The sequence below is a fragment of the Roseibium sp. SCP15 genome (assembly GCF_040329435.1).
GTDB lineage: Bacteria > Pseudomonadota > Alphaproteobacteria > Rhizobiales > Stappiaceae > Roseibium.
In genome coordinates, this window is sequence record NZ_JBDZYI010000003.1 from 907,348 (window position 1) to 964,253 (window position 56,906).

The following is a 56,906-nucleotide window of genomic DNA, read 5'->3' on the forward strand; positions in this document are numbered from 1 at the left end:
ATGTCTCATGTGCCGATCCTGGCTCATGGCGCTGCCAGGAACGTGTTGATCGTTGGCGGCGGCGACTGCGGACTTGCCGAAGAAGTGTTGAAACACGCTTCAGTCGAAAAGCTGGTTCAGGTGGAAATCGACGCTTCGGTCGTCGAGTTTTCAAAGGAACACTTCGGTGACTTCAACCAGGGTGTCCTGGAAGATGCACGCTTTGAACTGGTAATTGCCGACGGTATGAAATTCGCAGCCGAAACCGAGCGCCGTTTCGATGTGGTCATCGTCGACAGTACCGATCCGCATGGTCCCGGTGCAGTGCTCTTTTCAGAAGAGTTCTACCGCAATGTCCACCGCATGCTGACACCAGGCGGTGTCCTGGTGACGCAGAACGGTGTTCCGTTCCTGCAGAAGGACGAGCTGGTCACCAGCGTCGAACGCTTCTCGCGCATCTTCAAGGATGCCGCGGCTTACATCGCGGCGATCCCGACCTATTTCGGCGGTCACATGACGCTTGGCTGGGCGACGGACAATCCGGAGCTTCGCCGGCAGGCCGTGCAGGTTCTGGAACAGCGCTTCGAGGATGCAGGGTTTGGGACCCGCTACTACACACCCGACGTCCATGCAGCTGCATTCGCACTGCCGAAGTTTATTCTGGATGCGGTGGAAGAAGGCCGCGCCAAGGCGTAAAAGCGTCAGTCAAACCAAGATCAGATGCAGCCCGCGCACAATAGTGCGGGCTACACATTTACGTTAACTCCCAATTTTCCCTCTACATTTCCTTCCAGATTGCTAGAGTGCAGCGAACGCCTGAAGTCTGAATTGAGGTTCGCGTGCCTGGCACCACCGATAAAGATACCGGAGCATTTGCGATCTCTTCCCCCGCTCCGGAGCGCACACCGGATGTGATTGCGGCGCTGGATGTCCTGATCAATGAACAGGCCTTCAGAAGCGGTGTCGGTCGTTGGGATTTCCTGCGTTCATTGAATGAAATTGACGCAAGCCATTGGGCGAAAATCCTGAAGGGCAATGCGCGCCTGACGCCTGGCAAATTCCGGCTGCTAAACAAGGCACTGAGCGACAACAAGGCCCAGGCAGACCATCTCAACGAGCTCTACAACAGCTACTACTCCAGTTTTAAGCGCTCGTCGGGTGGGCGTGTTCCAAGGGAAAAACCGGATGACCTGACTGGAGGACTGGAGAAGCTGCTCGAGAAGCTTTCGGTTCGCTGCGAAGATTTGCGGGAAAGCCAGGTTTTTCAGGGCACAATCCGGCAAGCTATCCGCCTTCCGAGATCATCCGGGAATTTTTCAGAGGCCAAGCGGAATGGCCGCATCCTGGTGCATGGCCTGCACAACAACCTGTTCCTTCTGAATTCCGACAAGGTCGAAGAAGAGGTCATCGATCTCATGACCGCGCTTTGCTACGCGGCCTATCAGACTGCGGATGCCGATCTTTTCAGCTATGTGGTGAAGAACTGCCACCTGCCGGGTCAGCCTGAAAAAACGACTTGTTTTATCAAGGCCGCCCAACTGCACCTGCAGCGCCGGTTCAACGAGGTTTTCCTTGGAGCACCCATCGAGCAGCTTCTTGACCTGCAGTCCGAAGCCAGCTCACTGGCGGAAGACTTTCAGGAAAGCTGCGAAGAGCGACTGCCGATGGCTGTCATGATCAAGCAGAATTTCAGCCGCCTGTTTCTGCAGACCGGTGAAGCTCTTCAGCGCGACCGCATCGCTCTTCAGCAAGCTGTTGAATCCAGCGACCGGGACGGCGACAGATTTACGGAATTCCAGGCTCTCTGCCGCGCTTACTTGGCCAAATGGTATCTCGTCAGCGGAGACCTCGACACCGCTCAGACCATTTTGGCAGACGCGATCTCAAGGCTGGACAGAAAGCTCGGGAAGTTTCACTGGGCAAGAGCATGCGTTCGCGAATATCAGGCGGAGTGCATCATGCAGGAGATCAAGATCTCCTCGCCTTCCGAAAACCTCGCGGAATCCTGCCTTGGCTATCTCAATGATGCCCTGACCAACATTCGGGTTTGCGAAAACGTCGTCCAGACGAAACAACTGGAAAGCAAGGCTGCGCGGGTTCAGAACCTGTTGATCTGAAACGGCTTTGCCACATATCTGCCATCTCAAATGCAAATTGCGCCGGAATTTTGCCAGAATTTTGCCATAGCGGCGCAGCCCTCATTGACTATTCTGACAGGGTACTTGCTGCCTCGGTGTATTTGAGGCCCTTTTTGTAGCAAAGCATTTTCCCACCAAAAGTCTTTTTATTAATCCTTTTCAGGCAGCGCCCAGCGGCTCGCCGCTGGGCGTTTTTTTGCGTGAGAACGTGGCAATCAGTCTCTTGCTTCCAGCCAGGTCTGTGCGCGTGTCATCTCTTTCGAAACAATTCCCTCTGCCAGTTTCTGACCAACAACAGCACCGAACTTGTAGCCGTGTCCCGAACAGGCGGAGACCACCGTCGCTTTTCCGTCGGTTGTCGCAAAGAAGTGCTCGTCGGCGGTGAAGGTGTAGGCACAGGTCACAACGTCATCGACGCGATATTCACCAATCCTGGCAATCGGTGGTGAGAAGTAGTCACGCAACTGCTCACCCTCGCCTTCCCTTGCCGTTCTGTCCTGATCCGGCTCGGCGCGGTATCTGTGAACCCCGGCACCGAATTTCAGGCCGGTGCCCGCAACAGGTGGCAGGACGTATCCGTCATTAGAGCCACCCGGATCCAGAATGGCCGGAGCATTCTCCCAAGGCTCACGCAAGTCCGCCGGCGGTGTAAGATAAACGACCGCAGTCCGATAGGTTTTCAGGCTGATCTCAAGCTTGGGGAAGAGACCAAGGGTCCAGGCGCCAGCGGTTACGATCACGTGATCAGCGACGAGCACCCTGCCATCCGCCAATGCAACCGAGCCAGCAGAACCGTCGACGGACATGACCTTGGTTTTTTCCTGGACTTGAGCACCGTTGGCGATGAGCCAGTTTTTCAGATCAGCGGCAATCCTCTGGCAAAGGAGCACACCTCCTTCGCTGCTGACAGCGCCGTAGCGAATGGTTGACGGATCAATGAAAGGGAACCGCTCTGCAGTTTCCTCCGGCGACAGATTTTCAAACGGATAACCGCCTTCAATCAGGCCATTCCGATAGACTTCTCCGCCGTCACCCGGCACCTGCGACAACAGCATGAACCCTGTATCCGCAAGATGCTTGCTGCCAAGATCGTCCCACATTTCATCCCAGGCAGCATAGGCAGCTCCGATACGGCGCTGATAGCCACCCTGGCTGCCATAGGCCCGCCGGATGATCCGGTGCTGATCGCCGGACGCGGACAAGGGATTGGGAATAGGGCCCTGTTCGACAAGCGTAACCGGCACGCCCCGTTTCGTCAGCGCCCAGGCGGTGGAAAGGCCGGAAATTCCGGCTCCGACAACAAGTATGCTCATGAGAAAATTCCTGCGGTATGTCCCCGCAGATTAGCGACCGATCAGCCCAGCACAAGGGGTGATCGGCCGCCAAACGGGCATACCCGTCATACGTTTGTGCCAGCGGAGGAAATCGCTCAGGCCGCGACGGCATTTCCTGCGAACTGACGCCGGATCGAGATATCCGCTTTTTCCAATTCGCCATCGTTCGAAATCCAGGCCGGTTCGGCGATCAGCTTTTCGCATTCAATTCCAACCTGCGGAAAATACAGCCCCATGGAATGGGCGACCGCGACCCTGTCTCCCGGCTTGGGATTGAGCCCGCAACAAATCTCACGCGTGCCCATCTTCAGATGATGGGCGATGTCCCACTCCAGCACCACACCATTGTGTCGCGTCACGACCCAGCAATGCATGTCGTCGCAGCAACCGTTCTTTTCCTCAGGGAAAAAGTATCCGGTTATATAACCGGCCTCAAAGCCTGCTGCCCTCAAGGAGGCGATCAGGTACGTATTGATGTCCACACATGATCCCTCTGTCAGTCCGCATGAGAGATAAGGCACCTCATCGCAGCCGTCATTGAAACGCTTATCCGGGTGGGCATATCTGAACTTTTCGGCAGCCGCATTGACCAGCGCCTGAATGGCGGCGTGACCATCCCGCTCCGTCTCGGCAATTCTGATGGCCCCTTCCACCAGGTCATTGGCAGCCCTGGTGTATCGATTGACACCCGGCTTGAAGACCGCGTCCGGATACCCTGCGCCGCCTTCGCGGTATGTGTAGTCAATTTCGATCTGCTGACCGGATACCGGCCTCACGACAGCTGCCATCTGGCCGGTGGTGCTTTCTCCAGCCAGTGAATAGAGACCGCCTGAAACTTCGAAATGGACCGGCATCTGATGCGGCGTCGGCAATCCGACCGGAACGATCAGTCTTCGAGAGGTATCGGAGTTCGGTTGAACAGTAACTGTGACACGCGTGTGCATGGTTCCACTCTTAGATCACGAGTTGAAAGACAAGACCGGAGAGTACTGCGCCGACAAAACCAAGTCCGAGATACATGGCAAACACTTGCGGCTTCACCAGGGACCAGACCGCCGCCATTGCCGGGATGGAACTGACCGCACCTGCGATCATGAAGGCCATTGCAGCACCGGCGCTCATGCCCTGATCCATAAGGCCTGCAAGCAATGGCGGTGCGACGTAGCTGTTAAGATAGGCCGGCATCCCGACGAGAGCCGAGATGACAATCGACCCAAGGCCGTCTCCTCCGACGACACCTGCGATCAGATCTGCCGGTACATAGGTGACCAGCGCCGCTTCCAGCACATAGGCAAGTGCCAGCCACTTCACCAGAAAAAGAGCATTTGACTTCAACTCGCTGGAGAACCTGTCCTTGCGCTCTTCTTCCTGCCAGAATTTCCAGACAGGCCGCCCCGTCAGCGGGGAAGCACTGCAGCCGCAGCCTCCTGCGGATGAACCGACCTTGACCGGATTGGCAAAAGCGCCGGTGCGCAAAAGCATCGAAATCAGAAAACCGCCAAAAAGCCCGAGCGCAACCGCAAACACGGCCTTGCCGATGGCAAACGGCCAGCCCAGAGCACCGGCCGTGATCAGCAGCGTCGGCGGATCGATCAACGGTGATGACAACCAGAAGGCCATGATCGCGGACAATGGCGCCCCGACAGCAAGAAGACCTGCGATAAAGGGAATAACTTCACAGGAACAGAAGGGCGCCAGTCCGCCGAACAGCGCGGCCAGGAAGATCGCCTGTGTTTCCCGTCCTTCAAATGCCTTGCCGACGTAAGCCTCCGCACCGGCTGCCTTGAGCCAGGCAATCAGTGCGACAGCAAATGCGATATAGGGAAGCGTTCCGGCAAAGGCCGAGATTGCGAAGGAAACAAACCCTGTAAACTGCGTCTGATCGAACAGAAGAACCAGAAGCGGCCCGCCGATGACGATCGTCCATGTCGATAGGAGATAGTCCCTGCCCGGGAAATTCTTCCAGGACAATTTGGGTTTGGTCGGTGCGCAACTGGTTGATTTCACCGAAGAACAGCAAGTCTCCCCTGCACTTTCCGCCACTGCAATGTTCTCAAGAGTGTCCGCCATCTGAGATCTCCTTTGGCGCCTACGGACGAATGCCGTCTTCGTCTGCGCAACATTCCTTGAGAATGTAGCCAGCCAGGTTCTCCAGGTGATCGAACGCCGCCCGGTTGATCACCGACCGCCCGTCCTTCTCCTGTTGGACCAGCCCTGCGGAGGATAGAAACTTCAGATGGTGTGCCAACGTGGACGCAGCCATTCCCGTGCGGGACTGGATATCACCAACGGTCAATCCTTTGTGCCCTGCCTTCACCAGTGTCAGCACCACCTGCAACCGGGCTTCGGAGCCCAGCGCAGCAAATCCTTGAGCCGCTTCTTCCAGAACCATTCTCGCCTCATTCAATATAACTATAATTCTAGTTATATAGTTATTTTTGATTTGTCAACGAGAACGGCTCTTTTCATCAAACACGAACCACGGAAGTGGCAGTTCAGGCGGCAGAAAATTCAGAGACAGCCTAAGCGTTGTCAGTCAGAATTTCTTCAACGACCTGAATGAGTTCAGCTGTTTTTTCATCATCCAACCCTGCCGGATGCGGGTTTGAGAGCCGGCCACTGTCATTGTCGAAATACTGGCCGTTTGCGTTTGAGAACTCTTCTGAAAATGCGGCCCGCACCAGAACGTCTGCGCCGATGCGCAGATCGTTTCCGGCGACCCCGAACCCCTCTTTCACCATCTTGCTGGCCAGCAACGAGCCGGGATTAACCGCAATGACGGAAGGTCCTTTTCCCGCAAGCTCTTTTGCCAGGGATCGGGTCCACATAGTCAAAGCCAGCTTGCTTTGTGCATAGGCGTCCATGGCGGACAGTCTTGTTCGCCCGGCGAGCGCATCCAGGCTTACCGGAGCTTGCGCAGCCGAAGACAGATTGATCACACGTCCATCTGAATTCATCAAAGGCAACAAGCGACTAGTGAGCAGGTAAGGCGCCAGGAGATTGACGACAAACCGAACATCCAGACCCGCTTCCGTCCTCTCATGCGGCGTGTGAAAGATACCGGCATTGTTGATCAGGACATCGATTCTTTCGTGTTTCCCTGCAATGTCTTCTGCAAGTTTCCGCACATCCGACAACCGGGAAAAGTCCGCGAGATACCCATCGACATCGCCTTCCCCTGGCAGTTCAATCAACCTGGATCTTGCAGCGTCCAGTTTTGAAGGATTTCGACCGTGCAGAAGCAGCGAGTGTCCCAGTGAGCGAAGCTGCTTTGCGGTCTCAAAGCCGATACCGTCGGTTGCTCCGGTCAACAGAATGATTTTTTTCATTTTACCTCTCCTCAAACCCGGAAGTCCGGCAGCAGATCCTCTGCAAGCAGTTTCAATGTGCGGTCTATGCCCGCCTGATTGAAGCGTAGGTTCAAGGCAACATGGTTGACACCAATCGCCTCCAACGACTTCAGATAGGTTCGCAAATGATTGACCCCCAACCGGAACCCGAGGTGGATTGGTCGAGGCGGTGCATCTCGCTCTTCTGCAAGATCAACATAGAGCGGCTGCATAACCGGTTTGTCGTATGCGTCAGCTGACAGAACCCGCTGCCGCCACTCAGCTATCACTTGCTCCTGGCTATCCAGGCCGCGCGGATATGTCATCCAGCCATCACCGTTTCCGGCAATCCATTCCGGATCTTGCTGACTGCCTCCGGTCACCAGCATCGGCAATTTGCCCGCGACGGGTTTCGGAAGCATATCCATGCTACCGCTCAGCTGCCCGAATGCGTTTGCAAATGCAGGTTCCTTTGCTGCCATTTTTCGAATGTATGCAAAGCTTTCCCGAAACCGCTCTCCCCGATTGTCGAAAGGAAGATCGAGTGCGGGATACTCTTCGGGCCGATCTCCCGATGCAACACCGAGGATCAATCGTCCGCCTGAGAGCTCATCCACGCTGCTGGCCGCCTTGGCAACATGCGCCGGATGGCGCAAGGGAAGGACAATGCTGGCAACACCAAGAGCGATCCTCTCGGTCGATGCCGCCAGAAAGCCAAGATATACGAACGGATCAAATATCTGACCCGCATCCCCGAATGACGGAACGTTGAAAAGCACATCTCGCAGCCAGACGGCCGCAAACCCCAACTGTTCCGCCAGCTTCACCCGCTCCAGATGCTCCGACATTTTCGGAACCGGATGAACGCCATGGTTTTCAAGCGGCAACACAAGACCAACGCTCAACCTGTTGTGCCTGAACACGGAATTGAAGCCGCGGTTGATCGTTTCGAAACCGGTGTTTTCCAGACGTTTGAGCATGACCTACTCCTTTCACGCGGCCTTGGTATCCGCAGTAAAGATCAATCCCGGAATGGCGCGCGGCTCAAGGCACTCGCATTTGGCCTTGGAACTCGCCTGCGTCGCGACACTGGGGTGCTGTTCATTCCCCACGTATCCCGGCATCGCGCAGCAGAAAGGGCCTCGACCGACAAAGCTCGCGGCCGCAAATCAGCCTTCAACCATCAGGCGAGGTCGTCCTTGCCCTCGATCAGGAAATGGAAACTGTTCGACCCAGCGGTTCGCGCTTTCAGGTGCGGCGCATATTCCAGGTCATTCATGAAGTTTACAGCAGCTTCCTTTGACGGCCACTCGATCACGATCCGCAATGCCGCGTCCTGAGCGTCACCTTCCAGCTGCTCGTGACTTGAGGTTCGCGCCAGATATTTGCCGCCATACTGGGCAACCAGCTTGTTGGCCGGACCGATGTAGTCCGGGATCCAGTCTTCAGAGGTTGGAGTAACAGCAAGAACAGAGAAATAAGCCATTCTGGTAGCCTTCCTTTTATATAACCAGTTGGTTCAGGTAATTGGATTAACGGGAAAAACCGTTGAAAGGTTTGAGGAGCTTCGGCGCCAAGGCGGCGTGCCTCTCGCGCAAGTCCTCAGGCAAGTCACCCAGATGCACCATGCGGGTCGCCGGGGCAGCGGCCGTCCAGCGCTCTGCAAAATTGTCCCAGTTGGTGACATGGATATGCGCAGATTCAACGTTTGCGAAACGCTCGTAAACCAGCACGTCTCCGTCATCGGATACGTAGTATTGGTAATTCAGCGTGCCGCCTTCCCTGCGCGTCTGCGCTACGATTTCCTCGACCACGGCTTCAAATTCGGCACGCTTGCCATCCTTGATCTTCGCTTCGACAATCCAGCCGATATTTTCAAACATTGGTTTCACCTTTTTCCGGCATTCGGCGCTGCGATGCTCAGTCATCATCAGTGCGGTAATGGGAAAATAGGCATCTTGAAAAAGTATATAAATGCTGGGAAAATGAGTTCATAATTCGCATTTTGGATATAATAAATGGACACTGACAGCCTGCGACTATTCGTTCTGGCAGCAGAAAAGCTGAACATCAGCGCTGCCGGACGTGAACTCGGCATGCCACCGGCAGTCGCAAGCAGCCGGCTTGCCAAACTGGAACGGACCCTCGGAGCCGATCTGCTGCATCGCTCAACACGCAAGGTGGCACTGTCTCTGGAGGGGTCCGAATTTCTACCCTTCGCCAGGGAAATGCTCGCTCAGGAAGAAGCTGCCAAAGCGGCTCTCGGGTTGGGCAGCAAACTTGCAACAGGAACATTGAAGTTTGCCGCCTCCAGCACGTTCTCGCAACTCTACATCGTCCCGCTGCTGCCGGAGTTTCTTGACCTTCATCCCGGCATCGATCTCGACTTAAGATTGTCAGACACACCGTTTGATCTGATCGAGGGAAGCTTCGATCTGGCGTTGCGCAACACTGCTCTTGAAGACACAAGTCTGAAAGGACGAAAACTTGCAGACGACAAACGCATCTTATGCGCATCACCGGACTATCTGGAGCGACACGGCATTCCTCATGAACCTGACGACTTGAGAACCCATCATCTTCTGGCGTTCAGAAATCAGGCTGAAAGACAGCTCGTCGCGCCGGACGGAAAGACCGGTAGCTACGACCCGCGCGCTTCCAAATGCCGGCTGGTGATGGATGACGGCCTTAGTCAAAAACTGGCAACAGTTGCAGGTGCCGGCATCTCGATGAATTCACTCTGGAGCGTCCACGAGGAAATCAATCGCGGTTCTCTGGTGCAGGTTCTGCCCGACTATCAGGTCAACGATCAATCGGTTCTCTGGCTTGTCTATCCGAAATCCAACGTCCTGACGGCCAAGGTGCGCGTGTTCATTGATTTCCTTCTGGAAAAGATCGGTCGGAAACCGGTTTGGGAGAAGGCATTGAAGAGCTGACAACGTCTACCGACCCCTGTCATCGTCAGGCTTCAGTGAAGAATCTGTGACGCTGCACAATAAGCTCGTCCGTCTCTCCTTTGCCGGGAAATCGGATGGTGCGTTGTGCGCTGGCGTAAACCAACCAGATCTTCACCCGCATGCTCAGCTCCGGTTCCTTGAAACCCATCTCTTTGAACAAGGTTGTGATGAAGCGATGGCGGGCGACATCGACCTTTTGAACAACCTCGGCAACTTTCGGGTCCTGTGCAGCCCAGGATCTGAAGGCAATATCGTAACGGTCTAGCCCCTCTCGCTCGACAAGCCGCATGAGCTCCAGCAACTTGTCACTTGCCGAGGCCTCAAGATTGCCAATCGTCTGAATGACATACTCGGTGAAGCTGTCAGCCCAAAAATCCAGAATGCTTTCAACAAAGTCTTCTCGGTTTTTGAAGTGATGATAAAAACTGCCCTTGGTGACGCCGAGATTTTTGGCGATCTCGTCCACCTTCAACCTGGCCTGCCCCTCTTTCGCCAAGGCTTCCATTGCTGCGCGCAACCAGCTGTCTTTGCTGAATCTCGGGGTCGCCGCTTCCGTATTTGTTTTGGTTGTCACCAAGACGTTCAGACCGCTTTTGTTCCTCGTAAGAAATCACAACATACCAAAAGGTATGTAGCACACCAAAAAGTATGCTACAGTATTTCGCACGAAAGTCACATCAAGAGAGAGTGAAGCTACCGGGTCATGCCCTGAGTTTCTTTGGGCTTTGCAGAATTCGACTTCAGGTCGAACACGAAGCGATGTGTGAAGTCGGGAATAATCAGATCAATAGAATTGCGGCGCAGCGGATCGCGCGGACGCACGTTTGCTGGAAGCAGGAGTTTTTCAGTCCAGGGAGAGTGGCAAATGAGAAACGGAAGAAAACCGCTTGCAACCATTGCTATCCTCATGGGAGCAACCTTTCTGATACCGTCGGTGAGCAATCTGGTTGAAGCAGCCGGCGGCAAGGTCACCGATCCGAATGGCACTGCCCCTGACCGCTATGTCTACTACCCTGGCACAGAAGAGCTTGGTCAGGATGAAATCAGAATGACTGCTTGCGGCACCGGCATGCCCTCGGCTCGGCACAAGCAAGCTGCGACCTGCTTTCTGGTCGAACTCGGCAATGGAGAGAAGTTCCTCTTCGACATCGGAACAGGTTCCATGGCCAATGTGGCGACCTACATGATTCCCTACGACATGCTCGACAAGGTGTTCCTGACCCATTTGCATACCGATCATTGGGGTGACCTGACCTCCCTTTGGGCGGGTGGATGGACGGCCGGTCGGACAGGTCCGCTGCGGCTGTGGGGACCAAGCGGTGCCACAGAAGAAATGGGCACGAAATACGCAGTCGACCATTTCCTGAAAGCCTTTAACTGGGACCTGCAGACACGCAACTTCGCCCTCAGTCAGGAACCGGGCAAGATCGAGGTGACCGAGTTCGACTACACCGGAGAAAACAAGGCCATCTACGATGAAAACGGCGTAACAATCCGATCCTGGCCGGCCATTCATGCTGGTGATGGGCCGGTGAGCTATGCTCTGGAATGGAACGGATACAAGATCGTCATCGGCGGCGACACGTTACCGAACAAATGGTACATCGGCTACGCCAAGGACGCCGACATAGCGATCCATGAAACCTTCATGACACCCGACCAGTTGGTGAAGTGGTACGGCCAATCACCGGAGCAGGCACTGGGAGTCGGCACACAAGTCCATACCGCACCCGCCGCCTTCGGCAAGGTCATGGCTGAAATAAAGCCACGTCAGGCCGTCGCCTACCACTTCTTCAATGAAGAAGGCGTGCGATACGACATCTACGATCAGGTTCGCACCGTCTATGACGGACCGCTTTCCATGGCGCAGGACAACATGGTCTGGAACATCACCAAAGACGGCATTACCGAACGCATGGCGGTCATCACTGAAGAAGCCTGGTCAGTTCCCGGCGCCAAGGCACCGCCAAAGCCGGATGCCACAGGGATGACAGACCCGCTCAGCGATGAAATGAAGGCCGGAACATGGGATATCTCGGACGTTCTCAAACCGATGGTCGACAGCTTCAAGAAAGAGCACAACATGCAGTGAGCGGGCAAATGCCGACGCTATTTGCAATTCAAAAAGTGAGTGTTAGGTTTTGTAAGAGGGGATACGGTCGGCTGACAACAGTCAGGCCCTGCACCCCGGCTACGGAGGGTGATGTGACGGTGCGGACACTCAAAAACTCTGTTTCCTTGCTGATATCGGCAACGTTCCTGGCTGCATCTTCGGCCATGGCAGCCGATCTCGCAGATACGCCTCCGCCTGCCCCGGACGTCCCATTTGAAGCGCCCTCCCCCTGGACATTCTAATTGGGAGCCTATGCCTTCATACCTATCTCGGTACAGGGATCATCGACGGTCGACGGTGGAACAGTTGATCTGGATCTCGGGCCGGACGAGATATTCGACCTGTTTCAGTTCGCCATTTCAGGTCGCTTCGAGGGTTGGCGTGATCTTGGACGTGGAGACGGCAGCGCCGCCGGTTTTGTCCTGGACGGTCAATACGTAAACCTTGGTGCCAGCCCGAACAATGTTGGCCCGCGCGGCAACGGCAAGGTTGACGTTGACATTCAGCAAGGCATTGTCGACATGCTGGCAGGATACCGGTTCCCGACGCTGGGCGCCGGCACGGCATCCGGCGGTTCGCTCGACATAGATGTCACCGCGGGAGCCCGTTTTAACTACTTGCGTCAGAAGATCGACGTAACCCCCGGCATACCTGCGCCTTTCAACGCAAACCTCGGCGATGACAAGTACTGGCTGGAGCCGGTAATAGGCGCGCGCGGGACTTATCACGTAAGCCCGAAATGGGATCTGATTGTCAGAGGCGATCTGGCTGGTTTCGGTGTTGCTGGTGATGATCTGACCTGGTCTCTCACCGGCATTGCAGCCTGGGAAGCGTGGGATAAAACCACCGTCCGGTTTGGCTACCGGGTGTACGACATTGATTACTCGACCGGCAGCGGTGCCAACGAGTTTGCCTACGATGTTACGGAACACGGCCCTTTCCTCGGAATAAGCCGACGATTCTGACGCGGCTGACCGCAGAGAGATGTTTCCTCCGAAGCCCAACAAGTCGCTTCAGAAACGCCATCGGTCAAAAGCCGTGAGAGCACTGACGTGCAGCTTTGTGGCAGTCTTCATTCTTTTCATCAGCACATCCCATTCGAATGCTGACTGGATCAACCTCTCCGGGGCCGAAACGTCACCTAACATCGCCGAGATTACGGTGCTGGACGACCGCGTCCGCCTCGTTCTGGAAATTTTCGTTGATGACATTTCCGAACTACCGGAATTGCTTCCCGACGAATGGCTAAGGAACAACAGCGACGCAGCCGCACCACTTGAGGAGAGAATGATCAGTTTCTCCCGCAAGAAGTTTCAAGTCATTGCCGATGACGAGGAAATTCTGACCGCACGCTTGCGTCTGTCTGAGCCAAGACTACGCAAGGATCGGGCGTCGCCATTTGCGGGCATGGTCAATCCGATCACGCGACAGAAGACACCCGAGCCACCAGCCGACAAGCGTGTTCTTTACGTGGAGCTCGAGTACCCGTTCGACGGAAAACCGGAAACGTTGACTTTTGTACCGCCTCCAGGCCCCGACGGTCGCAGTTTGCTTCCGATTGGCTTTATCGCATACCACAAGAGCGTCCCGGTGATTGATTTCCGATACCTCACCGGAGCAGTCACACTGAAACTCGACTGGCAGGACCCCTGGTACTCAAAATTCCAAGGCCCAAACCTCAAACGTCATCATCGCTGGCCGATGATGTCTTTTCTGTATCTTGAACCTCGTGAAGTCAGACACGAAGTGATTGTCAGGCTTCGGGACCTGGATGATTGGATCAGCCTTCAGCTGAAATCGGACACCGCGATCGCGAGCAACAGGCAGAAAGAAATTCGAGAAGCGGCTAGCCGTTTCTTCCTGCACAGGAATCCCGTCGAGATTGATGGAGTATCAGTCAAGCCAGCGTCGGTCAGCACCGAGTTTCTGAAGCTCTCACTCACCGGGGTGCAGGTGATTGAGGAAGAACAGGATCTTGATCCGACAACCGCCGTCCTGGGCGTCATCCTGTCTTACCCGGTTGAACACCTGCCGAAATCCGCTTCTGTGCAATGGGATCTTTTTAATGAACGCATAACCCGTGTGCCCGCCATGTCTGTAGACCCGGCCGGCCCCTTTCCCTCGGAAGTCGCTCCAACCGACACCGTCCACACATGGACAAATCATCTTCTGAAATATCAGAAGCCTCGCGTTTCGAAAGTTCGGATCGGAGACGACCGAACCTTTCAACTGCCGATCCTCTCAATCACCGTCGCGCTGATCGCCTTGGTGGCTTTGGCCTTCGCCATCTCCTCCGGAGAGCGTTCCAGGAAGTTTGGCCTGTTCTGCGCACTTTTGTTTGGTCTTGGCACAGCGGCGACATGGGGCCAACTCGCGATAGCCGTACAAAACCCGTTTGCCGGCCCTCCTGAGGAAGCGGAATCAAAAAGGGCAATCGAAGCCATATTAAACAACGCTAACGCGGCCTTCCAGGAAGTCGACAAAACCAGATTGCAGTCCCAGCTTGAGCTTTTCCTCGACAGCTCCTCCATTGCCGCTGTCACGGCAGAACTTGACCGGGCCATCAACATCAAGGTCGCAGGCGGAACAACGGCTCGTGTAGGAGCCGTTGACAATGTGTCGGTTACTGAAATTCTGCCTCTTGAAGATGGCAATGGTTTTTCAGCCCTGACGGAATGGACTGCAGAAGCCAAAGGTCAGCACTGGGGGCATACGCATCTGCGCTCGATCAGGTACCGGGCGCAAATGGATCTTGTTGAACACAAGGACGAATGGCGGCTCGCCGGGTTGACGGTCTTGAATGCGGATCTCCTGCCATGATCAGATCGAGGCTTTCCAGATGGACCAGCCACGGCGTCGGAAGAAGGGCGATCTCATTTCATCTTCTTGGTTTCATCCCATAGGTACTGCTCTGGAGCGTACTTCCGTCATCCGCACACTTCCTGCTCAACCTGAATGTCCGCATCTACCATGTCGAGCGATTGCAGGATGGACTTGAACTCTATGTGCGCATGTCGATGCCCTACGTTGTCGCCGGGCTCGTTGGCCCTGTTCAACCTGATGGCCTCCCCGCTCCGGCTCCCTACACGATCAATCGTATGGAAGACGGCAAGCTGGTGCACATACTCGACCGGCCCGCGTTTCAGCAGTCCCCCAACGGGCTTGGCGAAATTGCTGCCAAGGGGCTGCATCTGAAGACTTTGGATACAAACCTGCCGTTGGAGGTTCTCGACACACGACTTCACCGGATCGGTTCTCAGCCGGATTTTGCCACCCTCGAAGAGGCCAGAAACGCGTTTGACGGAAACCCGGTGCAAGTTTCCCCCGAAGAGAAGCTCTATGTCGGTGATGCCGTGATCGACATCAGATTGCGCGGATACTCTGGTTCACCGATATATTCCTATCAGCTTTCCAGCGGTCTCGATCCTGGATTACCGGACCAGGAACGAACTGCCAATCTCCTTCTCGACTACGGTCCCGGCGGCACGAAGATCTTCCGTTCACAAGGTCTCATGGAAACTCCCATCACAGTCACCAGGTCCTCATTTGCAGCGGTTCTGACATTTCTGAAAGAAGGCATCCGCCACATTCTCGAAGGCCTGGATCACGTATTGTTCGTCTTGTGTCTGGTGATTGGCGCCAGAACGCTTTCTTCTCTCGCCTGGCGCGTCACGGGCTTCACGATCGGCCATAGCATCACGTTGACCGCCGGTTTTTTCGGTTTCGTGCCGCGTGGATCGTGGTTCATTCCGGCGGTTGAAAGTGCGATAGCCCTGTCGATCATCTATGCCGCATTCATCGCCATCTGGCCACGTCAGGCAGACCGAGGCGGTGAATGGTCGATGGTGTTGATCACAGGTGCGATTGGTCTGTTACACGGGCTTGGGTTTTCCTTTGTGCTCAAGAACATTCTGCAAGTGACGTCGCCGGACATCTGGCAGAGCCTTCTGGCGTTTAATGTCGGGGTTGAAGTCGGTCAGCTGGCAATTGTTCTGTGCGTCTGGCCGCTTCTCTGGCTGATTGCCAGAACGAGTAACGGATCCGCGGTCCTGATCCGGTCGGTCATCGCTATTGCCTGCGCAGGTCTGGCCACCTACTGGACGGTGGAACGGCTTTACGGGTTGGCGCTTTCCATCTGACCGGATCTTTTTGGCGTGGAGCTGTTCACGGCTCGCTCAACCAGCGCCCGCGCTGCCTCGCCCGCAGTTTCCGCATAATCTGGATCCCGATGAACAAGGATGGTCGAAAACGCACCATCCAGCAGTAGGACCACCTGCCGCGACAGAGCCGCACTGCCATCCAGTCCCAGGTTTTCAAACTCTTGCTCCAGCCAGAGTTCAAACTTCTTCTTGTGTGCCGCCCCGACTTTCATCGCCGGATGACCGGGCATATTGGCAAGCTCTGCAGCCGTGCGCAGGAAGCCACAGCCTTTCCATTTTGGATGACGTGCCGAGGTCGCGATCTGATAGAAGATCGCGGCAACCTTGTCTGGAAGACCACCGTCAGCTTCCTCAAACCATTTCCGGTAAAGCGCCAGATTGGGCTGATCGCGCGACGCCAGATAGGCCTCGACAAGATCATCCTTGCTTTTGAAATGGTAATAGACAGTCTTCTTGGTGACACCCGCTTTTTCCGCAATGTTGTCGAGGCTGACCGCTCGAATTCCTTCAGCGTAAAACAGCTTGTTTGCGGCTGTCAGGATCCCGTCCCGGGCATTGGAATTAGGTCTGTTCATGATCGAAGTATACTCACCAGTGAATATACATCAATGATTGCCATCGCTAGCCTCCCTTCACCGACACACATTGAGGGAGAAACTGAAATGACGGAGACAATCCTTCTTGATCGACATGGCGCGATAGCGCTTATGACGATCAACCGGCCTGAAAAACTCAACGCGCTGAACTATGAGACGAACGATCTGATCCTGAAGCATCTGGACGAGATCGAAAGCGATGATCGTCTCCGCGCAGTTGTGATCACCGGGGCCGGTCACAGGGCATTTTCCGCCGGTGGCGACATTCACGAGTTTAGCGAGAGCATCAAGGCCGGTCCGGATATCGCCGTTCGCGACTTCTGTCAGCGGGGTCAACGAATGACCGGACGGCTGGAAGCCTTTTCCAAACCGATCATTGCCGCGGTCAACGGCCTGGCTTATGGCGGAGGCTGCGAAATCACCGAGGCAGTTCACCTGGCAATCGCCAGCGAAACGGCACTCTTTGCAAAGCCTGAGATCAACATCGGCATCCCGCCAACGTTCGGCGGTACACAACGCCTTCCACGCCTTGCAGGGCGGAAGCGCGCGTTGGAACTTCTCCTGACAGGGGACAGTTTCACTGCTGCACGTGCCTATGAACTGGGGCTGGTCAATGCCGTTGTTTCACCTGACAAGGTGCTTGAAACTGCCTTTGAGATGGCAGAGCGAATATTGCGGCATTCCCCCCACGCCGCAGCCCGCATCATATCAGCCGTGACCAGGGGGTTGAACACCAGCATTGCGGAAGGTCTGTCGATCGAATGCGAACAGTTTGCCCGCATGGCGTCAACTCCAGACGTTTACGAGGGACTGAACGCCTGGATCGAGCGAAGGTCGCCAAATTACGGTCAGGCACAGGGAAAGTAGGTGACCAATCTGCCCTGCGGCAGAGAGCTCAAGCTTCCACTGATGTTTCGTCCAAATTTCCTTCACCGGGTTCCCGGTTCACCTGATCAATCCAGTTCTGCAGATTGTAGTAGGTGGTTATCCGGGCAATCTGGCCATCGCGGATCTCAAAGAAGCTTCCCGCCGGCAAATCGTAGGTCTGTCCGTCTGCAGCTGGCAGACCTTCATCTGTATTGATGTAGGTACCGTGAACAATGAACTCTGCCGCCGCGCGGGTACCTTCCTCGTTGACGAACAGAACAATGTCTGAGAGCCGCTCTTTGTAGCAGCGGGTCATGTGGACGTTGAAAGACCAGAACTTGTCCTTGCCAACACGCCGTTCACCCTGATTGACGTCGTGGATAAGGTCTTCAGTGACAAGGCTTTCCATCTTCTTGGTGTCGCCTGCATTGAACGCGGCGAAATACGTATCGATCAGAAACCGGGACTGCTTGTTGGGCATGACATCTCACAGAAGCAATTTTGCAATTCGGCGGGAGTGTGCCTGCGCCGTGAACAACGCGCAAGAGGGACTGAAAACTCTGGTTTACGCATCTTCACAAATTCAACTCCAAAGCCATCGTCTCCCTTGTTCGGCAACCTCTACATGAGATGTCAATGTTGCAAATTAGTGACACATTGTTGTATTTTAGCATCAACGCCCCTTGAGTTAATTTTTTCTTCTTGCACTTGCGTACCATTTCAACTTAAGACTTCGTCATCGGTCTCAAGACTTATTCAGATATCATAGGTTTAGGTAGTATTTTTACCACCCGCATGGTTCGACATTGTCATTTCCATGTACGGATACTGTATCGGCAGATCGAGCGCCATCGCATGAAGTTCAATGGTTGAACGCCAGGCATGTTGCCCGGAGGAAACAGGTTCGATTCCTGTCTTGCACGCAACGGATAGCTCAGCTGGTAGAGCATCGGACGAATAATCCGACGGTCGCGGGTTCGACTCCCGCTCCAATTGGCAAACCTCATGGTTTCGGGTTCGACTCCCGTCCCGCCATTTTTTGGCAACAGCTTCAGGTGCTGTCTAAAAAACTGGGACTTGAAGAGGGCTTGTGACGGTCCGGCTCTGCCTTTGCGCAACACGCACGAAGACAGACCAGCCCTTCACCAGGAGCTCTTGTCCGGTCTTTGGTCAAGACCACGCCGCAATTTTGCCGGAACCGCCCGTTTTCGAACGAGCGCAACCTGCCTTGATTCCGCTAGGCCCGCTGGTCAAAGACCCGCCGAGTGCCCTGCGCGCTCTTCAAGTCTCCATATTCACTCGGTCCGTTCCACCACAGGAACGGCCGGCCCACTCCCACCTCCAACCCCTGTTTCAACGACGAAAGGACAAGCCACGTGCCTTAGCGCAATGGAAGGATTATCGAAATGAGGACTTTTCTTGACAAAATTCGCGGCCGCAGCCGCGTCGTGATCTACGAAAACGAACGAGCAGTTCATTTGGTAAAGGGTGAACTTCAAGGCATTCTCGGGCCCGGTGAGCACTACCTTAAAAATGGTAGGGGCACTCTGATGGTCGAGCGTCAGGACCTTGCGACACCACTGTTTCGATCCGAATATGAGAAAGCGCTTTTCGACAAACTCCCTGAAGTTGCAGATGAGCACCTGACTGTCGTCCGAACGAAACCGGGCGAAATCGCCATTGTGGAACGGGATCATCGCGTCTACAGGGTGCTCGGCCCAGATCAGCAGCTTGTGCTGTGGACCGATGCCGGCCCTTGGGCCTGGACTGTCATAGACACCGCGACTGAACCGGAGCTTCCTCGAAAGCTTTTGCTCCGTCTCGGCGAAGCGAAACTGACGCATCATTTCGAGATCATCCAGGTTACTGAAGGCAGCGTAGCGCTGTTATTCGTCGATGGCGTCATGACCCGGACCCTGGCCGCCGGACTTTACGCTTTCTGGAAAGCCGGAGGATCGATGACGAAAAAGCTCGTCGATCTGAAGCGACAGAGCCTTGACGTCACCGGTCAGGAAGTCCTGACCCTTGACCGTGTCACCGTTCGGATCAACCTGTCGGCGGAATACCGTGTGGTGGACGCCGTAAAAGCAGCTCAGGAGGTGAAGGACTTCTCCGACACGCTGTACCGGGCCCTGCAAATGGTATTCCGCAAGCAGCTTGGCGCGCTGAAGCTTGACCAGATACTCGAACGCAAGGGCGATGTGAACGCGGAAGCGGAAGCCAGCATCAAGGCCGATATGGCCAGGATCGGTATTGAGGTCTTCGACATCTCGCTGAAGGATGTAATTCTTCCAGGTGAAATGCGCGAGATCCTCAACAAAGTGGTGACTGCGGAAAAGGAAGCTGAAGCCAACGTGATCCGGCGCCGGGAAGAAACGAACGCAACCCGTTCGCTTTTGAACACCGCAAAGGTCATGGCTGAAAACCCTGTGATGCTGCGCCTGAAGGAGCTTGAAGCTCTTGAGTCCATTGCCTCCAAAGTGGATCGCCTGACGGTTCACAACGGCACCGGCGGCCTGATGAACGATCTCGTCAGGCTGCGAGACGATGGCACAGCGGAAGCCTGACAATCAGCGGCGCGGACTAGTCTGCGCCGCTTTACTATCCAACCGAATTTTTTTGAGTCATGAAAAATCACACGAAAATTTCCAAACAAATCTCATTCTGGCTGCGACACAAGCCGGAAGACGCAGGTCTACAGTTGACCAGCGACGGCTGGGTGCAGGTTAGCGAACTGCTTGCTGCATTTGACCGAAAACAGATGCCCTGCAGTCTCCAGCAGCTGACGCAAATTGTCGAAACCAACGACAAGAAACGGTTCGAGTTTTCCGCGGACGGCGCTCTGATCCGCGCAAGGCAAGGGCATTCAATCACCATAGATTTGAATCTGACCCCAACCGAACCGCCGGATCTCCTTTACCACGGCACAGCAACCCGGTTTCTATCCCTCATCCTGAAGGAAGGTTTGAAACCGATGAACCGTCACCATGTGCATTTGTCTGCTGATGCCGATACGGCTCAAACCGTCGGAACAAGGCACGGCAAACCCGTGGTTCTGGTGGTGACATCCAAAATCATGCATGCGGCAGGCTTCAATTTCTTCAAGACGGAAAACGGTGTCTGGCTGGTGGATCATGTGCCACCGGAACACCTGTCCTTTTCTGACGGAGATTGAGCTCGCACTCAATTTAAAAAGAAAAAACTTTCTTTATTTTCCATCAATGATATAAAGAAAGAAATTTCTTTCTTTATTGAGGGTGTCATGTCCGTCAGCTCGCCAGCTCAGGTTTCAGCCAGCATATCGTCCCATTCAAGCCTTTTCGCGCCCGCCCGGCTGGCTGGAACACTCGCACTGATCCTGGGTGTCGGCTCCCATGCCATCAACGGCTTCGTGACCACGGCTGTCTTGCCGGACATCATTCGCGACCTGGGCGGTCAGGACCGAGCTTTCTGGGTGTTCAGCACATTCGAGATGATGGCCATACTGGCCGGGTGTCTGACCGGAGCCACCAAACAGCGTTTCGGAGCCCGGTTTCCTTTTCTGGTCGCAACTCTGTTGCTAGCAGCAGGTTCAGTCCTGGCCGGGCTGAGCACTTCCCTGACAGGTTTGATCGCCGGCCGCGCTCTGCAAGGCTTTGGCGAAGGCATGATCATTGCGCTTTGCTATTCTCTGATCCCCGATCTTTATCCGAGCAACATCGCCCCGCGCATCTTCGCGCTGCTTGCCGGTGTCTGGGCACTTGCAGCTGGTATCGGTCCCGTATCGGCGGGATTGTTGACGGAACTTTGGTCCTGGCGCGCAGCCTTTCTCGTCAACATACCTTTGACCTTGATGCTGTTCGGATTGATGAATTCGGCCCTGCCCGCCCGCTCAACGTCTGGAACGGCGTCTCGTCAGCTTCGGCAGACAGGTGGGGCAGGTCGGTTGGCGTTGCGCTTTGTGTTGCTTGCCGTCAGCATATTTCTGCTCACCTTGATCGGCGAGATCCATCAACCATTGCCACTGGCCGCCACCATCATGACCGGTCTCATTGCTGCCGGCTTGTTGTTGAAGCTCGATAGAGCCAGCGCGCAACACCTCTTTCCAAAACAAGCCTTTCGGGCAACTACAGTGGTCGGGCTGGGTACATGGATCGTCTTCCTGATTTCCGTGGTGACGGCAATTCGGGCGGTGTTCATCACCACAATGGGTCAGGTCCACTGGGGCCTCAGCGTCACCCAGGCAAGTTATGTCGCTGCCGGGCTGGCCTTTTCCTGGTCGTTCTTTGCCTGGATATCATCGCGCGCGCCATCCCGGCAAAGAGAATTGACCTATCTGGCGATCGGCCCATTTCTGATTGCCGCCGGCATGTTGCTGACTGCTGTCGGGATAGCGACCGCATCGCTTGTCACGTTTTCGCTTGCCGCCATTGTTGCCGGAGCAGGTCACGGCTTGAGCAATCAGATCCTCATGCGGTCCCTGATGTATTCCGCCAAGGATGGAGAGCAGGATCTCGTCTCCAGCATATTGCCAACACTCTCTTCTGCCGGGATCGCCATCGGCGGCGGATTGACAGGTCTCATCGCTGTATTGACCGGCCTTGTATCACCGGGTGACACCAGCCTGATCACGGGCGAGGCGATTGCCCGCTCGGGTGCCGCTGTCTTCTACATCAACGCAGCACTGATGATCATTCCTGCTGCCGCCATGCTGGTCCTTCGGCACCGTCTTGTGCGCTCCGAAGAGATTGGTCAAACCGACCAGGAGTTCTGAGTTCCGGCTCCCGGCTCAGGCCACACGCTCCGTCCAGGTTCGCTTTCCGAACAGAACCCTGTCGAGGCTGACCGGTCCTCCGCCCGCAGCAGCAAGAAAAAGAAAGACAAAGCAGAAAAGAATGGCGCTATCTCCACCATTCAGCATCGGAAAGAAATTTTTGGGCGCCAGAATCAGAAAGTACCCGACAGCCATGGTTCCGGAGGCCAGAAAAGCTGCAGGTCTCGTCAGAAGGCCGATGGCAACCAACGTGCCACAGATGAGCTCGATCAGGCCGGCAATTCCGTCCAGGCTCATCACCGGTACACCTGAATACTGACTATGCGGGAAATCGAAGAACTTGCTGGTCCCGGTCTGCAGAAACAAAAGCCCTGTCATGCAGCGCAACAAGCTGAGCAGATAAGGCGTCACCTTATTGTAGAAATCCATAGCCCCCTCACGGCAAATTTACAGCCCACAACGTATACACTACTTAGAATTGAACGAGATTGCACGCAATAAGTTAATTCCACATATGGTTGCAATTTAAGAAACACGAACGGCCAGGATCACCCGGGATGAAAAGCCGAGGTTTTTAGACAAACATTCAAAGTGTGACGCCACGGCATTGACCGGAACGGCGTGTCACGGGAGTATTTTCGCGTCTATCGAGGAACCCGGGATTAATCATGCGATTTCCAGCAGCCCGTCTGACAGATATGCATACCTGCCCGATGTGTATGGGTGTTCCCGCGCCGATTGCGTGGAAGTGTGCCTGGACGGTCTGGACAGGAAAAATGCCTCAGGCCCGCGTAACCGATCTGTGTGTCTGTGTCGGCCCGCCTCCTCCCATAGGCGGTGATCCCATCGTCACCGGCGCCTGGACCGTGCTGGTGGAAGGTTTGCCCGCCGCGCGAATGACGGATTTGACGCTGAAGGCCGGGGCGATTGTCAGCGGATATCCAACCGTCCTGATCGGCACAATGGGTGCAGGCGGCGGAGGTGGCGCCGGCGGTGGGGCTGGTGCCGGAGCAGGTGCTGGCGCTGGGGCCGGAGCCGGAGCGGTCGGCAAAACGAAGGTAGGCCCGGCCATCGTTGTTGAAGGAACAGAAGAATTCAGGGAAAAAACCGTCGCTGCCCTGGCGAAGATCGGTCAAACACCGTCCGGAGCCAAACTGCTTAACGACCTGCACAAATCCGGCAAGACGATCACAATCAAGGAAACCTCGGGCGGCAACAAGGTGAACGGCTTCACCTCTGACGGCAAGGTGGATGCCAGCGGAAATCCAGGTTCGGGATCAGACTCCACGGTGCATTACAATCCGAACAGAACCACGCTCGGTCCGGACGAACCCTGGAAAACGCGGCCACCGGAAATTGGCCTCGCACATGAGCTGATTCATGCAAAACACGCCGCGAACGGCGAGATTGACCTCTCAAAGGTTGAAAATGACCACAAACCTGATCCATCCGATCCGACCAAGAATGCCAAAGTCATCAAAGAAGAAGCCAAGACGGTCGGCTTTCCACCACATGACAGCGAGCCCTACAGCGAAAACAAAATTCGGGACGAATGGGATCCAAAACAGCCACAACGGCCTTATTATTGACCGACGCAAAGTTCTGCTTGGCCTGATGGTTGTCGGCCTTACCAGCAATTTCCAGAAGAAGGCGGCAGCAATGTCATCGTTCACCAATCAAAACAATGACATCACTTTGACAGCCCAGCTCCGCCAGGATGGACGGTTTATCCTTCTGGCATATCAGGTGACCAACAAGACGGACAGGCTCGTCTATCTGTTTGACGTTCTTCATGACGAGTTCAACGGGTCGGTCTATCCACTGGTCGATGCCTGCTATGCCACTGTCGAACAGGGCCAACTTGTTCTGAGCCGGCAGATCATGGAAGTTCCGGAAGATACGCTCACCGAAACCTTCAACATACCCTTCGTCACGGCAGTCAAGCCGGGTCAGACCATCGACAAGGCTGTCAGGCAGGTCCAGCCCGTCTATCCCTGGACACCTTATTCGGATCGGGATGACATTCCGCCCGCAAGCGGTGTTCTGAACATGAATGCCTATTTCAGGATCGGATATTTTCTCGAGGCCGTCGGCACAAGCAATCTTGCAAAGGCAGTCCCTACCGACAAGGGGTCTTATCCCGCGTTCGACCCATTCCCGGTCGAATCGCAAAGAACGCTCATGGTGGGACCGCTGGGGACCGTTCCGGTTTATGATCTTTCTTGAACCAAGCAGGCTCGCTTCGGCACCTGTGGCTGTTCGATCCCGGCTCTCAACAATTTCACCGGCACGTTTATCCGGCTGCCTTCAATAGCGTTGCGTGAAAACCTTGAAGCAAAGAGGGCATTACCTATCGCGTTGAAATCTTTGACTTCAGGCAGCGAAAGGTGATCCTGTCTTTTCACCTCTTGCCCCTAAAATCCTGTCAGCCCTCGTTCCAGCCACTCAGACTGTGGGACCGGGGCGCCGATTTTGAAGGCGAACTTTTCAACACGTGTCACGCCGCTGTCCACTTCACAGCGGAAAGCGACATTAAACCACCGCCCGAGACTGCGAAAAGCTGCCCGGCGCGGCTCCAGCACCCTGCCGGGTTGCGGCCTGAAGGAAGGCAGAAGCTCCGGAGGAGCAGGACTTGCAACGGTCAGCTGAGCCCGCAGTTCCGTCATGCACAGCAGGTTCAACCGTTCACCTGGTGACATACCTCGCATCGCGGTCTGTGCTCGAGAGTCATCCAGGATATCGCGTGAATAAAACTCTCTTGCAGGCAAGAGGTCCCGTCTCTGTGGCGTGGACCGCTGGGTTGCCTGATTTGAAACTGCTGCCACGCGGCGCTCCGGCTTTCTTGACGGTGTCTCTGTCGTGACGATTTGCCCGACCGTTCCGAAGTCTTCTTCCGGTTCAGTGTTTTCTGCAGGAGTTTCTTCCGAATCCACTTCTTCTGGTTGGTCCGCGGAAATCGCGTCTTCGCCAGCTTCGGCAACCAGTATCTCCGGTTTCGGACTTGGGACCGGATCACCACTCGGCCCAGGTTCCAGCCCCGGGTCATCCGCCAACTGGTCCACCTCTTCGGCCTCGGCCTCTGCTTCCTGTACTGGCTCTGGCTCTGGCTCTGGCTCTGGCTCTGGCTCTGGCTCTGGCTCTGGCTCTGGCTCTGGAACAGAATTCTCGGCAACCTCGGTCTCTTCAACAGACTCCGTCGTGTTTTCACCTTCTTGCAGGTCTTCCGCAGGCTCGTCTTCAGAGGCCGGCTCGGTTTCCTGTGGGTCTTCGGTTGCACCTGGGGCTTCGGCCTGAAGATCTTCTTCCGGCTCCGGCTCCTCTCCGTTCCGGCCTTCCTGGTCTTCTTCTCCGAATTGCTCCACCGGCTGCAGTACGGTCACTTCGCGGGCTTGCTCTTCTGCCTGGGGCAACTCCTGCGCTTCGGGTTCAGGTTCGGGCGCAGGCGGCTCTTCAGCTTGCTCGGGCTCTTCCTGATCCGGTTCTTCGAGCTCTTCTGGCTCTGGGAGTTCAGCCAGTTCGGTCTCTTCTTCCAGCTGTTCAGCTTCCGGCTCAGGCACTGGCAATGGCACGAGCTCCACCTCAATAGGTGTTTGCTGCGGCGACGGCTCATAGCCGGAAATACCGTCCATCAAAACCAGTCCGGCAAGCGCGTGCAGCACCAGTGAGGCCGCCAGACCCCAGGCAAAAAACCGCCGATCCTCCGGTTGCGCCTCTTCCATCGGCCTTTCCATGTCAGCGATTATGGCCAAAAGAATGTCCCTGGAACGAAAAAGACGATCAAAACATTTCAATAAAAAACCCGGCAACACCGCCGGGTTTTTCGTTCACTAACCTGAAGCCAGACAGCAAATCAGCTGTCCAGGAAGGACCGCAACTTGCGTGAGCGGCTCGGGTGCTTCAACTTTCTGAGCGCCTTTGCCTCGATCTGACGGATACGCTCGCGGGTCACCGAGAACTGCTGACCGACCTCTTCCAGCGTGTGGTCGGTGTTCATGCCGATGCCGAAACGCATTCTGAGGACACGCTCTTCACGCGGCGTAAGCGACGCCAGAACGCGCGTGGTAGTTTCACGCAGGTTCGACTGAATGGCCGCATCGATCGGCAGAACGGCATTCTTGTCTTCGATGAAGTCGCCCAGATGTGAATCTTCCTCATCGCCGATCGGCGTTTCAAGGGAGATCGGCTCCTTGGCGATCTTGAGAACCTTGCGGACTTTCTCAAGCGGCATCTGCAGCTTTTCGGCCAGTTCTTCCGGCGTCGGCTCGCGGCCGATTTCATGCAGCATCTGCCGCGATGTGCGAACGATCTTGTTGATCGTCTCGATCATGTGCACCGGAATACGGATCGTGCGTGCCTGGTCGGCAATCGACCGTGTGATCGCCTGCCGGATCCACCATGTCGCGTAGGTGGAGAACTTGTAGCCACGCCGGTATTCGAATTTGTCCACCGCCTTCATCAGGCCGATATTGCCCTCCTGGATGAGATCGAGGAACTGCAGACCGCGGTTGGTGTACTTCTTGGCAATGGAGATCACGAGGCGGAGGTTTGCCTCGACCATTTCCTTCTTGGCGATGCGCGCTTCGCGCTCACCTTTTTGAACCATTGCCACGATGCGGCGGAATTCGGTGATTTCGAGTCCGGTCTCGGTTGCCAGCGTCTGGATTTCCTGACGCAGCTCACGAACGGTTTCTTTTTCCTTGGCGATGAAGTTTTTCCAACCGCGGGTGGAAAGGTTCGCTACCTTGCGCAGCCAGTTCGGGTCGAGTTCAGCGCCCTGGTACTGCTTCAGGAAGTCGGAACGGTCGACATTGTAGCTGTCGGCAAGACGCAGAAGGCGGCCTTCATAGCCCATCAGACGCTTGTTGATGTCATAGAGCTGAGCAACCAGGGCGTCGATACGGTTCTGGTTGAGCGACAGGCTCTTCACGTCAACGACAATGTCTTCCTTCAGCTTCTTGTAGCGGCGCTCCTGGCTCGGAGACAGGGTCTTGTTGGCCAGCTTGTTTTCCACCAGCTGGTCTTGCAGACGGCGCAGCTTCTTGTAGTTGTCGGCAATGTTGTCGAAAGTTTCCAGAACGCCCGGCTTCAGCTCTGCTTCCATGGCAGAAAGCGAGACGTTTGCTTCGAACTCGTCATCATCGTCGCTGTCGCCGTTCTCACCGTCTTCTGAATTCTCGTCGGAAGCTTCTTCCTCTTCTTCCTCACCTGGAGCCACATCGTCATTGGCAACTGCTGGTCCGGCCTTGGCATCCGGTCCGGCATAGGTCGCTTCCAGATCGATGATGTCGCGCAGCAGGACCTGAGCTTCATTGAGTTCGTCACGCCAGATGATGATGGCCTGGAAGGTCAGCGGGCTCTCGCAAAGACCGGCAATCATTGCTTCCCGGCCAGCCTCGATACGCTTGGCGATCGCAATCTCGCCCTCACGGGAAAGAAGCTCAACCGACCCCATTTCACGCAGGTACATGCGCACAGGGTCATCCGTGCGATCTGCCGGCTCCTTGGTGGTACCAGTTTTGGCAACCGCTGTTGTCGTGGCCGCAACCAGCTCACCGCCATCAACTTCATCCGGACCGTCGTCGGCCTCATCGGAATCGATGACGTTGATACCCATGTCAGAAAGCATCGACATGGTGTCTTCAATTTTTTCGGAAGAAACCTGCTCGGAGGGCAGAACTTCGTTCAGTTCGTCATAGGTGACATAGCCGCGTTTCTTCGCGGCCTTGATCATCTTTTTGACAGCGGCATCCGACAGGTCCAGCAGCGGACCATCCGGACCGTCCGCGCTTGCTTCCTGTGTGTCGTCTGCTTGTGTCGCTTTGGCTACCATATCGTGCTCCAGTTCGTGGCCGGTCCAGCCACGCCGCGCCCTTTGTTTAGCTTCAACCCAATTCGCCCTCAGCGCGCCAGCATGAGATGCGGCGGCGTCTGAAAGAATCACTGTGGATAGGTTTGTAAGCCGTGTCCCTTAAGTCCCAATTAACCGTACACTTATCGACAGTGACAATATTCAGCATCGACGCAGCACACGGCCTTTATTATTGGCATTCAACGTGACGAATGCCGGAGAGGTATTCTAACGGGTTGCAGCGTTTATCAGACTATTTGCCGCGAGCAGGCTTTTAAGCTGCGACTCTTGAGGGCTGCAAAACTTCTATTTAGCTCGGTCAGCGCGATTCGCAAGTGTGATTCGTCATCGGTCAATTGGAAAATGCACTTTTTAATGTTCCGGACCTGAAAATCCGGGCTAAGTGCTGAAAATTCGGCACCTTCCTCCGTCAGCAACTGACATGTCAGGTCTTTGGATGCGCCCTTGCCTTGCGATAGCCTTCCGCTGCTACTGCGCTGCAGCGGCCGCCGGAGGTGCCGTCCTGATTTTCTTGGCTCGCTCCGCCAGATCGGATTCGTCGCGCGCGCATTCCTCGCGGCGCCTGTTCAGGTCCTGCGAAAGCGCCTGAATTCGTATCCAGGAATTTTCATCAAGCTGCTCATCCGCACTGGCAAGTTCAGAATTGAGTTCATCTTCAAGCGCATTCAGTTCCAGGACATCCAGGAAATGCAGATACGCGGCCTCGATAAAGTCTTCCGGCGGATTGGATTTCAGAAGCGGGAAGCGATGGTTCAGCGCTGAAAATTCCGCTTTCTTCTGCTCCTGCATGCCAATTGTTTCCAACATCATTTCATACATGATGTCACGCAGCGGTTCATCGAAAGCACCGGTCAGATCAGCAATCGGCGTCGCCTCCAGATCATCCACGATCCGGCACAGGATATCCCTCAATTGCAGATGCAGCTGGTTGACGAAAGGCAGTCCGGAAAACCGTTCAAAATTCCGGTCGAGCAGATGCGGGTATCGCATGCACAGACCGAGAACCAGACGTTCCGTGCCGAAGTCATCGCTTGCCGCCACTCGTTCGCGCGCCTTGCCGAGCCCATCAGAACTTGGAGCGCCTTTCTTGCCGTCCCGCCTGCCCTGCCGCGCCTGCTCGAAGAACAGGTTGGAAAGTTTGAATTTCAGGTCGAGCTGATAGCGCCGACGGACACGTTCGTCCCGTATCGTGCCGATCAGATCGTCAAAGCGTTTTTCAAGCGCCGCCTTGCGTTCCGGCGTATCGAGGCGGGAAACGGAAATTTCCCGTTCCCACACCGCATCGAACAGTGCCTGCGCCCTGGCGACTTCACCATGAAATCCTTCCAGTCCACGCTGCTTGACCAGATCATCCGGGTCCATCCCGTCGGGAAGAAAGCAAAACTGGAAGGAATAACCGCTTTTCAGTACCGGAAAGATCCTGTCGATCGCCCGGTGAGCTGCGGACACACCAGCCGCGTCGCCATCGAAACAGATCACCGGCTCCGGCGCGAACTTCCAGAGACGAACCACCTGGTCCTCGGTAAAAGCCGTTCCGAGAGAGGCGACCACATGGTGAATACCGGCCTGCCAGAGCGCAATCGCATCCAGATAGCCTTCAACAACGACAGCCTCGCCGCTCTTGAAAGCCGGTTCGCGCGCCCGATGGGCGTTAAAGAGCATGACACCCTTGTGAAACAGCGGGGTTTCCGGCGAATTGAGATATTTCGGCTGACCGTCCGGCAGCAGCGTTCTCCCACCGAAAGCAACCACCCGGCCCCGGTCGTCCTGGATCGGGATCATCAGCCGGCCGCGAAACCTGTCATAGCCCGGACGGCCGTCATCAGGCCGGATAACGAGACCGGCTTCGACCATCGCAGGCTCGGGGATATCCCTTGCGGCCAGGAAATTCTTCAGTGCATCCCGGCTATCCGGCGCAAATCCGAAACGGAATTCGGAGAGTGTTTCAGGAGAAAGGCCGCGTTTCAAAGCATACGTGCGTGCCCCCTCTCCTCGCGGACCGGCAAATTCGGATTGAAAGAACTGTGCTGCCATCTCGCAGATATCTGCAAGACCCGCGCGTTTTTTCTCCCGTCGTGCAGCCTGAGGGTCAGGCGCAGGCAGCGCAACGCCCGCCTGCTCAGCCAACCGTTCCACGGATTCCGGAAAACTCAGTCCTTCCGTTTCGCACAGGAAGGTAAAGTGGTCTCCAGAGGCGCCGCAGCCGAAACACTTGTAACGGTTGCGCCGGTCATCGACGTGAAAACTCGGGCTCTTTTCCTGGTGAAACGGGCAGCAAGCCCAGTAGTCACCCTTGCCCGGTTGCGTTTTGCGCCTGTCCCAGGTGACACGGCGTCCTACGACTTCCGATAGTGTCAGCCTGGCACGAATTTCATCGAGAAGGCGCGGTTCAAAACGCATTGAGTACGGACTGTCCCATTGTGAGAGCGAGTAAAGCCTGACGGACACGGGTCAGCCCGATCAGGAAGAACTGACAAAATAGAAGGTCTGCGCACGGCGCGCCAGTACCTAGTCCGGTTCCGAATGCCACGTGGAAGACCTGTTGATAGTTTCAGCAAATTTTGGCTGATCTGCTCGTTTTTGGACGCAGAGAAGAAAACCGTCAGCTTTGCGGAGCGTCTTCGGCTCCGTTCTTCGATTGGCCGTTGCCATCGGTACGCAACATGTCCTTGACGAAACACGATGCCTGAACAAAGTCCATTTGCCCGGAATATCTGCTTTTGAGCTCGCTCATACACCGGCCAATGTCCCGCAATCCTTGCGCATCGATGTCCTTCACGGTTGCTTCGCAAAGCGCGCGGGTTTCTTCATCGCTGAGCTGAACCGGCAGGAACTCGCGAATGATTTCCTGTTCAGCGCGCTCCTGCTCCGCCAGATCCAACTGGCCGCCGGTTTCAAATTCTTCAGCGGATGTCTCGCGCTGACGGATCATTTTTTGAAGTATATCAATGACTTCATTCTCATCTACGCCATCTTTGCCGTGTTCACGGGCAGCGGTCTCGCGATCCTTCACCGCGGTTTGGACCAGGCGCAGCGTTGCGCATCTGCGTTTGTCGCCCGCATCCTGCGCCAATTTCAATGCAGTGTTGATTCTTTCGCGCATGTCATCGCGCATGGTTTACCCCACCCCTGCCGTGCTGAGCCCGCGACGCGTTGGCGCCCTTTCCACCTTGCTCAGTCAAGCTATTGAAATTTATAGATCTTTTTTCAAAAGGATCAATGTTGACGATCCTAGCCGCTTCCCATAGAGTCCCGCGCTTAATGCAGACGGCCAACTGCAGGCGTTTCTGCCTGCCTCGGACGCCTTTCCTGCAGCGCATGATGTCACCAACAAACTCTGGAAACAAGACATGACGACTGCAGACGCATGGTCTGAGACCCCGGCGACCGCCCTTCTTGTGCTCTCCGACGGCAGTGTTATCGAGGGATACGGCCTTGGCGCCACGGGACAAGCCGTTGGTGAAATTTGCTTTAACACGGCAATGACCGGGTATCAGGAAATCCTGACGGACCCATCCTATTCAGGTCAGATCATCACATTCACATTTCCACATATTGGCAATGTCGGCACCAATGACGAGGACATTGAGACCGTCAACATGGCCGCCGAAAGCGGAATTCGTGGCGTGGTTCTGGCAGCGGAAATCACCGACCCTTCCAACTACCGGGCCGCAAAGCACCTTGACGCGTGGCTGAAGAGCCGCAATCTGATCGGCATCAGCGGCGTGGATACGCGCGCCCTGACAGCCCTGATCCGCGAAAAAGGTGTGCCCAATGGCGTGATCGCGCATGCTCTGGACGGAAACTTCGATCTGGATGCCCTGAAAACTGCTGCAGCCAACTGGCCGGGACTGGTTGGAATGGACCTTGCCAAAGACGCCTCGACCACGCAATCCCATCCCTGGTCCCAGACCACGTGGAAATGGGACGAGGGCTTCGGCGAAGCAAACGACAGCAAATACAAGGTCATTGCCATCGACTTCGGCATCAAGCGTAACATCCTGCGCCTGCTTGCCGACGCTGGCTGCGATGTGACCGTTCTGCCGGCCACGGCAACTTCCGAAGAGGTCCTCGCCCACAAGCCGGACGGTGTCTTCCTCTCCAACGGTCCCGGCGATCCGGCGGCAACCGGCACCTATTCCGTCGAGATGATCCAGAAAGTCGTCGACAATGGCGTCCCGACCTTTGGCATCTGCCTGGGTCACCAGATGCTGGCATTGGCACTTGGCGGAAAGACCGTGAAGATGCACCAGGGTCACCACGGTGCCAATCACCCGGTTTTCGATCACACAACCGGAAAGGTCGAAATCACCTCTATGAACCACGGGTTCGCCGTAGACGCCGACAGCCTGCCGGAAAATGTCGAGCAGACCCATGTGTCTCTCTTCGACGGTTCCAACTGCGGCCTGGCGATGAAGGACAAACCTGTCTTTTCCGTTCAATACCACCCGGAAGCGTCCCCTGGTCCGCGTGACAGCAACTACCTGTTCAAGCGGTTCACGGATCTGATGGAAGCTGCCGGCTAACCGAACCACCTTGCCGGAAGCTGCAACACCCTTGTGAGCTCTGTTTCCGGTCCAGATGTTTTCGATGAAAATGATACAAACCGTCTGGCGTAAGGGCTGCCAGGCGGTTTTTTCATGTGCGCATCCTAAAAACCCTGAATATTCCAGTCCCCACGAGAAGCCATTCCCTCGCGCTTTCCTTCATTCCGACAGATGAGCATTACCGGCAGCTCCTCAAAAGCACCGCCGGGCATTTTTTCCCAGGCGCTTCATTTTCGGCCGCGGAAAGATCAGACGCCAGAAACTCTGATCGAACCTGGCTATTTTCCAAGAACGCTGACCTGCATCTGCCGGCACTCTGCCGTTCGAATTCCAAAAAACACTTGCATCATATTGAACGTTCGTTCGTTCAACTTATATTTCCAGTTCAAACCTTGGATTGCGCCCTTCCGACGCGCCCGTTTTTGGGCGGTCAAACTGCAGGATTTTCAATTGAATACGGAGAGCTTGAGCAATCCTATTTGGCTTTTTCAAATGCCCGGGACGTCACATGACTTTTTCAAAAAATGCCTTCGCCACAAACGCACTCGCTTGGATCATCATTGTAATTGCGACTGTTTCCTCAAAGGCGCAGAACTCTCGTGCTTATGACCTTCTTGTTTCGAACAAGAAAATTGGAGAGATCGTTCTGACCACGCAGCCCCTATCCGACGGAGGCTACAAAATCGCTCAGGAGCTGCTCATCGACACTGAGGGTTTCTGGGGAAACATCAAGGTTGAAAGCCTGACGGAAGAGACCCACGCGAAATCGGGACTACTGGAAAAAGCGAGCAGCAAGACCCGTGAGAACAGCAAGGTGTACTGGAGCAAAATCTCTCTTTCCGGAGGCGAGTATCTGGCCTTTCGGGCGCAGATGAAAAACGAGGACGAAAAGGACATGGATGACGTCTTCGCTCTTGCCAAAGGCGTTGTCTCCTACCTCGTTCCGGGGGCCGGAGATGTCATGGCCGTAGGCAGTGTCATCCTGGCAGACGACAAGAACGCCCCCCGCAACGATCGCTTCACCAAGGACAGTTTTGATACCAGCCTCATGGGCCTCCCCCTGATGTGGCAAAGGAACGAATTTCGCCTGCCAGCCACTCTTCGGGTGTTCGACATCCAGGAGATGGCTGTGTTTGGAGGAAAAGTGAGCTTCAAAGGCGTGGACACAGTGACACTCGGCAAAGAGAAGGTTTCAGCGCACCGTTACACTCTTGAAGCACAAGGTGGTCAACCCGTGGATGTCTGGCTGCGCATTGTCGGCAGCGGCCTACCCCACTTTGTTCAATTGACCGGAAAAGAAGGCGGCACACCCTTCAAGATCGTGCTGCGCCCCTGATGGCAGATCGGTTGCCCGAGCCGCGACAACTTTCAAATCAGCACAGGTGAAAACAAAAAACCCCGGTGCAATTGCACCGGGGGTTTTTTCAGAACCGAAAGCTGATTAAGCAAGCAGTTCGTCAAAGCTGCTGAGGATCAGATCAACTTCCGCAATCTGTTCATCAAGCATCTGTTTCTGTTCTACAAGAATTTCCTGCTGACCTTTGCAGATCTCCTGGAGCTCCTTGAACTGATCAGTCCGGTTGGTGTTGCTTTCCACCAGTTTGATGACGCGGCGGATCTCCGCCAGGGTCAGACCGATTTTCTTTGCCTGCAGAATGACACGCATCCGGGAAATGTCCCGGGCACCGTAAAAGCGACGCGCGCCCTTGCGAACGGGATTTAGAAGACCTTTTTCTTCGTAAAACCGCAGTGTCCGCAGGGTGACATCGAATTGCTCGGACATTTCCGAAATTGGCAATGCGCGGTCGTCCAGCACCACTTCCTGTCCCGGACCTGCAATGTCCGGAATCACAACCATGTTGGTAGCTACGTTGTTCATAGTTTAAAGCCCGATCTTGTCTTTTTGTTCCGAGTCCAGCCAGGCAACGCAACGCTCCTGATTTCCTGCCCCACTACAGGTCCTCAGGTCCCACTAGCATCGCAATTGCACCTCCATTTGGCGCAAAGCCATTCGCTCATAGCCTTGGAAGCCCCCAACGCCAAACTTAATTGAGACTAAGCGGGTAGACTATTACACTGGATCGACAGTTAAAATCTACGATAAAATTGGATTTATTGCCTATTTTCCGCAGAAGCATCAGTCCACGGAAAACTAAAACTAATTTTTTGGCAGGTTGAGTACACAACTAGGAATAATAAGACAGATTGTCGCGTTCCAAAGTGGGTATAAATATTAATTATCGATAATAAGAACCTAATAAATATTCTTTCCCAGCCTCAGGATATCCCCAATGATTTTCACTGACCTTGCGGCAGGCACATTTCGGAAAACGCTTAAATTTCCAAAACTTAACCCTGACATTTATTACAGGGTCTCAGAAATGTCTAGATAGCACCTAAGCGAGGCCCGGTTCCGAACATCACCAAAGGGAACCCCCTGACGGTGCCTCACTCGGCCCACATACACCTTTAGCGAGCATCTTGGAAGTCTGAAATTTTTCAGACCTTTCACATCGGAAATGCGGTCTTCGAACAACTTACGAACAATGAGAATCGATTCAAAGCGAAGTATTACGTCCTTGCAGCTCGGCTTCCGGCACAAAAAGTAGCACATTGTGCACTTCCTGATTGACAAGTTACCATTGAGGTTATTTCTGTCAGGAAGTTGGCACGTGCACGGCCAACCGTGGCAGAACCGAACCAAGGTACTCCGGAATAAAAGAAATATGGCCGAATCAAAATCAAAAATCCCTGGTCCCGGCATGACACCGCAACAGTTCCGTGTTTGGCGGCGAACGCTTGGATTGAAGCAAAAGGATGCGGCTGAGCGGCTGGGTCTGAAGAAACGCATGATCCAGTATTACGAAAAAGGCAATCGCGACGGACGGCCGGTTGAAATACCCAAATCCATTCGTTTGGCCTGTTATGCACTGTCCGAAGGGATTGGTGATTTTGACGGTCAAACCACGACACCATTGCCTGCCGAAGCCGCAGACTCCGAATAAACTCATCATTCCGGGTCGGAAAACGTCGTCTTGTCGCTCTCCCGGGGTTTCCTAGCGCTGCGCTTTTCCCTATAAGACGCGCTCAGCCAACATTGTCATTCACACTTAGATCGAGCCGGACCGAATAGCGAACGCCGCTAATACGGATTGGCCGCTGCGAGCTGCGAACCGAGATGCCCAAACGCACAGATATCTCTTCCATCCTGATCATTGGTGCCGGCCCGATCGTTATCGGTCAGGCCTGCGAGTTCGACTATTCAGGCACTCAGGCCTGCAAGGCGCTGCGCGAAGAGGGATACCGCATCATCCTGGTGAACTCGAACCCGGCGACGATCATGACCGACCCGGATCTCGCGGACGCCACCTATATCGAGCCGATAACGCCTGAGCTCGTTGCCAAAATCATCGAAAAAGAACGTCCGGACGCATTGCTCCCGACGATGGGCGGCCAGACGGCGCTGAACTGTGCTCTGGATCTGGAACAGATGGGCGTCCTTGAAAAATACGGCGTTGAAATGATCGGTGCGCGCGGCGATGTCATCGAAAAGGCCGAAGACCGCGAAAAATTCCGCGCTGCCATGGACGCGATCGGTCTTGAAAATCCACGCGCTGCCATTGCCTCCTCGCCCGCCATACGCGACGAAGACGGCAAGATCACCGGATATGACCGAAATGCCGGTTTTCTGGAAGCAATGCGCGCACTCGACGAAATCGGACTGCCGGCAATCATCCGTCCGGCCTTTACGCTTGGCGGAACAGGCGGCGGTGTTGCCTATAACCGCGAAGAGTTCGAGACGATCGTCCGCTCCGGCATCGACGCATCTCCTGTCGGTCAGGTCCTGATCGACGAAAGCCTGCTCGGCTGGAAGGAATATGAGATGGAAGTCGTTCGCGACAAGGCGGACAACTGCATCATCATCTGCTCCATCGAGAACGTTGATCCGATGGGCGTCCATACAGGCGATTCCATCACTGTTGCCCCGGCTCTCACGCTGACTGACAAAGAATATCAGATCATGCGTGACGCCTCGATTGCAGTCCTGCGGGAAATCGGTGTCGAAACAGGTGGGTCCAACGTTCAGTTCGCAGTCAATCCGGACAATGGACGCCTGGTCGTCATCGAGATGAACCCACGCGTATCACGCTCTTCCGCCCTTGCTTCAAAAGCGACTGGCTTCCCGATCGCCAAGATCGCGGCAAAGCTGGCGGTTGGCTACACGCTTGATGAGCTTGAAAACGACATTACCGGTGGCGCGACACCCGCTTCCTTCGAGCCGACAATCGATTACGTGGTCACCAAGATCCCGCGTTTTGCCTTTGAGAAATTCCCGGGTTCGGAATCAAATCTGACCACCGCGATGAAGTCGGTCGGTGAAGTGATGGCCATTGGCCGGACCTTCAATGAAAGCCTGCAAAAAGCGCTGCGTGGCCTGGAAACCGGGTTGAACGGCCTTGATGAAACCGACATTCCAGGCCTGAATCAGGGTGACGACAAGAACGCCTTGCGGGCGGCCGTGTCGACAGCAACGCCGAGCCGCCTGCTCAACGTTGCCCAGGCAATGCGCCTCGGCATGACAATCGATGAAATCTACAATGCCAGCGGTATCAACACCTGGTTCCTGGAACAGATCGCCGACATCCTGGCGATGGAGGCAAAGGTCCGCAACATCGGCCTGCCGACAGACGCAGCCAACCTGCGCAAACTGAAGTCCATGGGCTTTTCCGACGCACGCCTCGCAAGCCTTGCCGGCGTTGAAGCCGATGACGTCGTCAAGCTGCGCAACGACCTGGACGTCCATCCGGTTTACAAGCGCATCGACACTTGCGCTGCCGAATTCGCATCGCCGACCGCTTACATGTACTCGACCTACGAGGCGCCGTTCATGGGTGCTCCGGCCTGTGAAGCCGATCCATCCGACAAGAAAAAAGTCATCATCCTTGGTGGCGGTCCGAACAGGATCGGTCAGGGTATCGAGTTTGACTATTGCTGCTGCCACGCAGCTTTCGCGTTGGATGACGCAGGCTACGAGACCATCATGGTCAACTGTAACCCTGAAACGGTTTCGACGGACTACGACACCTCAGACAGGCTTTACTTCGAACCGTTGACTGCCGAAGACGTGCTGGAGATCATCCGCAAGGAAAGGGAGAACGGCACGCTGCACGGCGTTATCGTTCAGTTCGGTGGTCAAACACCGCTGAAGCTTGCTCAGTCGCTGGTAAAAGCCGATGTTCCGATCCTCGGCACGGCCCCGGACATGATCGACCTTGCTGAAGATCGCGACCGCTTCCAGAAACTGCTGATCAAACTGGGTCTGAAGCAGCCGGAAAACGGCATTGCCTACTCCGTTGAGCAGGGGCGTCTGATTGCCGGCCAGCTCGGCCTGCCACTGGTGGTTCGCCCATCCTACGTTCTGGGTGGCCGTGCGATGCAGATCATCCGTGATGAAGAAGCCCTGAACTCCTATCTTCTTGGAACCCTGCCGGAATTGGTTCCTGCTGAAGTCCGGGCCAAATATCCGAACGACAAGACCGGTCAGATCAACACGGTTCTCGGCACCAATCCCCTGCTCTTCGACCGTTACCTCGAAGGGGCGATCGAGGTGGATGTCGACGCACTTTGTGATGGCAAGGATGTCTTTGTCTGCGGCATCATGGAGCACATCGAGGAAGCCGGCATTCACTCCGGCGACAGCGCCTGCTCATTGCCGCCATTCTCGCTGCAGGAAGATCTGCTGGAGGAGTTGAAACGCCAGACGACCGCTCTTGCGCTTGCTCTGGAAGTCGGCGGTCTGATGAACGTCCAATACGCAATCAAGGACGGCGAAATCTACGTTCTTGAAGTGAACCCGCGCGCATCGCGGACAGTGCCGTTCGTGGCCAAGACAATCGGCGCTCCGGTCGCCAAGATCGCCAGCCGGGTCATGGCCGGAGAAAGCCTTGCCTCTTTCGGCCTGACCGAGAAAAAATTCGACCATATCGCGGTCAAGGAAGCTGTGTTCCCGTTTGCACGTTTCCCGGGCGTCGACACCATCCTTGGTCCGGAAATGCGTTCCACGGGTGAGGTTATGGGTCTCGACACGAGATTTGGTACCGCTTTCGCCAAGTCCCAGATCGGCTGCGGCACCGGTGTTCCAGAAAGTGGAACGGTGTTTGTCTCCATGCGCGACCAGGACAAGGAAGGCGTGATTGACGCCGTTCGCAAACTGGAGGAAGCAGGCTTCAAGGTCATCGCAACGGCCGGTACCCAGAAGTTCCTTGAAGAAAACGGCATCGCCGCCAAGAAAGTGAACAAGGTGCTTGAAGGCCGCCCGCATATCGTTGATGCTGTGAAGAACGGTGAAGTTCAGCTCGTCTTCAACACAACCGAGGGTGCGCAGGCCATCGCCGACAGCCGGTCCATGCGCCGGGCAGCGCTTCTGAACAAGGTGCCATATTACACCACCCTCGCCGGTTCCGTTGCAGCCGCAAAAGGTATCGCCGCCCATAAAGCGGGGAGCCTTGAAGTAAGACCTTTACAATCCTACTTCGGCTGAGGCTATTATACACGTCGACCGGCCGGGAAAGAGAGCCTTTCCCGGCTTGGTTTGTTTTTGTAAAAGCGCGGTCCTCAAGAAGGGGGACCCAATAAGCTGAAGGTCTGAGACCCATGGAAAAAGTTCCGATGACCTCTGCCGGTTACAAAATGCTTCAGGTCGAACTGAAGGAACGTACCACGGTTGAGCGTCCGCGCATCGTTGATGCCATTGCTGAAGCACGCGCGCATGGCGATTTGTCGGAGAACGCCGAATACCACGCTGCCAAAGAGGCCCAGAGCCTGAACGAAGGCCGCATCTCGGAACTGGAAGACAAGCTTTCGCGCGCCGAAGTGATCGACGTCACCAAATTGTCCGGTGAAATTGTCAAGTTCGGTGCAACCGTGTCCCTTATCGATGAGGACACGGAAGAGGAAAAGCAATACATGATCGTCGGCGATGTCGAGTCCGACGTGAAGCAGAACAAGGTTTCGATCTCGTCACCGATCGCACGGGCGCTCATCGGCAAGTCCGTCGGCGACAGTGTGGAAGTGACTGCGCCGGGCGGCGCACGGTCCTACGAGATCGTCGAAGTTCAGTTCGTCTGACCTCCCAAGCCTCCAAACCGCTCTAAAGACACGCTTTTTCCTTTGACGCCTGCCGGTCTAACGTTAAGGTAGCAACCGGCAAGTGTCGGAGGGCAAGCGATGGTCTTTCATGCAATTGGAATGTGGCTGCTGGCGGCGTCGATCCCGCTTTGGATCTATCGTTGGATCGTCTATTCCAAACTGGATGAGCGCGAGCGTCTGATCTTCAGTCGCATCATCAAGCAACGCCACGAAAACGCGTTTGCCTTTGCCCTTCGCATGTTCGGCTACCTGGTGGCGCTGGCTGCCGCCGTGATCGTTCTCGTGATGGGCCTGCGCTACTTCAAACACGGTACCGCGCAGATCGGCGCTTACCGCGAGACCATACGCGGACGCCTCTATTCCGGCTACGAGCCCGTCGACCAGATGCTCGATACCTTCCACTATGATCAGCTGCTTCCGATCGCCATCCTTACAACTTGTGCCTTGCTTAGCGTCGCATTCACACTGGTTGCGACAGCGCTCAGGGACATCTCGACGGTCAGAAGGTTGAGCAGGAAGGTTGAGGGCATGAAGGAGCGCCAGTCGGCAGAAAAGTGAGTCCGGTTTCCGCCGGCAATGTTTCTTCTGACCGGGCATGAACTGCGCCTCCATCGGTCTGCCTCATTCAAAGCATTTCCAAGGGTATTGTTCTGAATTCAAGCAGCGTGACTTCAAGGTTGCCTCCTGCCCGAAGCGCCTGTTCAACCGGATCAGGAGAACAATTCGAGCTCCCTGGGCATGGGATACCAGGCATTTCAAGGCACCTGTCACCCAATGAGTGCAATTTTGCCTTTGCAGCGGAACCATTTCAGGTCACCGTCACGTCTGCTCCGTATGCGGGAAGATGAGGATGCCGCCACATGGGTAAGATGACCCCGCTTGAAATCCTGATGGCAGTCATGGTCGCGCTGGTGTGGGGCATGGGCATCGTTTTTGCAAAAGGCGCGATCGCGTTTTTCCCGCCGATTCTGTTGATGGCGCTTCGCTTCACGCTCACCGCCTTTGTGCTGGTCTGGTTCACGCGCATTCCCAAAGGCAACCTTGTCTATCTGTTCTTCATTGCCATCGTTGCAGCCGCCATCCAGTACAGCCTCACATTTACCGGTCTGATTGGACTGGAAGCTGGAATGGCTGCCCTGATTGTGCAGCTCGAAGTGCCTTTCCTCGTGCTTCTCGGCGCAATTCTTCTGGGCGAGAAACCAGGTGCGCGCAAATGGATCGGCATTGCCGTTTCGTTCTGTGGCGTTGCGCTGATGACCCAGCACAGTGAGATGGGCGGCAGCCTGACATCTGTGTTCCTGGTGATTGGTGGCGCTTTTTCCTGGGCGCTCGGCCAGGTCATGGTCCGCAGTCTTAAGAACATCGAGGGGATGCAGGTAACGGCATGGATGGCAGTGTTTGCTGCCCCTCAACTCTATGTAATGTCGGCAATCTTCGAAGAGGGACAGGCCGAGGCAATCAGAAATGCAGACATGATTGTCTGGGGAGCTGTGCTTTATCTCGGCCTTGTCATGACCGCCCTGGGCTATTTCCTCTGGAACACGCTGATCAGGCGCCATGACGTCGGCAAAGTCGCACCGTTTCTGCTGCTGTTGCCGTTCTTTTCGGTCCTCGGCGGTGTGCTGTTTCTGGGAGAGCAGCCAACCCTTGCCAAGTTGACGGGCGGTCTTGTCGTCCTGCTGGGCGTCGCAGTCATTACCCTCAACCCGGCACTGTTCAACCGGCGCACGGCGCGGGCAAACCTCTCGTCGGACTAGCCGTCGATCGGAACGACCGGCTCGTCCTTCGTCCTGCGGATAGTCAGCGCGGTACGTACGCTGTCCACATTGGGCGCGGCGGTGAGTTCCCGGATGACAAAGTTCTGGAATGTCTGCAGGTCAGGCGAAACGCACTTCAGAAGAAAATCAACTTCACCGGAAAGCATGTAGCTCTCGCGCACCAGCGGCCACTTCTCGACAGTCTGCTCGAACGCGATCAGATCGGCCTCGGTCTGACTGTGAAGTCCTACCATGGCAAAGGCGGTCACGTCATAGCCAAGCTGCTTTTCATCCAGAAGCGTGCGATAGCCCTGAATGAGCCCCGCTTCTTCAAGAGCCCGTACGCGGCGCAGGCACGGTGGAGCTGAAATGCCGACCCGTCGCGCCAACTCGACATTGGTCATCCGGCCGTCGTCCTGCAGTTCCTTCAGAATCTGCCAGTCAATGGCATCTAGCCGCGCTTTCAAACCTGTCTCCTTCGAGCTTTCCAGATGGTTCACTTGTGGGTAGCTGCCACAGAACCCGTGACGGCACCTTGCAGGGGATGAGAATCCCACGATAACCTGAATTCGGGTGCCCAGTTATGATTTTTTGCGCATTTGTGCAAGACTATAACAAATTTGCGCACGATTTCGAAAGATTACGATAGGGGAAATTCTCCTGACATGCAGAGACAGCCGGAGAATTCTCCGTCATCAGCCTGGGTTCTGACGGATGGCAAGGCTGGCGATCTTGCGCAGTGCATTGGTGTCGTTGAAGCGCTCGGGTGTCCTTACGAGACACGTCGAATTGCGCCCCGTCCTCCGTTTTCCTGGTGGTTGCCATTTGGACCGACCGACCCCAGGGAGCGGGAAACAAAGGACGGCAGCCCGATTTCCGCGCCCTACCCCGATCTGGTTGTCGCCTCCGGCAGGCGAGCTGCCGCCTACCTGAAACGGATCAAAAGGCTCTCAAGGGGCAAAACCTTCACCGTCTTCCTGAAAGACCCGAAGACCGGCCCCGGAGCAGCAGATCTGATCTGGGTTCCGGAACACGACAAGCTGCGAGGACGCAATGTCCTCGTGACGCCGACGTCTCCCCATCGGTTTTCAGCAGGTCGCCTGGAGGAATTGCGAACGGACAAGGTCACGGAAATCGACAAATTGGGACATCCACGCATCGCGGTCCTGATCGGAGGGGACAGCCGGCATCATACTTTCACCGAAGACGATCAGCACAAGCTTCTGAATGGTCTGAGACAGTTGGCGCAGGAGCACGACGCCCATTTCATGATAACCGCCTCCCGCCGGACACCACCCGGATTGGCTTACGGTCTTGCGGGCCTTGCGAAGTCCGGATCGCATGTCTATTGGACGGGCAAGGGCAACAATCCCCTCGGTCACTATCTGGCCAAGGCAGACGCCATTGTGGCGACGGCCGATTCCACCAACATGATCGGTGAAGCTGCGGTCACTGGAAAACCTGTGCATGTTTTCCATCCAAGCGGTGGTCACGACAAGATCACTCGCTTTTTGGGGACTTTGCGGCACTTGGGTGTTATTCACCCCTTTCCAGGTCCGTTGAAAACCACTACCTACGAGCCGATAGACGCGACGCCGCTAATCGCAGAACGGATTTTGACCGATTATTCGGCGTCTCGGCAACAAGATACAGGGTCCTCGACCAGCTAAACGCATTCCGAATGCGGCTGGCACAGTCAGACAGGAAAAAGGTGCGCTTCATGAGCACGGAACACAGCAAGCTTTTGATCATCGGCTCCGGCCCTGCCGGGTACACTGCAGCCATTTATGCGGCGCGTGCCATGATCGAACCTACGCTGGTTGCCGGTATTCAACCGGGCGGTCAGCTGACCATCACCACCGACGTTGAAAACTATCCGGGTTTTGCCGATCCGGTCATGGGTCCGTGGCTGATGGAACAGATGCAGAAGCAAGCTGAGAATGTCGGCACCAAGTTGGTCTATGACACGATCGTCAAAGCTGATCTGTCCCAGCGCCCGTTCCGCCTGGAAGCAGATAGCGGCACGACCTTCACCGCAGACACTTTGGTGATTGCAACGGGAGCCCAGGCCCGCTGGCTCGGCCTGCCCTCCGAACAGGACTATATGGGTGCGGGCGTTTCCGCATGCGCGACATGCGACGGCTTCTTCTACCGCAACAAGGAAGTGGTTGTTGTCGGTGGTGGCAATACGGCTGTCGAAGAAGCGCTGTACCTGGCAAACCTGGCTTCCAAGGTGACACTTGTTCACCGCCGTGACAGCCTGCGTGCGGAAAAGATCCTGCAAGACCGTTTGTTCCAGAACCCGAAAATCGAAGTGATCTGGGACCATCAGGTTGACGAAATTCTGGGCGGCGGTAATCCAAAAGCGGTCACAGGCGTACGCTTGAAGAACACCAGTACTGGAGAGCTTCAGGAGATTTCCACCGACGGCGTCTTCATTGCCATTGGCCATGCGCCTTCGGTGGAGCTGTTCAAGGACCAGCTCACTCTGAAATCAAATGGCTACCTGGAGACCGCGCCGGATTCGACCAAAACGTCGATCCCGGGCGTGTTCGCTGCCGGTGATGTAACGGACGACATCTACCGTCAGGCCGTGACCGCAGCCGGAATGGGCTGCATGGCAGCCCTTGAAGCTGAGAAGTTTCTGGCTGAACATGAAGTAGAATCCACTCAACAAGCGGCCGAATAAGGCCGCTTGAACGTCCTGCGGAGGGGGCACGCATGGATTGGGACAAACTACGCATCTTTCATGCAGCTGCCCAGGCGGGCAGTTTCACCCATGCCGGTGACACGCTGCATATGAGCCAGTCGGCGGTCAGCCGGCAAGTCAGCGCACTGGAACATGATCTGGGTGTGCCATTGTTCCACCGCCATGCGCGCGGCCTGCTCCTGACCGAGCAAGGTGAGTTGCTGTACCGGACGGCAAGCGACGTTCTGATGAAGCTTGAAGCGGTTCAGTCCAGCCTCACCGACAGCAAGGACAAACCGTCGGGTATCCTTCGGGTCACCACAACCGTCGGCCTCGGGTCCACCTGGCTGACCTCGCGCATCAAGAATTTCATCGATCTGTATCCGGATGTTGATCTGCACCTGATATTCGACGACGACGAACTTGATCTGGGCATGCGTGAAGCCGATGTCGCCATCCGCCTGCGGCAGCCGACACAGCCGGACCTCATTCAGCGCAAGCTGTTTACCGTGCATTTCCACGTATATGCGGCGCCGGAATACATCCAGCGGTTCGGCGCACCCAATTCCATTGAAGATATCGACGATCACCGCATCGTCGCATTCGGTGAACAGGCGCCCGCCTATTTGCGGTCAATGAACTGGCTGGAAACGATTGGCCGGCCACCGACCTCTCCTCGCAGATCGGTATTGAAAGCCAACAATCTGGTCGCGATCAAGAGAGCCGTTCAGTCCGGTGTCGGCATCGCAATGTTGCCGGACTACATCATCGACAAGGCGACCAATCTCGTGCCGGTGCTGACCGAGTACGAGGACAAGGTTCCCTCGTTTGATACCTATTTCGTGTACCCTTCCGAATTGAAGAATACCGCTCGGATCAAGGCTTTCCGGGAATTTCTGCTGACCAATGCGGAGAACTGGGTCTACTGACCCAGTTCCTGCCTCTGGCGATTATCCGATCAGAATTTCGAACTCATGAAAAACCGTTCCGTCCGGATAGGCGACCATATCAAGTTGCCTCAAGTCGATTGCACGGTTATTTGCACCAAACAACCTGACACCCTGGCCAAGCACTATCGGCGCCCTTTTGAGCCGTAATCTGTCGATCAGCTTCAGCTCCAGCAAAGACGCCGCCAGCGTACCACCGCCGCACAAGTAAATCGGCCCGTCGGCTTGCCCTTTCAATCTGCGCAATAAAGCTTCCGTATCACTTCGAACCAGTTGAACGTCAGCATCGTCCGGCAACTCGAGGCTCGATGAGAGCACATAGGACAGCATTCCCGGATACGGATTTGCTCCGGCAGGTAAGCCAAAGCGATAACCGAATTCATAAGTCCGGCGCCCCATCAGGCAAACGGCATAGCTTTCAAGGCGCTTTCGATAAGCGTCAACAATTGGACCTTCGTGAGGGAAACGGCTTACGTCTTCATCGTTGCCGCAAATAAATCCGTCTAGCGACACGGCGACATCATAAACGATCGGTTGCATGGAACCTCCAGCAAAAAACAAGGATCTTGGTGATTTAATCTGGTCCAAGAGCTTATTTGTTCACTGGTGGGGCACTCCTGATCGAACGAAGAACAACTTGAGGTGACACGCGGCCACGGTCTGCATCATACGTAGATCAGGCCGGATTTCCACCTCAAATATGCAATCAGCCGGACTACGCGCGGCCTTTGATAGGCCGCACATATTCAGGTTTGCAGCCTTATTCCCGATTCCCCAACAGTCTGTCACCGATTTCAGCAAGAATTCGGGGCAGTTCATCGAAGGCATAAGGTTTGTAAACACGTTCCAGCCGCTGGTGAAATTCTCGTCCCCACGGTCCGATATTCACCATTGGACAACGCATTGCGGTCTCATTGGGACGGTCGATCAGCCATGCCGGAGGTGTGTTGTCCGCCACGACGCTGGAAGTGGCCTTGCCCGGTTGCCCGAAGAAGCTCATGTCGGAGATCCCTTCGAAATAAGGCCGCCATTTCACCCGGCGGGAACGCTCGGCCTCATAACCTGAAAGTGTCTCGGATATCGCGTTGTGAAGCGCCGCATCATCGGCGTGTTCAAGATCCAGACGTGTTGCCGGATAATGAAGGCTTGCAAATCCCACGATCACAACAGGCCCTGACACATGCGCTTGGGCAACGAGCCAGTTTGTCAGTTCGCGGCTGACGGAAAGCGGATTGTCGATGGCCTGCAATTCGTGCTGTTTGGCCTCCAGCGCACCCTGAAATCGGTCTCCCAACCGCCGGGAAGCTTCCCGTTTCAGCTCCGCATAGGTCATAATGCGAGCTTCCGCTGTATCAGGCCAATCCGTCCCACCCGACCTTTTCACGTAGCTTCTGGCGTTGTCCGCAATCCGTGCGACGGCAGATTGAACCGCAGAACCAACTTCCGCCTGGAACCGCTTGAACAACTCCTCAGGGGACCAGGAGTGATAAAGCCAGTTGAAGGCAAGCCAGGTCCGTTCCGGTGTCGTGACTTCATAGACGTCACGCAAGTCCCGCGCCTCGAGACAAATGGGCGGCGGCGAAATCGCTTCGGGCGTGTGGTCCGATAATTCCGCGTTTGCCTCGACACGCCTGATGACTTCAGCCGCAATAAGCTGCGCACTGACGCCTTCATACGGGTAGCTGGCATGCGAACTCTGGCCGATGACAAGTGCAAACGGCATTAGCTTGCCGATTGTTCCGGCGTAAGCCGCGCGCCCTTCGCTGCCGTCGCCCTGATCGGACGTCACGTCCATGTTGATCGCGCCGACAGGATCCAGCTGCAACTCATCCATCAATTGCGGCATCCAGTCACGCAGCGCCCGCATGCCCCGGCTATCTCTTTCCTCATCAGGACTGCAGCACAAAACAAGATTGCCTTGCCGGTCCTCCTGGTTTGCAAACCGCTCCAGCACCGCAATCCCGGCGGCAAGACCGCTCTTCATATCGAGCATTCCGCGTCCGGGCAGAAAGTCTCCACTTTTCAGATCGCGCAGAGCCTTGTCTTCCTGATCACTCAGTGCACGCGAAGAAAGGTCGGAAATCAGTGCCTCGTTGAGCGTGTAAGGCTCGCGGGAAAGATCTTTGAGATCGTGATAGTTTTCGATTGAAACTGTATCGTAGTGGCCTGCCAGCAACAGAGAATTGCGCCCCGCCCCCCGGACGACGGCTACCACATTCTGAGCCTTCGAACTGCCAAGGCCATCAGCAACCCGGATATCTGTGGGATTTTCCCTGAAATATGGAATTTCCATCAGGATATCGACCAGACCTTGCGCAAAGTTTTCCTCGTCAGCGGTGCCGGTTTCACTAGGAATGCGCACAAGCCTGCATGCCAGATCCTCGACACGATCGGCCGGTTGCCACTCGTTTGAACTCCGGATCTGCGATTCCGGTCGATGATTTCCAGATGTCATGCGTTTCACTTTCGAACTCGAGAAGCCAGTCATGAAACTCTCGCTCATGGCAATGTTAGAAAAAACGCAAAAAACTGACAAAAAATATCAACACATGACTAAAATGTCAGAGTGACCTTCAAAATAATCAAAACGGGAGGCGAAATGGACGACCTGGATCGCAGACTGATCGCGGAACTGCGCATCAACAGCCGCGCGTCATTGCCAAAACTTGCTGACGTTCTGAACGTTGCCAGAGGAACCGTGCAAACCCGTCTTGACCGGTTGATCGCCAACGGAACGATCAAGAGTTTCACCATCCGTGTCAGCGATGAACTGCCTGAGAACATGTTGCGGGCGGTCATGTTGATCGAACTGGGAGGGCGAAACATCAAGGCGGCGATCGCGGCAATCAAGCGCATTCCCGGTGTGGCTTCTCTTTCCAACACCAACGGAGTGTGGGACATCGTTGCCGAAATAGAGGTCCCGAACATCGTGGAAATGAACAGGGTAATTTCTGAAATCCGCCTCAAGGATGGCGTCGCAAAGTCGGAGACCTTCATGCTTCTTGGACCGGCCTAGTTCCTGACCTATTTGGAAGCAAAACCTCGCAATTTTTCTCGGCACCGAAGCGGTGAAACTGCAGAAATCTGCGGTAATTCAATTTATTTTTCAGGGAAAATACGTCTGAAAGCCAGATTGGCCGAACAATTAATTTATTAAAATACAATGACTTAAATGGAATGTAACAGCAATTAGACACAGAATTGCAAAAATTGCATAGCAGGTCTGCACCACTGCCTCTTGTTTATGCAGCTTGTGCACTGCATATAAGCATCACTGTTGGTCAAGCGGACGTCACGTCCTCCTCCCAGTGATGTCCTGACCAGCTGTTCCCCTCTGGAAGGTGATTCCACTGTATTCAGTGAATCAATTCAAACTGCCGGGTCCTTAAGACCCGGCATTTTTTTTGCCTGCTTACCAAATCAGTGCGCCAATCAATCACATGAACAAGAGCTCGCCGGTCATGTTCTTGTAGATCCCGGCCACCTGCTCTTCATAACCGTTGTAGAGAAGCGTATCGCGGCGCTCGTCCGTTCCAAGCAGTTTTTCACTCGCCTGCGGCCAGCGACGGTGTGGCACGGACGGGTTCACATTGGCCCAGAAACCATATTCCTTCGGCTGGATTTCTTCCCAGAAGCTTACCGGGCGCTGATCTGTGAATGAGATCCGAACAACGGACTTGATCGACTTGAAGCCATATTTCCAGGGGGTCACAAGCCGGATCGGCGCACCGAACTGCTTGGCCAGCGGTTTGCCATAGACGCCGGTCGCCATGAAGGCCAGTTCGTTTGTCGCCTCTTCCAGCGTCAGACCTTCCACATAGGGCCAAGGGTACCAGCTTTGCTTCTGTCCGCTTGCAACGGACGGGTCGAGGAATGTTTCAAATCGCAGATATTTTGCGCCTGTCTGCGGTCCGGCAAGCTTCACCAGCTCCGCAAGCGGGAACCCTGACCACGGAACTGCCATCGACCAGGCTTCCACGCAGCGGTGACGGTAAAGGCGTTCCTCTAACGGCATTTTGGAGAGCAGCGTATCGATATCGACGATCTGAGGATTATCGATCAGACCGTCCAGCGTGACTGTCCAGGGCCGGATTTCCAGCTTTTGTGCTGCCGGCCAGATCTGTTTGTGGGAACCGAACTCATAAAAATTGTTGTATTTCGACGCGACTTCTTCAGAGGTCAGATCCCGGTCAAGCGTAAAAGAGGCATTCCTTTTGACCGGGTACAGGCCAGCACTCGGATCTTCTTCCGCAAACGCAGGACGGATGCCCAAACCGGTTCCCAGCAACGCACCGCCTCCGGCGAGACCTGCCAGAAGCTGGCGGCGGTTCAAAAACACGCTTTCCGGTGTTGCCTCACGCTCTGGAAGGGCCCAACTGCGTTTCTTGATGATGTTCATTCACAAAACTCCCGTTTGCCGAAGAGAGAACCGGAATCGCTCTTCAATGGCAAATAACGCCCTGGTGACCGGAGGTGGGAAACATGTGATTGGAACACCAATTGCGCGGCCTTGATCAACACATGGCAACCAACCTGTGAGCACGTCAAGCAGCGACTCAGGTTTTTTGGCTTTCCATTTTCAGAACAGGCAAAGGGTAGAAGTCGTCGCTGCACAAAAAAGAGGGGCCGTAGCCCCTCTCCAACTGGTACTTGTCTTTGCAAATCATGCAGCCTGCTTGCCCGACTTCTGCAATGCCTGATCGGCGGCTTTGCCCGACAGTTCGGCCATATGATCGAACTCGGTCGTGTAGCTGGCAACACCCGCCGTCGCAGAGCGCAGTTCGATGATCAGATCGCCGATTTCCGCCTCCGGCATCAGGGCCTGCACCTCGTCCCAGCCCGGCCAGTTCGGTCTGGCATCAAAGCCGAGCAGTTGCCCACGCCTTGCCGACACAATGGCATTGACCTTTGCCGTCGCATCATTGGGACAGGAGATAACGACTTTGTGGATCGGTTCCAGAAGCACCGGTTTGCAGTCCGGCAGGCCGTCACGGATCGCTAGGATACCGGCCATCTTGAAGGCTTGGTCTGAACTGTCGACCGAGTGATAGGAGCCGTCCGTCAGGCAGACGGAAATATCGACGACCGGGAAACCGAAATTGCCCTTGCCCAAGGCTTCCATCACACCGTCCTTGACGGAGGGAATGTATTGCTTGGGCACAACACCTCCGGTGATCGTATCGGTGAATTGAAGTCCTTCACCGCGTGGAAGCGGTGCGATTTCCAGAACCACGTCCCCGAACTGCCCGTGGCCACCCGACTGCTTCTTGTGCCGTCCGCGCACCTTGGTCTTTGTCCGGATTGTTTCGGAATAGGGAACATGCGGCGTGTGAGCGGCAACGTTGAGGCCGTATTTTCCGGCCAGCCGTTCCTGCGCCACGCGCAGGTGCATCTCACCCTGCCCGGCCAGAAGCGTTTCTGCGGTTGTCTGGTTCTGACTGATGGTCAGGGAAGGATCTTCCTCTATCAGCTTCGCCAGGGCAGCAGACAGCCGGACTTCATCCTTGCGTTCCGCGGCCGCAATTGCGGTTGCAAGCACCGGACTGCGCTTGTCCGCATCTTGCAGATTTGTCAGTTCGCCCTGATCCAGGCTGAGCAGATCTCCAGTCTTCACGTCATCAAGCCTGCCAAGCGCCACGAGGTCCCCCTTGCCGGCTGTGGCTATTTTGCTGGCAGTTTGTCCGAAGACCGAAAACAGTCCTGAAACCTTTACTTCATCCCCACCATTCAGGAACAGGCTGTCGCCATCCGACACCTGGCCGTCCAGGACACGTGCAACGGAAAGCTTGCCGCCATGCTGGGTATGAAGCGTTTTGAGGACCTGCAACACAGCTCGCTGTTCGGTATCCATAACCCGCCGCGACAGCAGGTCGACACCCGGAGTTTCATGCCGCAATGCCTTCAACAGCCGGCTGACTCCGTTACCGTGTTCCGCAGAACCGAAGAAAACCGGACAGATCAGACCGTCCTGCATTTCATTCACCAGGTCGGCGAATACCTGGTCGCGGTCGGGCGCGATATCTTCCAGAAGCGCTTCCATCAGATCGTCGTCGTGATCGGCAAGATGCTCAAGCATCGTAAACCGGGCCTCATGCTCACGCGTGCGGTCCTCGTCCGACATGTCGATCTGAGTACTTGGTTCCTTTTCATGATAGACATGCGCCCGCTCGAGCGCGAGGTCGATGAAACCGGTCGCCTGACCGTCTTCCCAAATCGGAATCTGCCGCAGCACCAGCGGCACCGAGGATGCAGGCTGCAACACATTCAGCACATCGTGTACCCGGCGAGTGCTCTTATCGATCTTGTTCAAAAACAAAACCCGCGGAATAGCGCGGGCTTCAAGAGCTTTCAGGATAAGCTGCAAGGCTGGAACCTTGCGCTCGTCGTCCTCGGCGACAACGACAGCCAGATCCGCTCCGCTCAGCGCTCCGTCCATTTCGCTCAAGAATTCAACCGATCCCGGACAATCGACAAATATGAACCGATCACCCAGATATTCGGCGTCCGCAATGTTGACCTCGACGCTCATCCCGTGAGCGCGGGCCTCCGGCGAGGCATCGCCCACCGTATTTCCGTCTGAAACGCTTCCTTGACGGGCCACTTTGTCCGTTCGCGCCAGCACGGCCTCCAAGAGGCTTGTCTTGCCGCTGCCGAACGGACCAACGAGGGCGATACAGCGCGGCGTGCTGCCGGCAGTGGATCCCTTTCCGTTTGTACTGATTGCCATAGTGTGTCTCCCGTGTGCTCGAGGAAATCCTCGTAACAACGCGGCACGGCCGGCGATGAAGGACGCGGGCCCGCCGCGTCTCGCCCGGATGGGATCGAAGGCCAATAAAACCCAGTACTTATCAGCACCAAGCCCCAATTCCATGGCACATCGACCTGGGGCGGTATTCCATCGTCGCGCCGATTGCAGGCCAAAGGCAAGGGATTCTTTTGTCGCAGCGCAACAACAAATGACGCCCGACCGGTACAGGCCGATGACCGTCAGGCTGGGGTGGCCTTGTCAGTTGCCCTCATCAGCACTTTCGCCAATGCTGGAAGTCCGGCATTTTAAAGAGGAAATGTTCTCGTTGCCGCACACCGATGACTTGTGACAACTGGCTCCCTATATTTGTTTCAGGATCCGGTTGCAGTTTTGAAAAGGAGGAAGCCATGAGCTTCCGTAAATTTCTCTGGGCAGCAGCCCTTTCAGTCGTTCTGACAGGTTCTGCCCTGGCTCAGAACAATCAATTGCGCGGACTTTCGCAGTCGACACCCAACAATCTGCCCTCGGCACAGCAACAGCTCAATCAAAGCCTGAACAATCAGCAGTCGGGTTTCTCGACCCGACAGCAGATCGACAGTGCAAACAGGCTGAACCATACAAATCAGATCAACAGGCTGAACACCCGTCCCAGCACGACGACCACGCCTTGTGCTGGAGCCAATAGCGGGTGTCAGAACGCGCAGTAACGCCAACTGCAGTCAGCCGATTTTCGCCTGGACAAACCTACAAACAAAATGCCCTCCGCCGTTTCGCAGCGAAGGGGGCTGATGGAACTTAAGACGTCGGAACCTAGTTGATGCGCTCCAGCGTCAGTTTGCTGACGCCAACCGTCAGGTTGGTGCCGGTCTGGCTTTCCAGGCTGAACGGGTTCAAGGCGATGGACCGATCAAAACCACCGAGCAAGGCATTTGCCTTGATCCCCGCACCCAGGCTCGCTCCGGCGGTCACACCACCATAGGTTCCTGCAAGCAATCCGGGCTTACGATTGGCCGACGGTGCCAGAACACCCCAGACAAGCGTTGCTTCCTTGGTCTTGCCGATATCGAGACCGTAGTCCCTGACTTCGCCCTTGTAGTGCTCGACGGCTCCGCCATCGACTGGTTTGAAGCTGCATCCAAGCGCTGCGGAAGAACCGACAATGAAGTTGTGCTCCCCTTCCACCAGGCAGCTCAGGGTTCCGATTTCAACTTTGGGACTGTTTTCGCTTGCGAAAGCAGATCCGGTCGCAAACAGAACTGCGGTGGCAAGTGCCGTGCTCAGAAAACGCATTTTGAAAATCTCCATATCAAGAGCGTAGGTCCGCACCCTAACAAGGTATGCGAGCAAAACCGTGATATGCATGCATCGCGTCAAAATCTGGGCAACGATCCCGGAATTGGATCTGGTTGCAAGCTCAAGCGGCTGGATCAGCCATTTGCGGTTCAGTGGCCACCAGTCCGCCGATTACAAGCCCGCGCTCCGAATGGCCTCTATCCACCCAACGCGCCAGAAGATAGCGTCGACCGCCAATCAGCAGGGTCAAGGTTGCAACCACAGGCACGAGACTGTTTGCAGGACTTGCAAGAACCCACCCCGCACCAAGTGCTGATACTACCAGCATCATCAGGGAATAACGCCGCTGCCGCGAACGGGACATGTTCGGAAGTCCCGCAAATCCGCCATTGGCAAAAAGGGTCTGTAAGACACCAACGAACAGAACCGTGACAAGCACACCGCCATGAGAATAGGTGACGAGCACTTTCGCAAATGCCGGATCTCCGAAGCGGAACAGGCTCACGATAATCGGAGTTGCCAGGAGAATATGAATATTGACCCCAAGAAGCACGGGATGCATTCGGGATTTCAAATGGAAAAACGCACCAAAAACAAACAGCGCCAACCCCGATCCGACCCAGCCAGCCAATTCCAGATCACCCCATTGGCGCCACAGCAAAATGAAAGCGATTGAAGGCAAGCCCTCGAGCAAATCGGTGAACCATTGTTTTTGCTGAGATCTTTCCATGCTCTGCTCCCGAAATTCATGACAGACGGTCAAAATCACATTGGCCATGCTGAAAACATGGCAATCACATCTTCATCCGACAGAAAAGCAACCCCGGCACTTCCCTGACCGGCGAGCCAGAACCAGAGCGATGCAATCTGCGGACAAGTTGCTTGTGGTCAGCAGCCTAAAGCATTTCGTCAAAAACTGAATCGCCTATCGCCTCCTGAAATCAAGGATTTCGCCGAGACGGGGAATGCTCTTTGTTTCAAGGCCTCCACCAAGCACCAGAGACACACACACACGAAAAAGGGCGGCCAAGGCCGCCCTTCCGAATACCTGACCTGTTGCCAGATCCTTACTTCAGATTGCCGCAGAAACGCTGAATGCGCGTGCAGGCCTCTTCCAGCGCCTCGGTCGAAGTGGCGTAAGAGATACGGAAGTTCGGCCCAAGTCCGAATGCCGAGCCGTGCACCACCGCAACGCCTTCTGTTTCCAGGAGTTCCGTGACAAAGTCCGCGTCAGTTTCGATGACCTTGCCGGACGGTGCCGTCTTGCCAATTGTTCCGGCACAGGACGGGAACACGTAAAAAGCACCTTCCGGAACCGGACAGCTGATGCCATTGGCCTGATTAAGCATGGAAACGACTAGGTCGCGACGTCCCTTGAAGATCTCGTTGTTGGCCGGAATGAAGTCCTGGGTACCGTTCAACGCTTCGACAGCCGCCCACTGGGCAATGGAACACGGGTTCGACGTCGATTGCGACTGGACCTTGGCCATTGCCTTGATCAGGTCGGTCGGGCCACCTGCGTATCCAATACGCCAACCGGTCATGGAATAAGCTTTGGAAACACCGTTGACCGTCAGCGTACGATCGAGAAGAGCAGGCTCAACCTGAGCCGGCGTGGTGAACTTGAAGTCGTCATAGACGAGGTGCTCATACATGTCGTCGGTCATGACCCAGACATGCGGATGCTTCATCAGAACATCCGTAAGCGCCTTCAGCTCCTCTTCCGTGTAGGCAGCGCCAGAGGGGTTGGAAGGCGAGTTGAAGATCAGCCATTTTGTGCGCGAGGTGATCGCCGCATCGAGCGCGTCAGGGGTAATCTTGAACGTGGACTTGTCGGCTTCAACAATGACCGGCTCGCCACCGGCAAGTAGAACCATGTCCGGATAGCTCACCCAGTAGGGTGTCGGAATGATGACCTCGTCGCCCGGGTTGAGCGTCGCGATGAGAGCATTATAGAGCACCTGCTTGCCACCGGTGCCTACCGTGATCTGGTTGGTTTCGTAAGTGAGCCCGTTTTCCCGTTTGAACTTCTCGACGATCGCAGCTTTCAGCTCAGGAATACCGTCCACCGCGGTGTACTTGGTCTTGCCTTCGTTGATGGCCTTGATCGCGGCCGCCTTGATGTTCTCCGGCGTATCGAAATCCGGCTCGCCAGCGCCCAGACCGATCACGTCGCGGCCTGCGGCTTTCAGCTCGCGTGCCTTGTTGGTGACAGCGATGGTCGCAGAAGGTTGTACACGCGCCAATGCGTCAGCAAGAAAGCCCATAATGTCCTCCAGAGGGAAACGGGAATAACAGCGCGCGGACCCTAGAACCGTGTGCCCGCGAAGACAAGTCCAAATCAGGCGTCATTGGAGCCGGCAAAGCAGTTTTTCAGCTCCACTCGACACTAAATCGTTCCAACAGGCTCCCCTACGGCAGGGGCTGACGCGAGCGTTAGCTGCGTGTTTCCAGAATCAGCTTCGGTTCGTTCTGATCTTCATCGATAAGACTGCACTTGAAACGCTTCTTCTTGGTCTGCCCGTTCAGAACGTTCACGGGTACGGACAAGGGCACGTCCGAGTTCTGCTTTGCCGCACCGAGCAACGAGGAATAGTTGTTCGGGTGCAGAAGCATTTCGGTGATCGGCCGGCTGTCCAGAGCCTCCGACGTCAAATGATAGGTCTTCATCGCGGCCTTGTTGGCGGCAATGATCATTCTGGATTTCACATTTACCACCAGGATCGGCGCACTGCAGATCTCGAACACTTTCGCAAAATCCACATCTCCACCGACATGGCCTGCGGAGAACAGCACGCCGCCAACCGTTCCGCCAATGCGGAAATACATGGCGTCATAGTTGAGATCCAGACTGTCATTTGATGCCAGCAGAAACTTGCCGCGCCCCGTGGCACTCGCGCGCCGCGTCAGGGCTGCCAGGGTCAAAGACACGATTGTCCGTCCGACCCGGTTTTGAATATGTGCAATGTTCCTGCCGATGATCAGCCGGGAATCTTCAATCTGAAAGCTCTTGACGAACCCGTCACTGGCAAAGCGCACATAGCCGAAATTGTCGACAAGCAGAACCACCCTGGTCGAGGACGCAACGAAGTGCTGCAGGATCGGGGCAAGACCCAAAACGATCCGACCGGGATTTTCATCATCTTCACCGATTGACGGAAAACAGATCGCGAGAATGCGTCCGTCAGGCAACTCATAGCGATAAGCCACGATCGGCACACCCGGGATCCGATGATCCGGCCCGCCGCCAACATCAAACGGCCCGGCCTTGCCTTCCCTTATGGCGCCTTGCACCAGCCGCAGGACGGTTTTTCTGTCCTCGGGCGAAAGATGCCGCAAGGCCTCATTGTGCGGCGCTTCCTGAAGATCCTTGACTTCGCTGTTGAAACTCTGAGAACCGACCTCATGCCACAGGATGGTTTTGCGGCTGATATCCGCGATAAAAAACTGCAATCCGGCCAAAGACAGGGCAGGACCGTCATCATCGGGTTTCCGCGCATCCTTTGTAGGCGTCACAGGGTTCTGTGGCTTTGCGGCCACGGCGCTCTGCTCTGCGTTGAGTGTCATTCCGTAATTGACCTGTAATTGCCGATTTCTCACTTTTCACGAGTATCACCAGCAAAAGCAAACAAACACTAAAACAACACTGTAAAAACTTGAAAAATTAACACAAAAACCAAG

At 55.4% G+C, this 56,906-nt stretch carries 53 protein-coding genes and 1 tRNA gene (1 of these 54 running past the window's edge); 28 read left to right on the forward strand and 26 right to left on the reverse strand.

The genetic code is table 11. The features are described from left to right. Both speE and ABLO27_RS18230 read left to right on the forward strand, forming a co-directional pair. Positions 1-675 carry the 3' portion of a polyamine aminopropyltransferase gene (gene speE, locus ABLO27_RS18225; RefSeq protein ID WP_353034486.1) on the forward strand. Its footprint begins 198 nt before the window's first position, so 675 of the gene's 873 nt are visible here — the last part of the coding sequence; the start codon falls outside the window, past its left edge; its stop codon occupies positions 673-675. A 143-nt stretch (positions 676-818) separates the two neighbouring features. Further along, entirely contained in the window at positions 819-2,096 is a 1,278-nt protein-coding gene (locus ABLO27_RS18230) for a hypothetical protein (RefSeq protein ID WP_353034488.1), read from the forward strand. A 236-nt stretch (positions 2,097-2,332) separates the two neighbouring features. Here the strand turns inward: ABLO27_RS18230 and ABLO27_RS18235 are convergent, their stop codons facing one another. The 8 genes from ABLO27_RS18235 to ABLO27_RS18270 form a co-directional block, all read right to left on the reverse strand. Next, positions 2,333-3,430 carry an NAD(P)/FAD-dependent oxidoreductase gene (locus tag ABLO27_RS18235; protein ID WP_353034490.1) on the reverse strand — a complete coding sequence of 366 codons (1,098 nt, stop codon included), beginning with the start codon at positions 3,428-3,430 and terminating at the stop codon, positions 2,333-2,335. Positions 3,431-3,546: 116 nt separating this feature from the next. After that, positions 3,547-4,395 carry a transglutaminase-like domain-containing protein gene (locus ABLO27_RS18240; RefSeq protein ID WP_353034492.1) on the reverse strand — a complete coding sequence of 283 codons (849 nt, stop codon included), beginning with the start codon at positions 4,393-4,395 and terminating at the stop codon, positions 3,547-3,549. Between the two features lie 10 nt (positions 4,396-4,405). Then, a complete protein-coding gene (locus ABLO27_RS18245) occupies positions 4,406-5,521 on the reverse strand; it encodes a permease (protein ID WP_353034494.1) in 1,116 nt (371 codons plus the stop codon). A 19-nt stretch (positions 5,522-5,540) separates the two neighbouring features. Further along, a complete protein-coding gene (locus ABLO27_RS18250) occupies positions 5,541-5,843 on the reverse strand; it encodes an ArsR/SmtB family transcription factor (protein WP_353034496.1) in 303 nt (100 codons plus the stop codon). A gap of 130 nt (positions 5,844-5,973) precedes the next feature. Continuing rightward, entirely contained in the window at positions 5,974-6,780 is an 807-nt protein-coding gene (locus ABLO27_RS18255) for an SDR family NAD(P)-dependent oxidoreductase (protein WP_353034498.1), read from the reverse strand. Between the two features lie 11 nt (positions 6,781-6,791). Continuing rightward, positions 6,792-7,760, reverse strand: a complete 969-nt coding sequence (locus ABLO27_RS18260) for an LLM class oxidoreductase (protein ID WP_353034500.1) — start codon at positions 7,758-7,760, stop codon at positions 6,792-6,794. Positions 7,761-7,963: 203 nt separating this feature from the next. Beyond that, on the reverse strand, positions 7,964-8,266 hold the full coding sequence (locus ABLO27_RS18265) for a DUF1330 domain-containing protein (protein WP_353034502.1): 303 nt from the start codon (positions 8,264-8,266) through the stop codon (positions 7,964-7,966). Between the two features lie 46 nt (positions 8,267-8,312). Further along, on the reverse strand, positions 8,313-8,663 hold the full coding sequence (locus ABLO27_RS18270) for a putative quinol monooxygenase (RefSeq protein ID WP_353034504.1): 351 nt from the start codon (positions 8,661-8,663) through the stop codon (positions 8,313-8,315). 135 nt (positions 8,664-8,798) lie between these two features. Here ABLO27_RS18270 and ABLO27_RS18275 point away from each other — a divergent pair, with 135 nt between their 5' ends. Continuing rightward, entirely contained in the window at positions 8,799-9,716 is a 918-nt protein-coding gene (locus tag ABLO27_RS18275; protein WP_353034506.1) for a LysR family transcriptional regulator, read from the forward strand. Positions 9,717-9,741: 25 nt separating this feature from the next. On the opposite strand, the gene ABLO27_RS18280 is transcribed toward ABLO27_RS18275, so the two are convergent. Further along, a complete protein-coding gene (locus ABLO27_RS18280) occupies positions 9,742-10,311 on the reverse strand; it encodes a TetR/AcrR family transcriptional regulator (RefSeq protein WP_353034508.1) in 570 nt (189 codons plus the stop codon). Positions 10,312-10,602: 291 nt separating this feature from the next. Here ABLO27_RS18280 and gntH point away from each other — a divergent pair, with 291 nt between their 5' ends. From gntH to ABLO27_RS18305, 5 genes are all read left to right on the forward strand, one after another. Then, positions 10,603-11,829 (forward strand): guanitoxin biosynthesis MBL fold metallo-hydrolase GntH, encoded by a 1,227-nt coding sequence (gntH, locus tag ABLO27_RS18285; RefSeq protein WP_353034510.1) that lies wholly within the window; start codon positions 10,603-10,605, stop codon positions 11,827-11,829. Between the two features lie 113 nt (positions 11,830-11,942). Beyond that, positions 11,943-12,092 (forward strand): hypothetical protein, encoded by a 150-nt coding sequence (locus ABLO27_RS18290; RefSeq protein WP_353034512.1) that lies wholly within the window; start codon positions 11,943-11,945, stop codon positions 12,090-12,092. After that, positions 12,093-12,815 carry a hypothetical protein gene (locus tag ABLO27_RS18295; protein ID WP_353034514.1) on the forward strand — a complete coding sequence of 241 codons (723 nt, stop codon included), beginning with the start codon at positions 12,093-12,095 and terminating at the stop codon, positions 12,813-12,815. Between the two features lie 73 nt (positions 12,816-12,888). Then, a complete protein-coding gene (locus ABLO27_RS18300) occupies positions 12,889-14,670 on the forward strand; it encodes a hypothetical protein (protein ID WP_353034516.1) in 1,782 nt (593 codons plus the stop codon). 161 nt (positions 14,671-14,831) lie between these two features. After that, the gene (locus tag ABLO27_RS18305) at positions 14,832-15,989 is read left to right on the forward strand and encodes a HupE/UreJ family protein (protein WP_353034518.1); all 1,158 of its coding nucleotides are present in this window, start codon (positions 14,832-14,834) and stop codon (positions 15,987-15,989) included. Here ABLO27_RS18305 and ABLO27_RS18310 read toward each other — a convergent pair. Then, entirely contained in the window at positions 15,965-16,585 is a 621-nt protein-coding gene (locus ABLO27_RS18310; RefSeq protein ID WP_353034520.1) for a TetR/AcrR family transcriptional regulator, read from the reverse strand. The two genes, ABLO27_RS18305 and ABLO27_RS18310, sit on opposite strands and share 25 nt — an antisense overlap. A gap of 87 nt (positions 16,586-16,672) precedes the next feature. Between ABLO27_RS18310 and ABLO27_RS18315 the strand changes: the two genes are divergently transcribed. Further along, a complete protein-coding gene (locus ABLO27_RS18315) occupies positions 16,673-17,473 on the forward strand; it encodes a crotonase/enoyl-CoA hydratase family protein (RefSeq protein WP_353034522.1) in 801 nt (266 codons plus the stop codon). Positions 17,474-17,501: 28 nt separating this feature from the next. On the opposite strand, the gene ABLO27_RS18320 is transcribed toward ABLO27_RS18315, so the two are convergent. Continuing rightward, positions 17,502-17,954: a ketosteroid isomerase-related protein gene (locus ABLO27_RS18320; protein ID WP_353034524.1), complete on the reverse strand. Its 453-nt coding sequence runs from the start codon at positions 17,952-17,954 to the stop codon at positions 17,502-17,504. A 446-nt stretch (positions 17,955-18,400) separates the two neighbouring features. Between ABLO27_RS18320 and ABLO27_RS18325 the strand changes: the two genes are divergently transcribed. From ABLO27_RS18325 to ABLO27_RS18340, 4 genes are all read left to right on the forward strand, one after another. Beyond that, positions 18,401-18,465: transfer RNA gene (locus ABLO27_RS18325), tRNA-Ile, on the forward strand. A 414-nt stretch (positions 18,466-18,879) separates the two neighbouring features. Next, positions 18,880-20,040 carry a slipin family protein gene (locus ABLO27_RS18330; protein ID WP_353034526.1) on the forward strand — a complete coding sequence of 387 codons (1,161 nt, stop codon included), beginning with the start codon at positions 18,880-18,882 and terminating at the stop codon, positions 20,038-20,040. 59 nt (positions 20,041-20,099) lie between these two features. After that, entirely contained in the window at positions 20,100-20,648 is a 549-nt protein-coding gene (locus ABLO27_RS18335; RefSeq protein WP_353034528.1) for an RNA 2'-phosphotransferase, read from the forward strand. Positions 20,649-20,735: 87 nt separating this feature from the next. Next, positions 20,736-22,226 carry an MFS transporter gene (locus tag ABLO27_RS18340; RefSeq protein ID WP_353034530.1) on the forward strand — a complete coding sequence of 497 codons (1,491 nt, stop codon included), beginning with the start codon at positions 20,736-20,738 and terminating at the stop codon, positions 22,224-22,226. Positions 22,227-22,241: 15 nt separating this feature from the next. Here the strand turns inward: ABLO27_RS18340 and ABLO27_RS18345 are convergent, their stop codons facing one another. Next, positions 22,242-22,655: a DoxX family protein gene (locus tag ABLO27_RS18345; RefSeq protein WP_353034532.1), complete on the reverse strand. Its 414-nt coding sequence runs from the start codon at positions 22,653-22,655 to the stop codon at positions 22,242-22,244. A 239-nt stretch (positions 22,656-22,894) separates the two neighbouring features. On the opposite strand from ABLO27_RS18345, the gene ABLO27_RS18350 reads away from it, so the two are divergent. After that, positions 22,895-23,815: a M91 family zinc metallopeptidase gene (locus tag ABLO27_RS18350; RefSeq protein WP_353034534.1), complete on the forward strand. Its 921-nt coding sequence runs from the start codon at positions 22,895-22,897 to the stop codon at positions 23,813-23,815. 70 nt (positions 23,816-23,885) lie between these two features. Continuing rightward, positions 23,886-24,452, forward strand: a complete 567-nt coding sequence (locus ABLO27_RS18355; RefSeq protein ID WP_353034535.1) for a hypothetical protein — start codon at positions 23,886-23,888, stop codon at positions 24,450-24,452. 188 nt (positions 24,453-24,640) lie between these two features. Here ABLO27_RS18355 and ABLO27_RS18360 read toward each other — a convergent pair whose 3' ends face one another. The 4 genes from ABLO27_RS18360 to ABLO27_RS18375 form a co-directional block, all read right to left on the reverse strand. Continuing rightward, positions 24,641-25,975 (reverse strand): DUF930 domain-containing protein, encoded by a 1,335-nt coding sequence (locus tag ABLO27_RS18360; RefSeq protein ID WP_353034537.1) that lies wholly within the window; start codon positions 25,973-25,975, stop codon positions 24,641-24,643. A 101-nt stretch (positions 25,976-26,076) separates the two neighbouring features. Then, the gene (gene rpoD, locus ABLO27_RS18365) at positions 26,077-28,056 is read right to left on the reverse strand and encodes an RNA polymerase sigma factor RpoD (RefSeq protein ID WP_353034538.1); all 1,980 of its coding nucleotides are present in this window, start codon (positions 28,054-28,056) and stop codon (positions 26,077-26,079) included. A 507-nt stretch (positions 28,057-28,563) separates the two neighbouring features. Beyond that, positions 28,564-30,495: a DNA primase gene (gene dnaG, locus ABLO27_RS18370; RefSeq protein ID WP_353034540.1), complete on the reverse strand. Its 1,932-nt coding sequence runs from the start codon at positions 30,493-30,495 to the stop codon at positions 28,564-28,566. Positions 30,496-30,697: 202 nt separating this feature from the next. Continuing rightward, on the reverse strand, positions 30,698-31,198 hold the full coding sequence (locus ABLO27_RS18375) for a GatB/YqeY domain-containing protein (protein WP_353035066.1): 501 nt from the start codon (positions 31,196-31,198) through the stop codon (positions 30,698-30,700). A gap of 247 nt (positions 31,199-31,445) precedes the next feature. Between ABLO27_RS18375 and carA the strand changes: the two genes are divergently transcribed. The 3 genes from carA to ABLO27_RS18390 all read left to right on the forward strand — a co-directional run bounded on the left by carA (position 31,446) and on the right by ABLO27_RS18390 (position 33,978). Beyond that, on the forward strand, positions 31,446-32,621 hold the full coding sequence (gene carA, locus ABLO27_RS18380; protein ID WP_353034542.1) for a glutamine-hydrolyzing carbamoyl-phosphate synthase small subunit: 1,176 nt from the start codon (positions 31,446-31,448) through the stop codon (positions 32,619-32,621). A gap of 116 nt (positions 32,622-32,737) precedes the next feature. After that, entirely contained in the window at positions 32,738-33,154 is a 417-nt protein-coding gene (locus tag ABLO27_RS18385; RefSeq protein WP_353034543.1) for a hypothetical protein, read from the forward strand. Beyond that, a complete protein-coding gene (locus tag ABLO27_RS18390) occupies positions 33,151-33,978 on the forward strand; it encodes a hypothetical protein (protein WP_353034545.1) in 828 nt (275 codons plus the stop codon). The genes ABLO27_RS18385 and ABLO27_RS18390 overlap by 4 nt, the downstream gene beginning before the upstream one ends. 105 nt (positions 33,979-34,083) lie before the next feature. Here ABLO27_RS18390 and ABLO27_RS18395 read toward each other — a convergent pair whose 3' ends face one another. Then, on the reverse strand, positions 34,084-34,521 hold the full coding sequence (locus ABLO27_RS18395; RefSeq protein WP_353034547.1) for a MerR family transcriptional regulator: 438 nt from the start codon (positions 34,519-34,521) through the stop codon (positions 34,084-34,086). A gap of 847 nt (positions 34,522-35,368) precedes the next feature. Here ABLO27_RS18395 and ABLO27_RS18400 point away from each other — a divergent pair. The 5 genes from ABLO27_RS18400 to ABLO27_RS18420 all read left to right on the forward strand — a co-directional run bounded on the left by ABLO27_RS18400 (position 35,369) and on the right by ABLO27_RS18420 (position 41,548). Next, on the forward strand, positions 35,369-35,647 hold the full coding sequence (locus tag ABLO27_RS18400) for a helix-turn-helix domain-containing protein (protein WP_353034549.1): 279 nt from the start codon (positions 35,369-35,371) through the stop codon (positions 35,645-35,647). Positions 35,648-35,820: 173 nt separating this feature from the next. After that, positions 35,821-39,183 (forward strand): carbamoyl-phosphate synthase large subunit, encoded by a 3,363-nt coding sequence (carB, locus tag ABLO27_RS18405; RefSeq protein WP_353034551.1) that lies wholly within the window; start codon positions 35,821-35,823, stop codon positions 39,181-39,183. Positions 39,184-39,296: 113 nt separating this feature from the next. Beyond that, positions 39,297-39,770: a transcription elongation factor GreA gene (gene greA, locus ABLO27_RS18410; RefSeq protein ID WP_353034553.1), complete on the forward strand. Its 474-nt coding sequence runs from the start codon at positions 39,297-39,299 to the stop codon at positions 39,768-39,770. A gap of 99 nt (positions 39,771-39,869) precedes the next feature. Next, positions 39,870-40,349, forward strand: a complete 480-nt coding sequence (locus ABLO27_RS18415) for a hypothetical protein (RefSeq protein WP_353034554.1) — start codon at positions 39,870-39,872, stop codon at positions 40,347-40,349. Positions 40,350-40,651: 302 nt separating this feature from the next. Then, complete coding sequence (locus tag ABLO27_RS18420) at positions 40,652-41,548, forward strand: DMT family transporter (protein ID WP_353034555.1); 897 nt, start codon at positions 40,652-40,654, stop codon at positions 41,546-41,548. Here the strand turns inward: ABLO27_RS18420 and ABLO27_RS18425 are convergent. Then, complete coding sequence (locus ABLO27_RS18425) at positions 41,545-42,015, reverse strand: Lrp/AsnC family transcriptional regulator (RefSeq protein WP_008190144.1); 471 nt, start codon at positions 42,013-42,015, stop codon at positions 41,545-41,547. The two genes, ABLO27_RS18420 and ABLO27_RS18425, sit on opposite strands and share 4 nt — an antisense overlap. 198 nt (positions 42,016-42,213) lie before the next feature. On the opposite strand from ABLO27_RS18425, the gene ABLO27_RS18430 reads away from it, so the two are divergent. The 3 genes from ABLO27_RS18430 to ABLO27_RS18440 are packed head-to-tail and all read left to right on the forward strand — an operon-like array spanning position 42,214 to position 45,166. Next, positions 42,214-43,218, forward strand: a complete 1,005-nt coding sequence (locus ABLO27_RS18430; RefSeq protein ID WP_353034556.1) for a mitochondrial fission ELM1 family protein — start codon at positions 42,214-42,216, stop codon at positions 43,216-43,218. Positions 43,219-43,268: 50 nt separating this feature from the next. Continuing rightward, complete coding sequence (gene trxB, locus ABLO27_RS18435) at positions 43,269-44,237, forward strand: thioredoxin-disulfide reductase (RefSeq protein ID WP_353034557.1); 969 nt, start codon at positions 43,269-43,271, stop codon at positions 44,235-44,237. 32 nt (positions 44,238-44,269) lie between these two features. Next, positions 44,270-45,166 (forward strand): LysR family transcriptional regulator, encoded by an 897-nt coding sequence (locus tag ABLO27_RS18440; protein ID WP_353034558.1) that lies wholly within the window; start codon positions 44,270-44,272, stop codon positions 45,164-45,166. 21 nt (positions 45,167-45,187) lie between these two features. Here the strand turns inward: ABLO27_RS18440 and ABLO27_RS18445 are convergent, their stop codons facing one another. Further along, positions 45,188-45,724 carry a dihydrofolate reductase family protein gene (locus tag ABLO27_RS18445; RefSeq protein ID WP_353034559.1) on the reverse strand — a complete coding sequence of 179 codons (537 nt, stop codon included), beginning with the start codon at positions 45,722-45,724 and terminating at the stop codon, positions 45,188-45,190. Between the two features lie 220 nt (positions 45,725-45,944). Then, entirely contained in the window at positions 45,945-47,639 is a 1,695-nt protein-coding gene (locus ABLO27_RS18450; RefSeq protein WP_353035067.1) for a M20/M25/M40 family metallo-hydrolase, read from the reverse strand. 144 nt (positions 47,640-47,783) lie between these two features. Between ABLO27_RS18450 and ABLO27_RS18455 the strand changes: the two genes are divergently transcribed. Continuing rightward, positions 47,784-48,200 (forward strand): Lrp/AsnC family transcriptional regulator, encoded by a 417-nt coding sequence (locus ABLO27_RS18455; RefSeq protein WP_353034561.1) that lies wholly within the window; start codon positions 47,784-47,786, stop codon positions 48,198-48,200. Between the two features lie 420 nt (positions 48,201-48,620). Here ABLO27_RS18455 and msrP read toward each other — a convergent pair whose 3' ends face one another. Both msrP and ABLO27_RS18465 read right to left on the reverse strand, forming a co-directional pair. Next, complete coding sequence (gene msrP / locus ABLO27_RS18460) at positions 48,621-49,583, reverse strand: protein-methionine-sulfoxide reductase catalytic subunit MsrP (RefSeq protein WP_353034562.1); 963 nt, start codon at positions 49,581-49,583, stop codon at positions 48,621-48,623. Positions 49,584-49,847: 264 nt separating this feature from the next. Further along, entirely contained in the window at positions 49,848-51,911 is a 2,064-nt protein-coding gene (locus tag ABLO27_RS18465) for an elongation factor G (protein WP_353034564.1), read from the reverse strand. Between the two features lie 428 nt (positions 51,912-52,339). On the opposite strand from ABLO27_RS18465, the gene ABLO27_RS18470 reads away from it, so the two are divergent. Then, positions 52,340-52,639 (forward strand): hypothetical protein, encoded by a 300-nt coding sequence (locus ABLO27_RS18470; protein WP_353034566.1) that lies wholly within the window; start codon positions 52,340-52,342, stop codon positions 52,637-52,639. A 103-nt stretch (positions 52,640-52,742) separates the two neighbouring features. Here ABLO27_RS18470 and ABLO27_RS18475 read toward each other — a convergent pair whose 3' ends face one another. The 4 genes from ABLO27_RS18475 to ABLO27_RS18490 form a co-directional block, all read right to left on the reverse strand. Next, positions 52,743-53,222, reverse strand: coding sequence for a DUF992 domain-containing protein (locus ABLO27_RS18475; RefSeq protein WP_353034567.1), 480 nt, complete (start codon positions 53,220-53,222; stop codon positions 52,743-52,745). A 124-nt stretch (positions 53,223-53,346) separates the two neighbouring features. Continuing rightward, positions 53,347-53,955, reverse strand: a complete 609-nt coding sequence (locus tag ABLO27_RS18480) for a hypothetical protein (RefSeq protein WP_353034569.1) — start codon at positions 53,953-53,955, stop codon at positions 53,347-53,349. Between the two features lie 337 nt (positions 53,956-54,292). Beyond that, positions 54,293-55,492 carry a pyridoxal phosphate-dependent aminotransferase gene (locus ABLO27_RS18485; protein ID WP_353034571.1) on the reverse strand — a complete coding sequence of 400 codons (1,200 nt, stop codon included), beginning with the start codon at positions 55,490-55,492 and terminating at the stop codon, positions 54,293-54,295. Between the two features lie 169 nt (positions 55,493-55,661). After that, positions 55,662-56,792 carry a hypothetical protein gene (locus ABLO27_RS18490; protein ID WP_353034573.1) on the reverse strand — a complete coding sequence of 377 codons (1,131 nt, stop codon included), beginning with the start codon at positions 56,790-56,792 and terminating at the stop codon, positions 55,662-55,664. Between the last annotated feature and the right edge of the window lie 114 nt (positions 56,793-56,906).

What these genes read in the sequence shown, in the direction of transcription:
- ABLO27_RS18235 (WP_353034490.1), bottom strand. Translation starts at nt 3,430, where the DNA reads ATGAGCATACTTGTTGTCGGAGCCGGAATTTCCGGCCTTTCCACCGCC.
- ABLO27_RS18240 (WP_353034492.1), bottom strand. Translation starts at nt 4,395, where the DNA reads ATGCACACGCGTGTCACAGTTACTGTTCAACCGAACTCCGATACCTCT.
- ABLO27_RS18245 (WP_353034494.1), bottom strand. Translation starts at nt 5,521, where the DNA reads ATGGCGGACACTCTTGAGAACATTGCAGTGGCGGAAAGTGCAGGGGAG.
- ABLO27_RS18250 (WP_353034496.1), bottom strand. Translation starts at nt 5,843, where the DNA reads ATGGTTCTGGAAGAAGCGGCTCAAGGATTTGCTGCGCTGGGCTCCGAA.
- ABLO27_RS18255 (WP_353034498.1), bottom strand. Translation starts at nt 6,780, where the DNA reads ATGAAAAAAATCATTCTGTTGACCGGAGCAACCGACGGTATCGGCTTT.
- ABLO27_RS18260 (WP_353034500.1), bottom strand. Translation starts at nt 7,760, where the DNA reads ATGCTCAAACGTCTGGAAAACACCGGTTTCGAAACGATCAACCGCGGC.
- ABLO27_RS18265 (WP_353034502.1), bottom strand. Translation starts at nt 8,266, where the DNA reads ATGGCTTATTTCTCTGTTCTTGCTGTTACTCCAACCTCTGAAGACTGG.
- ABLO27_RS18270 (WP_353034504.1), bottom strand. Translation starts at nt 8,663, where the DNA reads ATGTTTGAAAATATCGGCTGGATTGTCGAAGCGAAGATCAAGGATGGC.
- ABLO27_RS18275 (WP_353034506.1), top strand. Translation starts at nt 8,799, where the DNA reads ATGGACACTGACAGCCTGCGACTATTCGTTCTGGCAGCAGAAAAGCTG.
- gntH (WP_353034510.1), top strand. Translation starts at nt 10,603, where the DNA reads ATGAGAAACGGAAGAAAACCGCTTGCAACCATTGCTATCCTCATGGGA.
- ABLO27_RS18310 (WP_353034520.1), bottom strand. Translation starts at nt 16,585, where the DNA reads ATGAACAGACCTAATTCCAATGCCCGGGACGGGATCCTGACAGCCGCA.
- ABLO27_RS18315 (WP_353034522.1), top strand. Translation starts at nt 16,673, where the DNA reads ATGACGGAGACAATCCTTCTTGATCGACATGGCGCGATAGCGCTTATG.
- ABLO27_RS18320 (WP_353034524.1), bottom strand. Translation starts at nt 17,954, where the DNA reads ATGCCCAACAAGCAGTCCCGGTTTCTGATCGATACGTATTTCGCCGCG.
- ABLO27_RS18330 (WP_353034526.1), top strand. Translation starts at nt 18,880, where the DNA reads ATGAGGACTTTTCTTGACAAAATTCGCGGCCGCAGCCGCGTCGTGATC.
- ABLO27_RS18335 (WP_353034528.1), top strand. Translation starts at nt 20,100, where the DNA reads ATGAAAAATCACACGAAAATTTCCAAACAAATCTCATTCTGGCTGCGA.
- ABLO27_RS18340 (WP_353034530.1), top strand. Translation starts at nt 20,736, where the DNA reads ATGTCCGTCAGCTCGCCAGCTCAGGTTTCAGCCAGCATATCGTCCCAT.
- ABLO27_RS18345 (WP_353034532.1), bottom strand. Translation starts at nt 22,655, where the DNA reads ATGGATTTCTACAATAAGGTGACGCCTTATCTGCTCAGCTTGTTGCGC.
- ABLO27_RS18350 (WP_353034534.1), top strand. Translation starts at nt 22,895, where the DNA reads ATGCGATTTCCAGCAGCCCGTCTGACAGATATGCATACCTGCCCGATG.
- ABLO27_RS18355 (WP_353034535.1), top strand. Translation starts at nt 23,886, where the DNA reads ATGTCATCGTTCACCAATCAAAACAATGACATCACTTTGACAGCCCAG.
- rpoD (WP_353034538.1), bottom strand. Translation starts at nt 28,056, where the DNA reads ATGGTAGCCAAAGCGACACAAGCAGACGACACACAGGAAGCAAGCGCG.
- dnaG (WP_353034540.1), bottom strand. Translation starts at nt 30,495, where the DNA reads ATGCGTTTTGAACCGCGCCTTCTCGATGAAATTCGTGCCAGGCTGACA.
- ABLO27_RS18375 (WP_353035066.1), bottom strand. Translation starts at nt 31,198, where the DNA reads ATGCGCGAAAGAATCAACACTGCATTGAAATTGGCGCAGGATGCGGGC.
- carA (WP_353034542.1), top strand. Translation starts at nt 31,446, where the DNA reads ATGACGACTGCAGACGCATGGTCTGAGACCCCGGCGACCGCCCTTCTT.
- ABLO27_RS18390 (WP_353034545.1), top strand. Translation starts at nt 33,151, where the DNA reads ATGACTTTTTCAAAAAATGCCTTCGCCACAAACGCACTCGCTTGGATC.
- ABLO27_RS18395 (WP_353034547.1), bottom strand. Translation starts at nt 34,521, where the DNA reads ATGAACAACGTAGCTACCAACATGGTTGTGATTCCGGACATTGCAGGT.
- ABLO27_RS18400 (WP_353034549.1), top strand. Translation starts at nt 35,369, where the DNA reads ATGGCCGAATCAAAATCAAAAATCCCTGGTCCCGGCATGACACCGCAA.
- carB (WP_353034551.1), top strand. Translation starts at nt 35,821, where the DNA reads ATGCCCAAACGCACAGATATCTCTTCCATCCTGATCATTGGTGCCGGC.
- greA (WP_353034553.1), top strand. Translation starts at nt 39,297, where the DNA reads ATGGAAAAAGTTCCGATGACCTCTGCCGGTTACAAAATGCTTCAGGTC.
- ABLO27_RS18415 (WP_353034554.1), top strand. Translation starts at nt 39,870, where the DNA reads ATGGTCTTTCATGCAATTGGAATGTGGCTGCTGGCGGCGTCGATCCCG.
- ABLO27_RS18420 (WP_353034555.1), top strand. Translation starts at nt 40,652, where the DNA reads ATGGGTAAGATGACCCCGCTTGAAATCCTGATGGCAGTCATGGTCGCG.
- ABLO27_RS18430 (WP_353034556.1), top strand. Translation starts at nt 42,214, where the DNA reads ATGCAGAGACAGCCGGAGAATTCTCCGTCATCAGCCTGGGTTCTGACG.
- trxB (WP_353034557.1), top strand. Translation starts at nt 43,269, where the DNA reads ATGAGCACGGAACACAGCAAGCTTTTGATCATCGGCTCCGGCCCTGCC.
- ABLO27_RS18440 (WP_353034558.1), top strand. Translation starts at nt 44,270, where the DNA reads ATGGATTGGGACAAACTACGCATCTTTCATGCAGCTGCCCAGGCGGGC.
- ABLO27_RS18445 (WP_353034559.1), bottom strand. Translation starts at nt 45,724, where the DNA reads ATGCAACCGATCGTTTATGATGTCGCCGTGTCGCTAGACGGATTTATT.
- ABLO27_RS18450 (WP_353035067.1), bottom strand. Translation starts at nt 47,639, where the DNA reads ATGACATCTGGAAATCATCGACCGGAATCGCAGATCCGGAGTTCAAAC.
- ABLO27_RS18455 (WP_353034561.1), top strand. Translation starts at nt 47,784, where the DNA reads ATGGACGACCTGGATCGCAGACTGATCGCGGAACTGCGCATCAACAGC.
- msrP (WP_353034562.1), bottom strand. Translation starts at nt 49,583, where the DNA reads ATGAACATCATCAAGAAACGCAGTTGGGCCCTTCCAGAGCGTGAGGCA.
- ABLO27_RS18465 (WP_353034564.1), bottom strand. Translation starts at nt 51,911, where the DNA reads ATGGCAATCAGTACAAACGGAAAGGGATCCACTGCCGGCAGCACGCCG.
- ABLO27_RS18470 (WP_353034566.1), top strand. Translation starts at nt 52,340, where the DNA reads ATGAGCTTCCGTAAATTTCTCTGGGCAGCAGCCCTTTCAGTCGTTCTG.
- ABLO27_RS18475 (WP_353034567.1), bottom strand. Translation starts at nt 53,222, where the DNA reads ATGCGTTTTCTGAGCACGGCACTTGCCACCGCAGTTCTGTTTGCGACC.
- ABLO27_RS18480 (WP_353034569.1), bottom strand. Translation starts at nt 53,955, where the DNA reads ATGGAAAGATCTCAGCAAAAACAATGGTTCACCGATTTGCTCGAGGGC.
- ABLO27_RS18485 (WP_353034571.1), bottom strand. Translation starts at nt 55,492, where the DNA reads ATGGGCTTTCTTGCTGACGCATTGGCGCGTGTACAACCTTCTGCGACC.
- ABLO27_RS18490 (WP_353034573.1), bottom strand. Translation starts at nt 56,792, where the DNA reads ATGACACTCAACGCAGAGCAGAGCGCCGTGGCCGCAAAGCCACAGAAC.